The sequence below is a fragment of the Streptomyces sp. NPDC013187 genome (assembly GCF_042899705.1).
Lineage (GTDB): Bacteria > Actinomycetota > Actinomycetes > Streptomycetales > Streptomycetaceae > Streptomyces > Streptomyces hawaiiensis_A.
Genome location: NZ_JBIBAF010000014.1, coordinates 167,548 through 223,549, shown reverse-complemented (window position 1 = coordinate 223,549; position 56,002 = coordinate 167,548). Strand labels below are relative to the sequence as shown.

The following is a 56,002-nucleotide window of genomic DNA, read 5'->3' as shown; positions in this document are numbered from 1 at the left end:
CCGGCTCCGGCACCCGCACCGGCTTCCTCACCGGCACCGGCCTCTTCACCGGCGCCCGCTTCGTCGCCGGCACCGGCTTCCTGACCCGCACCGGCTTCCTCGCCCGCACCGGCACCGGCCTCGTCACCCGCACCGGCGCCGCCGCCCGCGGCACCGCCCGCGCCGAGGGTCGCGCCGACCGCCTCCAGGGCGGTGGTCACCGGCTGGAAGAACGTCTCGCCGCCGGCCGTGCAGTCACCGCTGCCGCCGGAGGTCAGGCCGATGGCGAGACCGTCCTGGGTGAACAGCGAGCCGCCGCTGTCGCCGGGCTCGGCGCAGACGTCGGTCTGGATGAGGCCCGTGACGGTGCCCTCGGGGTAGTTCACCGTGGCGTCGAGGCCGAGGACCTGGCCGTCGTTGAGTCCGGTGGTACTGCCCATCCGGAAGACCTGCTGCCCGACGGTCGCTTCCGCGGCCTCGGTGATCGGGACGGTCTGGTCGCCGGTGTTGACCTCGCTGGGGGCTTCGGTCGCCGGGTCGTCGTACTTCACGAGTGCGAAGTCGCCGTTGCCGGGGAAGGTCGACTGGTCGACCGTGGCGATCGGCTGGCCGCCCTGGGTGTCGGACCACTCGTTGCCGCCGAGGGTGCAGTGACCGGCCGTCAGGAAGGCCGGGGAGCCGTCGCCCGCGGTGACGTTGAAGCCGAGGGAGCAGCGCGAGCCGCCCGCGAAGATGGCGTCGCCTCCGGAGACGAACGGCTTGAAGGTGCCGGAGGACTTCTTGAGCGTGGCCATGCCGGAGCCGAGCTCCTGCACGGTGCTCTCCAGTCTGTCCCACTTGGCGCCGGTCACGGTGCTGTCGGCGGTCACCAGGAGCTTGTTGGTGCGCGGGTCGATCGACCACGAGGTGCCGGCGATGGTCGCCTCGGACTTCAGCGTCGACGCACCGTCCTGGAGCTCCGACCAGCTGTTGTCGACCTCGCGGACCTTCGCACCGGCGGCCTTCGCCTGCACGATCACGTTGTTGTTGTCGCCCGGCACGACGTTGACGACGAGCTGCTTGTTGTCGCCGTCGTAGTAGGAGCCGCCGAACGCCTCACCGAGGAGCCCGGAGAGCTGCGAGGCGAGATCCGAGGCGTCGCCCGCCTTCAGGGTCTTCGGCGCGGCAGCCGCGTCGCCGGACGAACCGTCCTGCGAGGCGTTGGCGTTGGGGAGCAGGATCGCGGCCGCGCCGAGCGCCACCACGCTGCCCGCCGCTATCGCGGCCTTGCGCTTCGGAATTCGCTTGTGACTCAAACTTCTCTCCTCCTGAGGAACGGAGTAGGTGCCGCCGTCCGGCAGCTTCTGGGGGGCGCCTGGATGGCTGTTGGTACGCACGTGCCGCACGGGGCGTTCAATTCCGATTGCAAGTGATCCCTTCGCATCGCGGAATCAGCCAACTCCCGCCGCAGGCAGGCCGACCACTGATCCAGCGACCGCCCTGTTCAGATGGGCCGGTCCAGCCGGGCGGGCCGGGCCGGCCGGCGGCGAGCCATGGCCGGATGACGGCCTTTCAGTATCGAGCGCCATCCCCGGCATGGCGGAGTGAAACGCTCCGTATCCGATCGGAAGCGATCTGTCGCGATCACGGAGTCAAACCCCGGCTTCAGCGAATCTGCACATCGACTGCTCAACCCGGTCACCGAAAGGAGGGTTATCCACAGGCCGGCCGTGTCGGACACGCCTTTGGGGCGGGAGTGCCGGATTCGCCGCCCCGCGACTCAAGGGCAGGGATGCGCCGATGCCGTGGCCCATGTGAAGAACTCGCCGCCAAGCGGTGCCCGGATCTCCACGGATCGGTGCCACTGGGGCGCAAGTTGCCTGGTGAGAGGGGTGGTTGATTGGAAGCGCGGAGCAGCGGCGTGCTTTGATCCATCGCACCGCGGGAGCCGCTCAGGGCACTCGGAAACGGATGCCCGGCGCTCGCGGTCGCGGCCGTCATCTGTCCCCAGAGGGGGCCGCTCCCCCCTTGTGAGATATCCATATGAAGGGAAGTTCCACCATGAACTCCACCCCCCAGGTTGAGACCGTCGAGATCGCTGACGCCCAGCTCGACGCCATCTCCGGCGGCCTGTCCGTGAACGCCGTGAACACCGTCACCGACACCGTCGACGGCATTGCCCCGGTCTCCGGCCTGGTCGACACCGCCGTCGGCACCGTCGAGGGCGTCACCGGCCTGAACACGGCCCCGGTCACCGGCCTGGTCTCCGGCCTCTGATCGAGCCCTTGTGCCGTTGATTCCCGGAACCGCAGCCGGCGGTTCCGGGTTCTTCGGGTTCCGTTACAGCTTCTTCCACGGGTGAGGGAAGTCCCTTGCAGTTCCGCCAACAGGCCCTCGCCAAGCTCCAGTCACCGGAGGAACTCGACCTCCCGGTGCGTTTCGCCCGCCCGCAGGGCTGGCTCGTGCTCTCGGTGACGGTCGTCGCCATGGCGGCCGCCTCGGTGTGGGCCGTGACCGGCTCGGTGACCTCCACGGTCAGCGCGCCCGCCATCATCACTCACGGACAGGGCAGTTACCTCTTGCAGAGCCCCGTCGCGGGCCAGGTCACCGCCGTGCTCGCCAAGCAGGGCCAGCGGGTGCCCGCGGACTCCCCCGTACTCAAGGTCCGTACGGCCAAGGGCGAAGCGGTCGTCCGTACCCTCGACGCGGGCCGGGTCTCGGCGCTGGCCGCGACCGTCGGGCAGATCATCCAGACCGGCGCGAACGTCGCCGCCGTGGAGAAGGTCGCCCACACCGGCGACCCGCTCTACGCCACCGTGTACGTCCCGGCGGAGAACGCCGCCTCGATCCCCGACGACGCGGCCGTGGACCTGACCGTGCAGTCGGTGCCGACGCAGGAGTACGGCGTGCTGCGCGGCCATGTGAAGTCGGTGGACCGCTCGGCCCAGTCCCCGCAGACGATCGCCGCGTTCCTCGGGGACAGCCAGTTGGGCGAGCAGTTCACCAAGAAGGGCAGGCCGGTGGCCGTGACGGTGCGGCTGGACAAGTCCTCCGCCACGAAGAGCGGTTACCGGTGGTCGTCGGCGGACGGGCCCCCCTACAAGCTGACCTCCATGACGCTGGCCTCCGGTTCGATCCGGCTGGCCGACCAGCGCCCCGTCGACTGGCTGCTGCCATGAGCGCGACCGCACAGGAGCCGCGGAGCAGGCGCCGCGCCGCCCCGCCCAAGCGCAAGATTCCCAAGGCCCGGGCGAAGACGGTCCGCACCCCCACCGTGCTCCAGATGGAAGCCGTGGAATGCGGCGCCGCCTCCCTGGCGATGGTGCTCGGCCACTACGGCAAGCACGTCCCGCTGGAGGAACTGCGCATCGCCTGCGGCGTCTCCCGGGACGGCTCGCGCGCCAGCAACCTCCTCAAGGCGGCCCGCTCGTACGGCCTGACCGCCAAGGGCATGCAGATGGACCTGGCCGCCCTCGCCGAGGTGAAGTCGCCGGCCATCCTGTTCTGGGAGTTCAACCACTACGTCGTCTACGACGGCATGGGCCGGCGCTTCGGACGCCGCGGCGTCTACATCAACGACCCGGGCAAGGGCCGCCGCTTCGTCCCCATGGAGGACTTCGACGGCAGCTTCACCGGCGTCGTGCTGGTGATGGAGCCCGGCGAGGACTTCACCCGGGGCGGCCGCAAGCCGGGCGTCCTGGGCGCGATGCCGGCACGGCTGCGCGGCACCGCGGGCACCATGCCCGCCGCGGTCCTGTCGAGCCTGCTGCTGGTGGCGGTCGGCGCCGCGGTCCCCGCGCTCAGCCGCACCTACATCGACGAGTTCCTGATCGGCAACCAGACCTCGCTGCTCGGCGTGCTGTTCGCGTCGATGGCGGCCTGCGTGCTGCTCACGGTCGTACTGACCTGGCTTCAGCAGGCCAACCTGCTGCGCGGCCGCATCATCTCCTCCACCCTGTCCAGCGCCCGCTTCCTGCGGCACCTGCTGCGGCTGCCGGTGACGTTCTTCTCCCAGCGCAGCCCGGCCGACCTGGTGCAGCGCCTGCAGTCCAACGACGCGGTGTCCGAGACCCTGTCCCGCGACCTCGCGGCGGCGGGCGTGGACGCGATCGTGGTCGTCCTGTACGCGGTACTGCTCTACACCTACGACCCGCAGCTGACGTTCGTCGGCATCGGCGTTGCCCTGCTGAACATCGTGGCGATGCGGGTCGTCATCCGGTTGCGGGCGACCCGCACGGCGAAGCTGCGCGCGGACACGGCACGCCTCACCAACACCGCGTACACGGGCCTTCAGCTCATCGAGACGATGAAGGCGACCGGCGGCGAGGACGGCTACTTCCGCAAGTGGGCCGGGCAGCACGCCACCACCCTGGAGGAGCAGCAGCGGCTCGGCGTGCCGAGTGCCTGGCTGGGCGTGGTCGCGCCGACGCTCGCGACCCTCAACAGCGCGCTGATCCTGTGGATCGGCGGCATGCGGGCGGTCGAGGGACACATCTCGGTCGGTCTGCTGGTCGCCTTCCAGGCCCTGGTCACCCGCTTCACGGCCCCGCTGACCCGCCTGAACGGCGTCGCGGGCCGCATCCAGGACTTCGCGGCGGACGTGGCCCGGCTCAAGGACGTGGAGAACTTCCAGGCCGACCCGCTGTACGGCCGCCCCGGCGCGGGCGAGTCGACGCGCCGTCTGCAGGGCCACGTCGAGCTGGAGAACATCACGTTCGGCTACAGCCCCCTCGACAAGCCCCTGCTCACCGGCTTCGACCTGACGGTCGGCCCCGGTCAGCAGGTGGCGCTGGTGGGCGGCTCGGGCAGCGGCAAGTCCACGGTGTCCCGGATGATCTCCGGGCTGTACGCACCGTGGGAGGGCGTGATCCGTATCGACGGGCAGCGCATCGAGGACATCCCGCGCGGGGCGCTGGCCGCCTCGGTCTCCTTCGTCGACCAGGACGTGTTCCTCTTCGAGGGCACGGTCCGCGACAACGTGGCGCTGTGGGACCCGTCGATCCCGGACGACGCGGTGGAGGACGCGCTGCGCGACGCCGCCCTGTACGACGTGATCACACGCCGCCCGGGCGGTATCCACAGCAGGGTCGAACAGGACGGGCGCAACTTCTCCGGCGGGCAGCGCCAGCGCCTTGAGATCGCGCGGGCGCTGGTGCGCCGGCCGAGCATCCTGGTGCTCGACGAGGTGACGAGCGCGCTGGACGCGGAGACCGAGCAGCTCGTGATGGACAACCTGCGCCGGCGCGGCTGCGCCTGCGTGGTGATCGCGCACCGGCTGAGCACGGTCCGCGACAGCGACGAGATCGTCGTCCTGCAGCACGGCACGGTCGTGGAGCGGGGACGGCACGAGGACCTGGTGGCCCGCGGCGGCGCGTACGCGGCACTGGTCAGGGAGCGGTGAGATGACGGCCGTTCACGAAGGACACGACGGCGACCTCGTGCTGGGCGCCTTCGGGCAGATGGGCTCGCGCATCGACTGCGCCGGGTTCAACCGGCTCGACCTCGAAGGCCCGCAGGTGCTGTGGCTGGTGGCGTCCGGCGCCGTGGACCTGTTCGCGGTCGACGCCGGGCAGCAGGGCCACTGGCACCACCTGGGCCGGCTGGAGGCGGGATCGCTGGTGCTCGGCCCGGTGCCGGGCCCGCAGCACACCCTGGTGGCCCGGCCGCTGCGGGACTGCGTGGTGCACCGCATCGGCCTGCGCGAGCTGTACCAGCCGGCCAACACGGCTACCTGGTCGTACGACGAGTACGGCAACCCGCAGTACGTGCCGCCGACGACGAGTCCGCTGGAGTACGCGCTCGCCCTCGGGGTCGGCCGCAGCCTGTCGATCCTCTTCCAGGCGCCGATGGCCACCGAGCGGGCCGCCGCGCCCACCGACGACGACGTGTTCTGGATGCAGGTGCCGCCGGGCAGCGTGCAGTACGGCTCGCTGTACGGCGCGGAGGCCGCGGCCGACCTGCTGATGGACCCTGCGCTGTGGCAGTCCATGGTCGACCAGCAGTACCGGCTGCTGACCACGCTGGACCGCTGGATCGAGCAGCTTGAGCAGACCCACGAGACGCGCACGGCCGAGGGCATCAAGGCCGGTGAGGCGGTGCGCGCCCAGGCCGACCAGACGCTCCTCGCCTCCATCGGGAAGCGGTCGGGCAAGCGGACCACCTCGGCCGACGCCGACGCCACGTACGCGGCCTGCAAGCTGGTCGGGCAGGCTGCCGGGATCCGGATCACCGAGCCGACCCAGAAGGGCACCGGCGGCGACCGCCTCGACCCGGTCGAGCAGGTCGCCGTGGCCTCGCGGGTGCGCACCCGGGCGGTACGGCTCGACGGCCGCTGGTGGCGGGACGACGTGGGGCCGCTGGTGGGTCAGCGGGCCCTGTCGGGCGCGCCGGTGGCGCTGCTGTGGCGGCGCGGCGGCTACGTCGCGGTGCATCCGTCGACCGGACGCGAGACGCCGGTCGAGAAGGCCAACGCCGACGAGTTCGAGCCGCGCGCGGTGATGTTCTACCGTCCGCTGCCGGAGCGGGGGCTCAGCCCGCTGGGGCTGCTGCGGTTCTGCATGCAGGGCATGCGCGGCGACCTGACGGGCCTGTTGCTCAGCGGTCTGGTGACGGTGGCGATCGGTGCGCTGGTGCCGGTCGCGACCGGCAAGGTGCTGGGCGAGTTCGTGCCGAAGGCGCAGACGGGCCTGATCGTGCAGGTGTGTCTCGCGGTGATGCTGAGCAGTGTGGTGGCCGCGGCCTTCATGCTGTTGCAGAACCTGACCATCCTGCGGATCGAGGGCCGGATCGAGGCCACGCTCCAGCCGGCGGTGTGGGACCGGCTGCTGCGACTGCCGACGAAGTTCTTCACCGAGCGCTCCACCGGCGAACTGGCCAGCGCGGCCATGGGCATCAGCTCGATCCGCAGGCTGCTGGCGGGAGTCGGGCCGACGGTCGCCCAGTCGGTGACGGTCGGCGCGATGAACCTGGCGTTGCTGTTCTGGTTCAGCGTGCCGATGGCGATGGCCGCGATCGGCATGCTGGTCGTCATCGCGTCCGTGTTCCTGGCGCTCGGGCTCTGGCAGGTGCGCTGGCAGCGGCGTCTCGTGGTGCTCGCCAACAAGCTGAACAACCAGGCGTTCCAGACGCTGCGGGGTCTGCCCAAGCTGCGGGTGGCCGCCGCCGAGAACTACGCGTACGCCGCGTGGGCGTCGGAGTTCGCGCGCAGCCGTGAGCTCCAGCAGAAGGTCGGCCGTATCAAGAACCTCACGACGGTGCTGGGCGCGGTGTACCTGCCGCTGTGCACCCTGCTGATGTTCATGCTGCTGGCCGGTCCCGCCCGGGGCTCGATGTCGGCGGCGGCGTTCCTCACCTTCAACACCTCGGTGACGATGGTGCTGACCTCCGTCACCCAGCTGACCGGCTCGTTCGTCTCGGCGGTGGCCGCGCTGCCGCTGTTCGAGGAGATCAAGCCGGTACTGGAGGCGACGCCCGAGGTGCGCACGGCCAGCACCCGGCCCGGTCCGCTGACCGGGGCGATCGAGGCGCGGCGGGTGTCCTTCCGTTACGCGGACGACGGTCCCCTGGTCCTGGACGACGTGTCGTTCGAGGTGCGGCCGGGCGAGTTCGTCGCGGTCGTCGGCCCGAGCGGCTGCGGGAAGTCGACGCTGCTGCGGCTCCTGATCGGCTTCGACCGGCCCGTGTCGGGCAGCGTGCTGTACGACGGGCAGGACCTGGCGGCCCTGGACCAGTCGGCGGTGCGCCGTCAGTGCGGTGTGGTGCTCCAGCACGCGCAGCCGTTCAACGGCTCGATCCTGGACGTCATCTGCGGCACCGAGCCGTACACGCCCGAGGAGGCGATGGCGGCTGCGGAGATGGCGGGTCTCGCCGAGGACATCAAGCGGATGCCGATGGGTCTGCACACCATCGTCGCGGGCAGCGGAGCCGTTTCCGGCGGCCAGCGCCAGCGGCTGATGATCGCCCAGGCGCTGATCCGCCGGCCGCGCATCCTCTTCTTCGACGAGGCGACCAGCGCGCTCGACAACGAGACGCAGCGCACGGTCATCGAGAGCACCAAGGCCCTCAACGCGACCCGGGTCGTCATCGCGCACCGGCTGTCGACCGTGATGGACGCCGACCGGGTCGTGGTGATGGAGGACGGCAAGGTCATCCAGCAGGGCCCGCCCGCCCAGCTGCTGGCCGACACGAACGGGCGGCTGCACGAGCTGGTGCGGCGCCAGATGGCGTGAGCCGTCAGTCCAGGCCGGGCACGGGCGCGCCGGAGGGCAGACCGGCCGCGACATAGGCGGCGTAGAGGTCCTTCCAGGTGCGTCGGGCCCTGCGTGCGGACCGGCGGTGCGCTCGCCGCGGGCCCGGGCGTCCAGCATGGTCAGGCACACCTCCCAGCCGGCGCCGTTGCGGGCGGCGGTGTCCTCGACGGCGAGGACGCGGCCGGTTCCGTCCTCCATGTGCGGGCTCCGCTGAACCTGATCGTGCCTCCGGGGCGCAGATCGATCTCTGCGCGGGAGGGGAACCAGCGCTCCAGCTCGTCCGCGTCGGTCACGAACTGCCGGACGCGGTCGACGGGATGGTCGCAGACGCGGCTGAAACGGACGGCGGGGCGGCCGCCCTCCAGGGTCAGACAGGTGCCGGTGACGTCGGCGGTCATGGTGGATCAGTCCTTCGCTGCGGGCGGTTCGGGGGTGTCCGGCGTCCTGAGGAGTGAAGAAGCGAAACGTTGCCGTTTCGTTCGGACTGGTCTAGCCTCGACGTGTACGAAACCGTTTCGTTTACGTATTCGCCATTCTCCTCGTACGCCGTCCCTGGAAACGGGTCTCCCATGCCACAGAAATCCCTCACCGACAGCGCGCCCGAGAGCGCCACCGCCCCGACGACGCCCCCTGCGGCCTCGCCCAAGCGGTGGTGGATCCTCGCGGTCGTGGCCCTCGCCCAGCTGATGGTGGTGCTGGACGCCACCATCGTGAACATCGCCCTGCCCTCCGCCCAGGCCGACCTGCACTTCTCCGACGGCGACCGGCAGTGGATCGTCACCGCGTACGCGCTGGCGTTCGCCTCCCTGCTGCTGCTCGGCGGCCGGATAGCCGACCTGTTCGGCCGCAAGCCCGCCTTCCTCGTCGGCATCGTCGGCTTCGCCGCCGCCTCGGCGCTCGGCGGCGCCGCGAACGGCTTCGAGATGCTGGTCGTCGCCCGCGCCCTCCAAGGCGTCTTCGGCGCACTGCTGGCACCGGCGGCACTGTCACTGCTGAACACCACGTTCACCGACGCCGGCGAGCGCGCCCGCGCGTTCAGCGTCTACGGCGCCATCGCCGGTGCCGGCGGTGCGGTCGGCCTGCTCCTCGGCGGCATCCTGACCGACGTCCTCGACTGGCGCTGGACGCTGTACGTCAACGTCGTCTTCGCCGTGGCCGCCTTCGCGGGCGGCTGGCTCCTGCTGAGCAACCGCCGCGACGCCACCACCGCCAAACTGGACGTGCCGGGCACGATCCTGGTCGCCGGCGGCCTGTTCTCCGTCGTCTACGGCTTCTCCAACGCGGAGACGCACGACTGGGGCTCGCCGCTCACCTGGGGCTTCCTGATCGCCGGCGCGGTGCTGCTGGCCGCCTTCGCCTGGTGGCAGACCCGCACCGCCCACCCGCTGCTGCCCCTGCGGATCCTGCTCGACCGCAACCGCGGGGCGTCCTTCCTGGCCGTACTGATCAGTGGCGCGGGCATGTTCGGGGTGTTCCTGTTCCTCACCTACTACCTCCAGCTCCACCTGGCCTTCAGCCCCACGAAGACCGGTGTGGCGTTCCTGCCGATGGTCGGCGCCTTGATGGTGATGGCCCAGCTGGGCGCCACCGTGCTGCTGCCGCGCCTCGGCCCGAAGACCGTCGTCCCGCTGGGCTTCGCCGTCGCCACCGCCGGCATGGCCTGGCTGACCGGTATCGGCGCCGGCTCCTCCTACGCGAGCGCGGTGCTGCCGCAGCTCGTCGTGATCGGCGTGGGCCTCGGCCTGGTGATGCCCTCGGCGATGCAGCTGGCCACGGGCGGCGTCGCGGCCGAGGACGCCGGCGTGGCCTCCGCGACCGTCAACGCCATGCAGCAGGTGGGCGGTTCGGTCGGCACGGCGTTGCTGAACACCCTCGCCGCGAGCGCGGCGACCGACTACCTGGCCGGCAAGGACCCGAGCAGCAAGCTCGTGCGGGCCCAGGCCACGATCGAGAGCTACACCACCGCCTTCTGGTGGTCGGCCGGGTTCTTCGCCGCGGGTGCGCTGATCACCCTCGTCCTGCACCGGCGCGGGGTGCCGCAGCAGGACGCGGAGGCCGCGCCGGTCGTGCACATGTGACCGACCGGGAGCGCGGGGGCCGTCGTGCGCAGGGACGCGGCGGTCCCCTTTTCCCCTTCTCCCACTCCTCCGGCCGCTTCTCCTCCGGCCGCTTCTCCTCTGGCCCCTTGTCCCCCGGCCCTTCTCCTCCGCCCTTTCTCCTGCGCTGCCGGTGGCGCGTCCTCGCCGGTCCGCCGCCTGCGACCTGTTGGGCGACCTCGGAATTGGGTACCCACCGGCCATGCGAATCAGCGTGGTGGACGTGGGATCGAACACGGTCAGACTTGTGGTCGCGGACGCGGCGGACGGGGTGCCGCTGCCCGTGCACACCGCCAAATGGCGACTCAGGCTGTCCGAGCAGGTCACACCGGGGGGACCCATCCCGGAGCAGGCCGTGGCGCAACTCGTCGACGCGGTGGCCGAGGCGGACAGGACAGCCGCCCGGTGGGGCGCGGCGAGCCCGCCGGCCTTCGCGACCGCCGTGGTGCGCAACGCGCCGAACCGACGCGAGGTGCTGCGCACCGTCCGCGCCCGTACGGGCGTCGAACTGTGCACCCTGCCGGGCGAGGTCGAGGCCGAACTGACGTTTCTCGGGGCCCGGCGCTGGATGGGCTGGCGGTCGGGGCCGCTCGCGCTGCTCGACATCGGCGGCGGCACGCTCGAAGTCGCCTTCGGACGCGGCCGGTTGCCGGACTTCGTGGCGTCGTTGCCGCTGGGGGCGCGGCGGTTGACGCACGAGTTCTTCGAGGACGAGGACCCGCCGTCGCCGGAGCGCGTGCGGGCGCTGCGCCGCAAGGTCCGCCACCAGTTGCGGGACGTCGCGGCGCGGATCCGCTGGGAGGGCCCGCGCACCGCGGTCGCCACCTCCCGTACCTTCCAGCAGCTGGGGCGGCTGTGCGGCGCGGCGCCCGGACGCCACGGCCCGTTCGTGGACCGGCAGATGCACCGCTCCGACCTGCGGGCGGCGATCGCGCAGCTGGCCGCCCTGCCCGCCGCCGAACGCGCGCACCTGCCCGGTATCTCCGCACCCCGCGCCGCCCAGAGCCTTGCGGGAGCGGTGGTCGGGCACACCGCGCTGAAGCTCACCGGCATCAAGGCCGTCACGGTCTGCCCTTGGGCGATCCGCGAGGGCGTACTGCTGCGCCACATCGAGGACGGCCCCTCCTGGTGGGCGGAGGTCGCCCTGCGCAGCGAGGAGGCCGCCCCCGCCGATCCGGTGCCGCTGCGCATCGCCCGCGCCGGAAGCTGAACACCCCCGCCGTGACCGGACGAACCGCACAGGGAAAGGAGACCCCCGTGTCCCAGCACAAGGACCACGACCACGCCGAGGACCAGCATGGCAAGCCTGCCGAGACGGCGCTCGAAGAGGTGCTGCGCGAGGTCGAGGACGCCGAGAACCGCACCGGGGACTCCGCCGAGGAGCGCCGCCACCGGGGCGAGGCCGGGGAGGCCATCACCCCCAACACGCGCGCGCAGGAGCAGTCCGAAGGGGACTGACGGGAACCGGGCGGGCGCCGGGCACGGGGGCGGCGGCCCGAGCGCCCGCACCGCCAGGCCCCCCTGCACCGCCAAGACCCCCACCGCAGCGCCCGCACCGCAGGGCCGACGCGGCGAGGACCCGTACCGCAGGGCCCGCACCACCAGGACCCGCACCGTTAGGACCCACACCGCCAGGGCAGGACCCGCCCACCGAGCAGATGCGCCGTCACGGCCCACCCGGTCGCCCCGGGCCGTCCGTGGTCTTGTCGCTCGCTCCCCCCGGGCGGGTGTCACCGGCGGGTGACCCCGGTCGCCGGGTGGGTACCCGGCGCGCATGGAGCACGAAGGACCACGACTGCCCACCCCGCGCGGACCGCTGAGCAGGGGTGTCGACGCGTATCTGCGGGGCGCGGGCCGCCTGCCCCGCCTGGAGGAGATCGCCCGCGCCGAGGTGTACGGCGACGACCTCCAGCTCGCCCTGTACCTGTGCTACGAGCTGCACTACCGCGGCTTCACGGACGTTCCCCCGGAGCGCGAGTGGGACCCGGACCTGCTGCGGATCCGCGCGGCCATGGAGCACCGCTTCCTGTCCGCGCTGCGCACCGACGCACACGTCCACGACAGCGTGGACGAGGCACTGGCCGGGCTGCTGGTCGAGCCCGTCGAGGGCACCGGCGTCAGCCATTTCCTTCGTGACGAGGGCGAGCTGTGGCAGGTGCGCGAGTACGCGGCCCACCGCTCCCTGTACCACCTCAAGGAGGCGGACCCGCACGCCTGGGTCCTGCCGCGGCTGTCGGGCCGGGCGAAGGCGGCGATGGCGGCCGTGGAGTTCGACGAGTGGGGCGGCGGTCGCGCGGAGCGCGTGCACGCCCGCCTGTTCGCCGACCTGATGGCGGACCTGGGCCTGGACACCGCGTACGGCCGCTATCTCGACGCGGCGTCCGCCGAGGCCCTGGTCACCGTGAACATGATGTCCCTCTTCGGGCTGCACCGGGCCCTCCGGGGCGCACTGGTCGGTCATTTCGCGACGGTCGAGATCACCTCGTCACCGGGGTCGCGGCGGCTCGCCGAGGCGATGCGCCGCACCGGCGCGGGGCCCGCCGCCGAACACTTCTACGACGAGCACGTCGAGGCCGACGCGGTCCACGAGCAGGTGGTGCGCCACGACGTCATCGGCGGACTTCTGGAACGCGAGCCGTATCTCGCCCCGGACATCGCCTTCGGCATCGACGCCACCGAGTTCGTCGAGGAACGCTTCGGCGCCCGGCTGCTCACCGACTGGCGTGCCTCCCGTTCGTCCCTGCGCGCGCCGCTTGCCCAGGAAGCAGCTCATATCTCCTGATGGCCGGGGTACCCGGCGTTCGTGATTGCACTGGTACCCCCGGGCGTGTACGCCCCGCAGGAGGACACCGAGCTGCTGGCCGGTGCCCTGTCCGACGAGCCGCTGCCGCCGGGCGCGGAGGTCCTCGACGTGGGCACCGGCAGCGGTGCCCTGGCGCTGGAGGCCGCGCGCCGGGGCAACCGTGTGACCGCCGTGGACGTGTCCTGGAGCGCCGTGTGGGCCGCGCGCCTGAACGCCCGGCTCGCGGGACTCCCGGTCCGCATCCGGCATGGGAACCTCTTCGATCCCGTGCACGGACAGACGTTCGACCTGATCCTGGCCAACCCGCCCTACGTGCCGGCGCCGGACGGCCATCACGGACCGCCGCGAGGCGCGGCCCGGGCCTGGGACGCGGGCGCCGACGGGCGCCTGGTCGTCGACCGTATCTGCCGGGAGGCGCCCGGTCTGCTGCGGCCGGGTGGCGTGCTGCTGCTCGTGCAGTCGGCGCTCAGCGGCCCGGACCTGACCGTCGGGCAGTTGCGCACGGCCGGCCTGAAAGCCGCCGTGACCCGTCGGCACCGGATCGCGCTCGGGCCCGTGTTGCGCGGCCGGGAACGCTGGCTGCGGGAGCGGGGGCTGCTGCCCGCCGCCGATGACAAGGAAGAGCTGGTGGTCGTCCGTGCCGAACTCCCCGTCTGAGCGGCCCGCCGCGCCGCGCCGCGTCACCGTCCAGCGCAAGGGCCCTCTGCTGATGGAGGGCCCGGTGGAAGTGGAGCTGGAGGACGGCTCCGTCGTCTCCTCCGACCGCTTCCGCGTGGCCCTGTGCACGTGCCGCCGCAGCCGCCGCTACCCGTGGTGCGACACGAGCCACCGCGACCGGGCGTAAGGGCCGAGCACAAAAAGGGTCGGGGGCCGGCGGGCAGCCCCACACTGCCCGCCGGCCCCCTTGCGCGAGATCGCGACTCCTCGTGACAACGGCCCGGCTCCCCAGCCACGGCCCGCTGCGCTTCACGGTTCCAGCGCGATCCCGGTCTGTGGGCTCAGCCCTTTCAGAAGGAGAAGACGCCCGTCCCGTAGGCGTTCTTCATGCAGTCGTTGGAGAAGGTGCGCTCGTAAGAGACGCGCTTGCCCTGCCAGACGCCGTCGACGGTGACGACGACGGGGTCGTACTGCTTGGTGCACATCACGCCGTCCCTCGCGGTCAGGGCGTCGAAGTCGCCGCCCACGCCGCGCAGTTCCGCGCAGGCCGCCCCGGCCGCCGGGTGCGTGCCGGCGGCCGTCGGGGCACAGGTCAGGGTGACCGCGCGTTCCGGAGTCGCTGCGATCGCACTCTCGCCGTGGCCCACCGTGAGGACGAGGGCCGACGGGGCGTAGAGCGCGGTGGGGGCCTGACCCGGAGTGGCGAGCGCGGCCCCGGAGAGGGGTCCGCAGACGGCGGTGGCCGTCATGCCGATGGTCATGGCCCAGCGCGCGGTGGTCCGCATTGTGTGCATCCTTCCGCATCGATTACAGGGTGTGCCGTCCCGTGCTCGGTCGGTGCCCGGAGCGGCGAGCGCGAGTCTGCCGAGTCCGCCGCGGAAACACACATCGACCCCACGGGTTTCAGTAACATTGCGTATTGAATCAGTGGCGCGAAGTTACGGAATCCACGCGGGAGAAGCCCGTAACTGCGCGGTTCCCGGGGGCGCGAAGCGGCCAGATGGCCGATTACCGTGCGTTCGTTAATAGGCCTGAAACATTCCGATTCCGCTCTCGGCCGACTGCTTCGTGACCCCTTGTGTTCATGGACTGGCTGAGTAATCGTCATTACATGATTACGAACGAGCAGAGAGAGAAGCTCCGCGGCTGGTTCGCCGGCCGCCTGCCCGATGACCTCTTCGAGGAGCTGACCGAGATCACGATCGACCGCGAGGAGATCACCGTCATCGGCCGCATCCCGGCACCGCGGCTGGCCGAGGACGCCCCGGCCACCGAACGGGACGCGGCCCTGGAGAGCCGGGCGCAGGAGTTTAGGGAACGCACCCGCGAAGACCGGATGGCCGTGGCCCGGGAGGCCGAGCACCGGTTCGGCCGCAAGGTGTCCTGGGGTGTGGAGTGCGGCGGACGGCGGACCCTCTTCACGCACGTGGCCGCGCCGGTCATGACGCGGCTGCGCCAGCCGGAACGCCAGGTACTCGACACCCTGATCGCCGGCGGCGTCGCCCGCAGCCGTAGCGAAGCACTGGCCTGGTGCGTGCGCCTGGTGCAGCGGCACACGGACGACTGGCTCGCCGAGTTGCGCGACTCGCTCGAGCATGTGCAGCGCGTCCGGGCCCAGGGCCCGGACGCCGAGCCGGACCACACCTCCGGCGCGGACGGCGAGGAGTGACACAGGGCCAACGGCCCCGCGCCCGGCAGGCATTGTCAGACCCCTCGGCTATGTTGCCCGCATGAGCGACTTCGTGTTGGTGGCCGGGACATGGCTCGGAAGGTGGGCATGGGACGAGGTGGCCGCGGAACTGCGCGTTGCCGGGCACGCCGTCCGTGCGCTGACCCTGTCGGGCCTCGCCGAGCGGCGGAACACACAGCCGGCCGGGCAGCAGACGCACGTGCGGGACATCGTCGAGGAGGTGGAGCGCCTCGGTCTGCGGGACGTCGTCCTGGTCGGGCACAGTTACGCCGGCATCCCGGTCGGGCAGGCCGCCGAGCGGCTCGGCGACCGGCTGCGGCGCGTCGTGTTCGTCGACGCGAACGTGCCGGTGGACGGGGAGTCGTTCCTGTCGGGCTGGCCCAGTGACCACGTACGGCAGGCGATCGACGACCACGCCGGGTACTGGCCGCCGCTCGGCCCGGAGGACTACGCGGGGCAGGGGCTGACGGACGAGCAGATCGCCCGGATCGTGGGCCGCTCGACCCCGCACCCCGGCGTCACGCTCACCGAGCCGGCCGTCCTGACCGGCCCCCTCGACGCGCTCCCGGCCACGTACGTGAAGTGTCTCCTCGACGGGGACGAGCCGATGCCGGCCGCGGCGGCGCTTCTCAAGAGCGACAGCTGGGAGCTGGTGACGCTGGACACCGGGCACTGGCCGATGGTCTCCCAACCGCGCGCACTGGCCCGCGTACTGCACACGGCGGTGGCCCGACCCTGATCCTCCGGACCGCATACCGCTCGGTATCGTCGCCCGTACGGCACGGTCTCGACGAGGAGACGACGAGAGGCGGGACGTACGGTGGGCAAGCACTGGGCGGACTTCCAGTACGAGATCTATCTGAACGGGATGACGGGCGCCGTACCGCGACTGCCCACCGATCTGACCCGGCTGGAGGAGCTCACCGAGCAGCGGCTCGGGCCGGGCCCCGTCGGTTACGTGGCGGGCAGCGCGGGCAACGGCAGTACGGCCCGCGCCAACCGGGCGGCCCTGGAGCGCCGCCGGATCGTGCCGCGCATGCTGCGGGACGTGCACGAGCGGGACCTGTCGGTCGAAGTACTGGGCCGTGCCCTCCCGGCCCCGCTCGCGCTGGCCCCGGTCGGCGTGCTGTCGATCATGCACCCGGACGCCGAGTCCGCCGCGGCCCGGGCCGCCGCCGCGCAGGGCGTGCCGTACGTCCTGTCGTCCGCGTCCAGCACGCCCATCGAGCAGGTCGCCGAGGCGATGGGTGACGCCGAGCGCTGGTTCCAGCTGTACTGGCCGAAGGACCCGGAGGTGGCCCGCAGCTTCCTGAACCGGGCGAAGGCGGCCGGGTTCACCGCCCTGGTCGTCACGCTGGACACGCCGTTGCTGTCGTGGCGGCCGCGCGATCTCGACCAGGCGTACCTGCCGTTCCTGCACGGGGTCGGGACGGCCAACTACTTCTCGGACCCGGCGTTCCGGGCGGGTCTGGCCAAGCCGGTGCACGAGGATCCGAACGCGGCCGTGATGCACTTCGTCGGGATGTTCTCCGACCCGGCCAAGAGCTGGCCCGACCTCGCGTTCCTGCGCGAGAACTGGGACGGCCCGATCGTCCTCAAGGGCGTCCTGCACCCGGACGACGCGCGGCTGGCCGCCGACGCCGGCATGGACGGTGTGGTCGTCTCCAACCACGGCGGCCGTCAGGTGGCCGGCGCTGTCGCGGCGGCCGACGCGCTCCCCCGCGTGGCTGAGGCGGTGGGCGACCGGCTCACCGTCCTCTTCGACAGCGGCGTCCGCACCGGCGACGACATCTTCAAAGCACTCGCCCTCGGCGCCCGCGCGGTCCTCGTCGGCCGCCCGTACGTCTACGGCCTCGGCCTCGACGGCCGGTCCGGCGTCGAGCACGTCATCCGCTGCCTGCTCGCCGAACTCGACCTGACACTCGCCCTGTCGGGGCATGCGACACCGGGCACGATCGGCCCGGCCGACCTCGTCGAGGATCCGGTGTGAGGGGTGGGCTGCGCGGCGCGTTCGCCGCGCAGCCCCGATCAGGCCCCGGGGCCCTTCGTCACGCGGTCCGGCCGTCGGCCAGTCTCACCTGGCGGGCCGCCGGGTCGTCCTGCTCCTCGATCGACAGGGAACCGGACGTCGTCGGCAGGGGCTCGGCCTGCCACCGGTGGGCGTCGGAGGAGCGGTCGCGGACCTTGACGACGATGTCGGCGTCCCGGTCGTCGTCGGCCGGGGCGAGGGCCAGCCGCTCGTCCCAGCGGGGCAGCAACTCCCCCTGCACGGTGAGGTCGTAGCGCACATCCTCGCCCCGCTCGGCAGTTTCGGCGGCGCAGGTGCCGAGGACGACGACACCGGCGTCCTTGTGGGAGTCCAGGCACAGCCCGGGGTCGGCGACGCTGCGCAGCAACCCGTCGTCCTCGTACGTCCACTGCTGGGTCCACACCATCGAGCACTCCGCCAGTTTCGTGCCCGAACCCTCCTTGGGCAGGTCACGGATGTCGAGGCACAGATCGGCACCGACGTTGCGCAGCCGTGTCACGCCCTGGGCCGCGGGAAGCCCGGCGGTTCCGGGTGGCGTCACCGACGCGGAGCCCTTGCCGCCGACGGCGCTGTCGGAGCCGGTCGGGTCGGCCTCCCCGCCGTCGTAGGACGACGCGCTGATGATGAGCACCATCGCCAGCACCCCGGCCGAGACCGCGCCGACGCCCGAGAGCAGTGCCCGCGAGGAGCGCAGCACCTCCGGAACCCGTCGGGCGGGCATGGGGAGCCGGGACAGCAGCCCGTGCCGCCCGCCGCCCCGCCGTCCGCCGCCGCGTCGGTTCGTGCGGGCGCCCCGCGTGCCGTGCGAGGCGCGTCCCGGGCGGGAGTCGAGGTAGCGGCGGGCGCCCCAGCCGAGCACCGCCTCGGCGATCAAGGGCCCCAGAGGTCCCTCGAATTGGCTCAGTTGTTCCGCGGCGTCCCGGCAGTAGCGGCACTCGTCCAGATGCTGCTGGACGTCGGGAAGCAGTGCGCCGCCCCGGCGGATCGGGACGTCGAGGAGGCGGTTGTAGAACCGGCAATCATGGGTCGGTGCGAGTTCGCGATGAGCTTGTACACAACCTTGACGGAATGCGTCCCGCGCCTGTTCGAGGGCCGCCGACGCGATGTCGGAGTCCAGGCCCAGCAGTCCGGCCGGGACGCTTAAAGGATCCGCCTCGACCTCGACGTGCCAGAGCAAACAGCGTGACTCCGCGGGAAGTGCCTGGAATGCCCGCTCCGCGAGGGTTCGATTTTCGGGCGTCATGGAGGTCGCCGCGCGCAGTCCGCGCCCTCCGGCCGGTTTCTGCAAGGCGGGCAGTACGGCCGATATTCGATCGTCGGCGGACCACTCGCGGATCGTGTCGCGCACGGTCACCAGCAGGGCCGGGCGCAGCGCGACGGCGGACTCGCCGAAAGCGAGGCGGTTGAGGGTCCGATGGAAGGCGGTTCCGGTCACCATCGCGGCTACCTGCGCCGACGAGGCGAGACAGATGACCGCGTAGTCGTGCACCGGCTGGTAGTGCCGCGCCATCAGCAGCGCCACGGAATGGGCGGCGACCTCGCCCTCCGGACTGCCTCTCAGCGGGGCGGCGAGTGATTCATCGGATTCCCCCGGATCCCCGCCGGGCGGGGGATACGGAGGACGAGGGGGGTGGGGGGTGGGCACTGAGATGGTTCCTTCCCACGCATGTGACACACAGAAGTTCTGTCGCCGAAAAAGGAGGCCCGGTGGGTGCGTACCTCTTTTGGCGTAGCGCGGGAGGTGAGAATTCACCGATGGCGAATCGGACGCGGTCCACGAATCACGTGCGACACCGGCCATTCCCCCCGCACGCGCGTTTCACTCTTGCACAACCCCCACACGGCCAACAAGGCGCCTGGACAACATCCCCGCCATTGACAGAAAGTCAGAAACGGCGAACGGATGCACGCGGCTCGCACCCGTTTTCGACATTTCCCTGAGGCCTGTGTGAATCGGGCACCTGACCCGCTTCCTCAGATCTGCCAGGAGCGCAGCCGGTCCGCCGCGCCGTAGACGTCGGTGGTGCCGGACAGCAGATCGCGCGCGAGGTCGACGAGGGCGCCGTAGGGCGGGTCGATGCCGACGCCGCTGACGAACATGTACGCCACGGCGGTCGCGCAGGCGAAGCGGGCGTTGGCCGAGGGCAGCGGCCGGAGCACGGTGATGGTGTGCAGCAGCGCGGCGGCCCGCCAGGCCGGGTCGGAGTTCACCCCGAGGCGCGGCGGGTCGACGCGGTGCCGGGCGACGGCGGCGACCAGCGCGGAGAAGTCGTTGACGGTGGGCTGGTCCGGCAGGACCTCTTCGTGGCGCTGAAGCAGCCAGGGCACGTCGATATGGATCACGGGCGCCATGGGTCAGGCGGCCCGCCCTTCGCCCTTGGCGGGCGGTTCGTCGTCGGGGAACGCGGCGGCGAACTCGTCGGCGTGGGTGGCGAAGAACCGGCGGAAGGCCTCCGCGCCCTCCTGCAGGGCCCGGTGACGGGCTATGTCGGCCGCGGCCGCTTCCCGCACGAGCGCCTTCATGGACGTACCGCGCTCCTTGGCGATCTGCCTGAGGTCCTCAAGTTCGCGGTCGCTGAACTCCACGTTGAGAGCTGGCATGCCATCACGGTACCGCCCGGGTACTGACTCGTAAATACCTCCAGGTCAGGGCTGCTCCCGGAAGGTACCAGAGAAAGGGGCCGGCCTGAGATGCGGGCCACAACGGGCCCTCGGATGTCACATTCCGGGGTCCTGTCCGGCTCGCAGTGGTGAGCACGTCCACGGGAGGCCCTCGCATGACCCAGATCTCCGTATCCGGCACCGACGCCCCGCTCGACGCGGCGACCGGGGTGTTCGTCGACCACCGCGAGCTGCTGTTCGGCGTCGTCTACAACATCCTCGGCAGCGTCGCCGACACCGAGGACGTCCTCCAGGAGACATGGCTGTCCTGGACGGCCCGCGGCCGGGGCGCCCCCCTGGCCGGCGTCGACAATCCCCGCGCCTATCTCGTCCGGGTGGCCGTCAACCACGCGCTGCGCCGCCGTGCCGTGATCAGCCGCCGGCAGGAGACGTACGTCGGCCCGTGGCTGCCCGAGCCGCTGGTCGCCCCGGAGGACAACGAGACCGCCGAGACCCCGGCCCTGCGTTCCGAGTCGGTCTCGCTGGCGATGCTGGTGGTCCTGGAGTCACTGACGCCGCTGGAACGGGCGGTGTTCGTGCTGGGCGAGGTGTTCGGCTACCCGCATGCCGAGATCGCGGAGATCATCGACCGCTCCCCCGCCTCCGTACGCCAGTTGGCGCGCCGGGCCCGGGAGCACGTGCAGGCGCGACGGCCGCGGTACGAGGCGCATCCGCGGGTGCGGCGGGAGGCGACCGAGCGGTTCGTGCGGGCGGCGCTCGGCGGGGACATCGCCGAGCTGATGGAGGTGCTCGCACCGGACGTCACGGCGTGGACCGACGCGGGCGGCAAGCGTCGACGGGCCGGCCTGCGCCCGGTGCACGGCCGGGACAAGGTGGCCCGTCTGCTCACCGCCGGGCGGGGCGGCCCGGACCACCCGGTCTGGCGCTACCGGCGCGTCAACGGCGACGACGCGGCGGTGCTGTTCGACGGTGACGCGCCGTTCGCCGTCCTGGTCCTCGACCTCACCGCGCAGGGCGACCGGGTGCGCGGCATCTACGTCGTGGCCAACCCGGACAAGCTCGCCCACCTGCCCGGGGCGGCTGCGTGAGCGCCCGGGCAGCGCGTCGGGCATGGGCGGCGGGACCGCCCGGCCGGTCAGGAGTGAGCGCGGCAGAACTCCCGGACGGTCCGGTTGAACGGCTCCGGCGCCTCGAGGTTGCTGAGGTGCCCGATGCCCGGGAGCACGACCAGCGTGGCCCGCGGGATCGCTTCGAGGAACTGGTGGGCGACGGGCTCGACGGGTGAGCGGGCGTCGAGCTCTCCCCACAGCAGGAGCGTCGGTACCGCGATCCGCGGCAGCAGGTCCCGCTGGTCGGCCTCGACCATGACGGTGAGCTCGGTCCGCATGCTCTGGGGCCGGGTGTCGGCCGACATCACGGACAGCAGGCGTACGGCTTCGGCGGGTGGCTGCCCGGCGAACAGGCCCGGCATGGTCGGTGCGAACGCCTCGGCCGGGACCGCGAGCATCCGCTCCGCCCCCTCGGCCCGGGACCGCACCTCCGCCGCCGGGAGCGACCCCTTCCAGCCCGCGTAGGTGTCGGCGAGAAGCAGCGTCCGGACGAGTTCGGCGTGGTGCCGGTAGAGCTCCAGCACGACGGTCCCGCCCCAGGAGACGCCGAGGACGTGAGCGGGGCCGAGGTCCACGTCCTCGATGACGGCCGCGAGGCAGCGGGCGTAGTCGGCCAGCGTGAAGGCGGGCGGGACGTCGGAGGAACGCCCGGCGCCCGGCTCGTCCCAGGCGACGACGGTGAACTCGTCGGCCAGGTCCTCGGCCTGGGGACGGAACAGCCGGGCGTCCGCGGTGGCGCCGTGCGCGAGCACGAGGGGCGGGCCCTGGCCCACCCGGTCGTACGCGACCTCGATGCCGTCGACCCGCACCGCTGGCATGACACCAGGCTACGCGCGCGTGCCGGAGGCGTCCTCCCGGCGGACTCCCCCCGGCACGCGCACCGCTGCCCGGTCCCTACCCCTGGTCCGCCACGAAGGAGGCCATGCGGGTCAGGGCGGCGTTCCAGTTGATCGTGTGCTCGTTGGTCGACCAGGACTGGATGTCGTCGATGTAGCAGAACTGGCCGACGCAGCCCTGGAGTTTGCTCTGTGCGTAGGGGTCCTGGATGCTCGAGTTCGGCCCGCCCGCGAGGGTGCCCTTCGGCGGGTTGGGCTGGGCGGGGTCGAGCTGGTGGGCGTACCAGCGGCTGTGCTGGTTCTGCGCGCTGACCTCGCCGTAGCCGGTGACGTAGGAGATGTTCAGCGCGTTGCGGCCCAGGATGTAGTCCATGCTCTGCAGCGCGCCGTCCCGGTACTTCGAGGCGCCGGTGATGTCGTACGCGGTGGCGAGGACGACGGCGTTGTTGAGGACCTGGTGGCTGGAGCCCCAGTCGTAGGTGTGGCCGTCGGGCGCGTACGGCATGCCGTAGGGGTGCGCCTTGAGGGTGGCCAGGTAGCGGTCGGCGCCCTTGACGACGGACCGGCGCACCGCGTCCCGGCCGGGCAGCCTGTTCGGCACGGTCGCCAGGTCGAGGCGGCCCGCCGGGCCGGTGCGGGCCCAGTCGAAGCCGATGGGCTTGAAGAGGTCGGCCGTGTGGACCGGGGACTTCAGGACGTACTCCTCGTACCGCTTCTCCCCGGTGGACAGGTAGAGCTCGGCCGCCGCCCAGTAGAAGTCGTCGGTGACGTCGCTGTCGGCGTAGGCGCCGCCGCCGATGCCGTCGCTCTCGGAGGCGTAGCGGCCGGGGTGCGCGAGCGCGGCCGACCAGGCCTTGCGGGCCGCGGCCAGGGCCTTGTCGGCGAACGCCCTGTCATAGGGGCGGTACAGGCGGGCGGCCTGCGCGGCCGTGGCGGCCAGGTTCAGGGTGGCGGCGGTGGACGGCGGGTGCAGTTCGCGCTTCTGCGGGTCGTCGCTCGGCATCAGCGGCAGGCCGGTCCACTGCTCGTCGTGCATCTTGTGGTGGGCCATGCCGGCCAGCGGCTTGCCGTCGGGCACCTGCATCTTCAGCAGGAACTCCAGCTCCCAGCGTGCCTCGTCGAGGAGGTCCGGAACCTTGTTGCCGCTCTCGGGGATGTCGAGCGTGCCGTCCCGGAGCTTGTCCGCCTGCCCGGTGCGGGCGTGCCGGGCGCGCTCGTAGGTGCTGAGCAGCTCCCAGGTGGAGATGCCGCCGTTGACGACGTACTTGCCGTGGTCGCCGGCGTCGTACCAGCCGCCGCTGACGTCGAGGGTGTAGTCGCACACTCCGGGCTGGCAGGGCACCGAGGTGTCGCCCTTGTTGGGTGCCACGCCCACGTGACCGGCCGGGCGGCCGTAGCCGGGCCGCAGGTCGTCGCGGATCGCGAGGCCGCTGCGCTGGGTGTAGTAGTACTTGGCCGAGTCGAGGCGGAGCCGCTCGTAGGCGCTCGCGTCGATGTCGAAGGGGCGGCTGGTCTCACCGTCGGCCACGAGCGTGAGGCCCGAGCCCTTCGTGCGGTAGGCGCCGAAGTCGATCGAGTGGACGTTCTGCCCGGAGGAGGCGTCGACGCCGCGCGGCAGGGTCGTGCCCTTGGCGACGACCGTCCCGCCGGAGTTCTTCAGCTGCCAGGGCAGCTTCGTGGTGGCGTCGGTGACCAGGGTGGCGTTCTTCGGCCCGGCCGGCAGATAGCCGACCTGGTTGACGCGGACCCGGGGTCCGGTGTCGGGCTCGTACGGCTCCGGCGTCACCCCGCCGAGCAGCGAGACGTCGTCCATGCAGAAACGCCAGGGATCCGCGCTGCCGCCGAGCTGGAAGCCGACCTGGCCCTGCGCGGTGTCGACGGGCGAGGTGAAGGTGTAGGAGTAGCGGTCGCCGGAGACGCTGAGCTGCGGTGTCACCTCGTGGTAGGTGTCGTAGGGCGACACCGACAGGCCCACGATCGCCCGCACCACGTGCCCGGCGGGGGTCCCGGTCGCGCTGAACGAGAAGCGGTACGACTCCCCCTTCACGAGGGTGATGTCGTTCTGCCCGACGGCGGCGTCCCAGCGGTTGGTGGTGCCGCCGGGGACGTCTGCGCAGAGCCGGCCGTCGGACAGGCCTGCGGTGACGTTGCTGGTCGTCCACCACGGGGCGGTGTCGGTGTCGAAGGTACCGTTCTTGACCTGCTCGACCTCGTCGGCCCCGGCAGGTGCCGACGGCAGCGCGGTGAGCGCGGTGGCCAGCAGGGCCGTCAGGGACAACAGGGCGGTTCTGCGTCTTTTCACGTCTGGGCTCCTCCGGGCGGTGCGGGTGGCGCTCGACATGGGAGCGCTCCCAGATGCGGACGCACGTCATGGTTGTGGCTGATGTGACGCCCCGTCAACGGTCCGGACACGACTGGCTGTTCGTCACCTGTCCGGACCGTGACGCCCGGGGCTCAGGCGGCCGGGGTGTCCAGCCGGCTGATGCGGATCGCCCCGCGGGGCTCGCCGGGGTGGCGGCTCGTCAGGGTGAGCCGGATCCGGGAGCCCCGGAGGGCCTTGAAGGTGATCACGGTGGGGGCGTCGGAGGCGGTCGCCCAGCCGATCTCGGTGTCCCGCGCCGCCTGCCACGCGCGGCCGTCCCAGACCGCCACCTCGATCGTCGCGGGCAGGCTGTGGGTGGCGTCCACGGTGAAGGAGACGTCCACCCGGTCGAAGCCGCGGGTGCGCCCGTGGTCGACCGAGACCCAGTCCTCGGCCCGCGCGCCGTCGAAAACGGGCAGCAGAGCCGTGGCCTGCTTGAAGAAGCCGTTGGACCAGCCGGTGGCCGGGTCGCCGTCGAGCATGGCGGCCGGGAGGGTGTCCGGGCGGCCGGAGTAGCTCGCGTCCGCGTGCGGGTGGCCGACGGGGGCCGGGTGCTCGGGCTCGAAGGCGGCAGGCGCGGTCTCGGCCCGGTCCTCGGCCCGGGTGGCCCGCACGGTCGCCGTGCCCGCGCGCAGCCCCCCGGCGCGGGCGGTCACCTTCACCGCGCCGGCCTTCGTACCGGACCGGACGATGGCGAGGGCCTTGCCGTGGAAGGCGGTCCGGGTGCTCGCCTGGTACCGCTCGGCACTCTCCTGCCGCCCGTTGTCGAGTCCGGCGAGGGAACCTCCCGTCACCGTGAAGGACAGCAGGTGCTCCGCGTCGGGCACCACCACTCCGTGCCGGTCGACGACCTCGGCGGTCACGAAGACCAGGGAGCGGCCGTCCGCGGCGACGGACTCACGGTCCGCGGTGAGGCGTACGGCGTACGGGGCTCCCGCGGTGCGCAGCACGTCGGTGGCGACCGCCTTGCCGCCCCGCCGTGCGACGGCCTTCAGCTCGCCCGGTTCGAAGGGCACCCGCCAGGTCAGGTGGAGTTTTCCGGCGCTGCCGTTGGGGCTGGTGTAGCTGCCGGGGTGGGGGCCGTCGGTGAAGGTCTTGTCGTCACCGGTCGCCTCGGTCGTCTCCAGGTACGGGCGGCCGTCGACGGTCTTCTTGGTGTCGAACCGCCGTACGCCGAGGGACTTCCCGTTGAGGTACAGCTCGACGGTGTCGACGTTCGCGTACGCCCAGACCTCGACCGTGTCGCCCTTGTCGTGGTTCCAGGTCGTCGGCAGCAGGTGGACCATCGGCTCGCTGGTCCACTGGCTGCGGAACAGGTGGTACATGTCCTTCGGGAAGCCGGCCGTGTCCACCGCGCCGAAGAAGGACGCCTTGACCGGGAAGACGTCGTACGGGGTGGGTTCGCCGATGTAGTCGATGCCCGACCAGAGGAACTGCCCGGCGAACCACTTGCGGTCCCGGTCCTTCTTGTGGCCGTACTCGCCGCTCATCGTCCAGGAGGCGAGGTTGTTGTCGTAGGAGGAGGTCGCGCGTCTGCCCGGGGTGTGGTTCTCGCCGGTGTTGAGGTGCTCCGGCTCCTGGTAGGCGCCGCGGGTGGAGGTCTCCGAGGAGGACTCGGACTCGAAGAGGAACAGGTGCGGGTAGGCCGCGTGCAGCTGGTCGACCGACTTGGCGGTGTTGTAGTTGAGGCCCAGGCCGTCCAGCTTGGCCAGCATGAGATCGGCCGCGGAGCCCTTGGCGGGCAGGCGGCGGTACTTGTCGGAGCCGATGACCAGCGGGCGGGTGTCGTCGGCGGCCCTGATGGCCCCGATGATCCGGTCGGCCATGGCGAGGCCGGCGGTGGAGGTGGAGTCGGGGACCTCGTTGCCGATGGACCAGCTCAGTACGGCGGGCGAGTTGCGGGCCGCCAGCACCATCTCGGTGGCGTCCTTCTCGCACCACTCGTCGAAGAACCGGCCGTAGTCGTACCGGTTCTTGCCGGTGCGCCAGCAGTCGAACGCCTCCACCAGCATGACGATGCCCAGCTCCTCGCAGACCTGGATCACCTCGGGCGCGGGCGGGTTGTGGGAGGTGCGCAGGGCGTTGACGCCCATGGACCGCATGATCTCCAGCTGCCGCCGGACGGCGTCGATGCTGACGGCGGCGCCGAGTGCGCCCAGGTCGTGGTGGAGGTCGACGCCCTTGATCTTGTGGTGGGTCCCGTTGAGGAAGAAGCCCTCGTCCGGGTCGAAGCGGAAGGTGCGCAGGCCGAAGACCGTGCGGTAGGTGTCGGTGGTTCGGCCGCCGACGCGCAGTTCGGTGTGCAGGGTGTAGCGGTGCGGTGTCGCGAAATCCCACAACTCCGGTCTCGTGACCGTCAGTTCGTGGCTCTCGGTGTGCTCGCCGGTGACGGCCGCGGTGGTGGAGGTACGGGCGACCGTCCGTCCCTTGCGGTCGACGATCCGGGAGACGACCTCGACGTCCGTGCCTTCGCCGGAGGCGTTGACGACGGAGGTGGCCACCCGAACGACGGCACGCTCGGCGGAGATCTCGGGTGTGGTGACGCGGGTGCCCCAGCGGGCCACGTGCACCGGCTCGGTGATCACCAGGCGGGCCTCGCGGTAGATGCCGCTGCCCGAGTACCAGCGGCTGCTGGGGAGCCGGTTCCGGACCTCGACGGCGATCACGTTCTCGGTGGTGCCGTCGGTGTGCACCAGGTCGGTGAGGTCGAGGGCGAAGCCGGTGTAACCGTAGGGGTGGCGGCCGGCCTCCTTGCCGTTGCAGTAGACGGTGGAGTCCATGTAGACGCCGTCGAACTCCACCGAGACGCGCTTGCCGGCGAGGGCGGGCGGCAGGGTGAAGGCCAGGCGGTACCAGCCCAGGCCCCCGGGCAGGAAGCCGGTGCCGCTGGTGGTGCCGTGCTCGGTGGTGGGGGTGTGCTCGATGCTCCAGTCGTGCGGGACGGCCGTCTCGCGCCAGCCGGAGTCGTCGTACCCGGGAAGGTGGGCGTCGGCGTAGGCGCCGGTCGGGTCGGTGATGCCACCCGGGTTCACCAGCGCGAAGCGCCAGCCGTCGCGCAGTGCGACGGTCCGGCGGCCGGGCGCACCGCGAGCCTTCTCGGCGGCCCACGCCTCCGGGGCACCGAGCAACGCTCCGGCCGCGGGCGTGGCCGCGGAGGCGAGCAGGACCGATCTGCGCGTGACCGACATGGAACTCTCCCTCACGAGGGCCCAGAAGTACTCACAACTGATCGCGAACAAACAGATTCTGTCGAGGCGTCATACCCGGACGTCAAGGGTGCGGCGCGGTCCTTCTGCCCCGGCGATCACTTCGGCCGGATGTGCGCCTCCGCCCCTGGCGGCAAGGCGGCACGGGGGTTACCGGTCCACGCCGGGCGCCTACGGACTACGCTGGAACTCAACTGACTTCCCTGTTCACTGTGAGTGTCCGTATGGAGTCGCGACGATGAGTCCGGACGAGGCGTTCGACGACGGCGTGGCCGCCCGTGCCGTCATCGCCGTCGACGGCACCCTCACCGAGTGGAGCGAGGGCGCCCGCCGCCTGCTGGGCCACACGGCCGCCGAGGTCGTGGGCCGCCCGGCCACCGCGCTGCTGGCCGACGGCGCGGACCCGCCGTCCGTGCCGGACGACTCCCGCTGGAGCGGCACACTCACCCTGCGTCACCGCGACGGTCACCCGGTGTCCCTGTGGGTGCTCGCCCACCGCAGACCGCCCGACGGAGCCGAGGCCACCGATTGGCTGGCGGTGTCCCCGCCGGAGGCCGCCGACCAGGGGCTTCCGGACGACCCGCTGGTGCGCATGGCCCTGACGCAGTCGCCCTGCGCCACGATGATCTTCGACGACCGGCTGCGGCTGCGCGGCGTCAACGAGGCGATGGCGGAGCTCCTGGGACTGCCCGCCGGGCGGATGCTGGGCCTGAAACCCACCGACATCGGCAGCCGGCCACCGAACGCCGAGCTCGAGGAGAATCTGCGCCGGGTGCTGAGCACCGGCCGGCGGCAGGACATGCACACGTACATGAAGGCGACCGGCGAGAGCCGGGAAGCACATGCCTGGCTGGCCAGGATGGCACCGCTCACCGACGGCACCGGCCAGGTGCGCGGCGTGTGCGTGACGGCCCACGACTTCTCGGACCAGTACCGCTCGCGGGAACGGCTGCAACTGGTCAACGAGGCGAGCGTGCGCATCGGCACCACCCTCGACGTCACCCGTACGGCCCAGGAGCTGGCGGACGTGTGCGTGCCGGCGCTCGCGGACTTCGTCAGCGTCGACCTGCTCGACCCGCGGGAGCACGGCGGCGAGTCGGCCGGGCCGCCGATTCCGCCGCTCAGTCTGCGCCGGTCCGCCCACCGGTCGGTCAACAAGGGCAGCCCGGAGGCCGTCGCCGAGCCGGGGCAGGTGGACGTCTACCCGGAGAACTCCCCGCAGGCCGCCTCCCTGGTCGCGGGGCACACGGTCGTGGCCTCGGGCGCGTCGGGCGACCTCGAGCGGTGGCTGGCCTGGGACCCGGTGCGTTTCCAGCGGATACAGGAGTACGGCATCCACTCCACGATGTCCGTCCCGCTCCAGGCCCGCGGCACGACCCTCGGCGTGGCCGTCTTCACCCGTTTCCGGCGCCCCGAGGCGTTCACCCCCGACGACGTGCTGCTTGCCGAGGAGGTCACGGCCCGGGCCGCCGTCTGCATCGACAACGCGCGCCGCTACTCCCGTGAGCGCGAGACGACCCTCACGCTCCAGCGCAGCCTGCTGCCCCGCAGCCTGCCGCGCACGGCGGCGGTGGAGGCGGCTTCCCGCTATCTTCCGGCCACCCGTTCCGGCGTGGGCGGCGACTGGTTCGACGTGATCCCGCTGTCGGGGATGCGGGTCGCCATGATCGTGGGCGACGTCGTCGGCCACGGCATCCAGGCCTCGGCCACCATGGGCCGGCTGCGCACCGCCGTCCGTACGCTCGCCGACATCGACCTGGCGCCGGACGAGCTGCTCACGCACCTCGACGACCTCGTCGTCCGTCTGTCGGAGGAGTCCGGCGGGGACGGCGGCACCGGAGAGGTGGGCGCGACCTGCCTGTACGCGGTGTACGACCCCGTGTCACGGCGCTGCACCCTGGCCCGGGCCGGGCATCCCCTGCCCCTGCTGGTGCCGCCGGGCGGCCCCGCGCACCAGCTCGATCTGCCCTCGGGGCCACCGCTGGGCGTCGGGGGGCTGCCGTTCGAGGCCGCCGAGGTGGAGCTGCGCGAGGGCAGCGTCCTGGCCTTCCACACGGACGGGCTGCTGGTGAGCCACGAGCGGGACGTCGACACGAGCGGCCGGATGCTCCGCGAAGCCCTGTCGGCTTCCTCCGGCTCCCTGGACGAGACCTGCGACCGCGTGCTGGACACCCTCCTCCCGCCGGGCGGCTCCAGCGACGACGTGGCCCTGCTGCTGGCCCGCACCCGCGGCCTGCCGTCCGCCCAGGTCGCCACCTGGGACATTCCCGCCGACCCGGCACTGGTGGCCCCCATCCGCAAGCAGGTCGTCGACCAACTGGAGCGCTGGGGGCTGCTCGAAGCCACGTTCACCGCCGAGCTGGTGGTGAGCGAGCTGGTCACCAACGCCATCCGCTACGGCGCACCGCCCATCCGGCTCCGGCTGATCCACGACGCGGCCACGCTGATCTGCGAGGTGTCCGACACCAACCACACGGCACCGCACCTGCGCCGCGCCAAGACCTGGGACGAGGGCGGCCGCGGTCTGCTCCTGGTCGCCCAGCTCACCCAGCGGTGGGGCAGCAGACACACCGGCGAGGGCAAGACCATCTGGGCGGAGCTGGCCCTGCTCGGCGACGAGTTCTGAGCGCACGCTCCCGAGCCCACGGACGAGCCGGACGGAGTCGGCCTGCTCGACGGCGAGATGCGCATGCGCGCTGCGCACGGGCAGGCGGGTGACCGGCGTCGGGCAGTGGCTGCGCACGGTCTTCGCGACGGGCGACGGGCGTCGAGCGACGGCGGGCGACGGGCGTCGAGCGACGGCGGGCGGCGGGCGTCGAGCGACGACGGCGGGCGACGGGCGACGGGCGTCGAGCGGCGGGCGACGGGCGACGGGCGTCGAGCGGCGGGCGACGACGGCGGGCAGGACGGCAGGCCCGCGAAGGTTGTCTTACCAACGCCTGGTTTCATGGGCGGGCACGACCAGATCACGCTCCGGAGGACCCCGCCCTGAACACCCCGCTCGCCGAAGTTCTGTCCGTGACGCTGCTGGCCGCCGTGCTCATCTGGGCCGTCGCCCGTCCGAAGGGCCTGCCCGAGGCCGTGCTGGCGGTGCCCGCCGCCGGGCTCGCCATCGCCCTCGGGGTGATCTCGCCGGAACACGCCTGGGAGGAGATCCAGCGGCTCGGGCCGGTGGTCGGCTTCCTCGCCGCCGTGCTGGTGCTCGCCCACTTCTGTGACGTCGAAGGGCTCTTCACGGCCTGCGGGGCGTGGATGGCCCGCTGGGCGGCGGGGCGCCCCTCACGGCTGCTGACCGCGGTGTTCGCGCTGGCGTCCGTCATCACGGCCGTACTCAGTCTGGACGCCACGGTCGTCCTGCTGACTCCGGTGGTGCTCGCCACCGCCACCCGCATGGGCGTGCAGGCACGGCCGCACCTGTACGCGTGCGCCCACCTGTCGAACACCGCCTCGCTGCTGCTGCCGGTCTCCAATCTGACGAATCTGCTGGCCTTCACCGCGAGCGGCCTGACCTTCACCCGCTTCGCCGCCTTGATGGCACTGCCCTGGCTGGTCGCCATCGCCGCCGAGTACCTGGTGTTCCGGCGCTTCTTCGACGACGAACTCGCGGCGCCCGTGCCCTCCCCCGACCCCGCCCCGCGCCCCGAACCGCTCCCGCTGTTCGCCGTCGTCACCGTCGGCTGCACGCTCGCCGGGTTCGTCGTGGCCTCCGCCGTGGGGATCGCGCCGGCATGGGCCGCGACGGCCGGTGCGCTGGTGCTGGCCGGGCGGGCGCTGGTGCGGCGCCGGGCCTCGCCGCTCACGGTGGTGCGGTCGGCGGCCCCGGCGTTCCTGGCGTTCGTGCTCGCGCTCGGCGTCGTCGTGCGCGCGGTCGTCGACCACGGGCTGGCCGACGCGCTGCGGCGCGTCCTGCCCGACGGCTCGGGGCTGCTCACACTGCTGGGCGTGGCCGCGCTGGCCGCCGTCCTGGCGAACCTCATCAACAACCTGCCCGCGGTGCTGGTGCTGCTGCCCCTGACCGCCGGATCCGGTCCCGGTGCCGTGCTGGCGGTACTGCTCGGTGTGAACATCGGCCCCAACCTGACCTACGCCGGATCGCTGGCGACCCTGCTGTGGCGGCGGATCGTCCAGCAGGACGGGCAGCGGGTCGGGCTCGGCGAGTTCACACGGCTCGGGCTGCTCGCCGTACCGGCCGCGCTGGTGTCGGCCGTGGCCGCCCTGTGGCTGTCGCTGACCGTCCTCGGCGCCTAAAGCCCACGCCCCGTCAGCGGCGGCCGTCTCCGCCGTGGCCGTAGCCGCCGTAGCCGTACCCGTATCCGTATCCGGGGTAGCCGTAGCCGGGGTTGCCGTACCGGCCGTCGGAGTCGCAGTAGTAGCCGTAGCGGTAGCAGGACGAGTCGGTGGCGTCCGGGCTGCTCGGCGCCGGCTGCGGGGCAGAGGAGTCCGGGGACGGGGTCGGGGCGGGCTCGGGTGTCCGCGACGGTGCGGGAGTCGGGGCCGGTGTGGGTGCCGAGCGGGCTGCCGGAACGGTTGCGCTCCAGTTGACGGCCTGCATCTGGAGGTCGGCCTTGGAGGTGTCGATCACCCAGCGCTGGACCTCGTCGTCCGTCCGGGCCTTGAGGACCAGGGCTCCCGAGCCGTCGGTCGCGGCCGGGGCCAGGGCGAGGTCCTGGTCCCAGCGGGGCACCAGGGCGCCCTGAAGGGTGAAGTCGTAGCGGATGCTCTTCGGGTCCGGCCGGGAGGCGCCCGCGCAGGGGGCCAGCCGGACCGAGTAGCCGAGCTGCGAGTCCAGGCACAGGTCCGGCGCGGCGCCGTTGCGCAGCAGCCCGTCGGTCTCGTACCTCCACTGCTGGGCGGCGTCCGCGGAGCAGGTCGTCAGCTCGGCCTCCCCGCCCTCGACGGCCTTCTCGCCGTCGATGCCGACGCACAGGTCGGAGGCGACGTTGTGCAGCCGGCCGTGCAGGACGCCCTGCCGTGCGTCGCCCGCGCCGGTCCGGGACGGGTCGCTGCTCGCCGCTCCCGCGTCCGGGTCGGGTGCCTCCCCGGCAGGGCGGTCCGCACCGGCCGGGGCGCTGTCGCCGGAGTCGCCGGTGGACCACAGGACCAGCGGCAGGACGACGAGGCCGCTGACGGTCAGGATGCCCGCGGTGAGATGGCGCCGCCGGGCGACACGGCGGGCCGCCTTGTGGGCGGATCGGGCCGACCTTCGGGCGGCGGTTCGCGAGCCTTCGGGCCGGTGGGCCGGGGCCACGGTGGCGGTCGGCAGGGAGCGGCCCGCGCCGGCCGGAGCCTGTGCCGCGTCCCCGGCCGGGTCGCCGCTCCCGGCCCTGGGAACGGGCGGTGGTACGGCCGCCGGGCCACCCGGCTCGGTGAACGACTCCCCGACCGCGCCGGCGAGGGCGACCGGGTCCGGGAAGACCTCACGCCTCTCCCCGGCCGGCCCGGGAACAGCCTCACGCGCAGCCCGCGACGGGGTGGGGAAGGCGTCACCCGCCGCGCCGACCGGGTGGGCAGAGCCCTCGCGCGCCGCACGGGCCGGATCCGCGAACGCCTCGCGCGCCGCACGCTGCGCGGCCGGGAATCCTCCGCGCGCCGCACCCGGGGGTGCCGGGAAGCCCTCGCGCGGCTGACCCGTCACCCGCGGGAAGCCCTCGCGTGTCTCATCCGCCGGCCCGGGCAAGGTCTCACGCGCCGCACGGACCGGGTCCGGAATGATCTCGTACGCCATACCGGCCGGCTCCGGGAAGACCTCGCGCGCCAGGGCCACCGGATCCGGGAACAGCTCGCGCGCCGCGCCGGCCGGGACACCGGCGACGGCCGCACCGGCCACTCCCCCGGGCCGCTCGCGCTCCGCGGCACGCCCACCCCCTGCGGTCTCCCCCGCCTGGCTGGTCCGGCTCTCCGCATAGCCGCGCCCGCCCCAGCCCAGCACCCCTTCCGACAGGGCGAGGCCAAGGCCGTGGTTGAACTGGTCGAGCTGGTCCGCGGCGACGCTGCAGTGCCCACAGCCCTCGATATGCGCGCGTAGATCGGGGTCGATGTCGAGGCCCCCACGCCGGTACGTCACGTCGAGCAGGCGCAGATAGCGCCGGCACTCCTCGTCGGGGGCGAGTTCGCGGTGGAGCTGGAGGCACTCCTCGCGCAGCCGGTCCCGGGCACGGTCCAGTTCGACGCGCGCGCCCTCCTCGTCCAGGCCGAGCAGCGCGGCCGGGGACGCGAGCGGTTCGGCCTCGACCTCGACGTGCCACAGCAGGCAGCGGGCGGACTGGGGCAGCCGCTGGAAGGCCCCGGACAGCAGGCGCCGGTGCCGCGACGGCAGCAGACGGGAGGCGGGCCGCTCACCCTCGCCGGTGCCGGAGAGCAGCTCCGGGTGGAGCATGTCGCATCGGTGGTCGCCCGCCCACTCGGCCGCGATACGCCGCACGGTGAGGAGCAGATGGGGCCGCCACGCCGAGGTCGGGCCGTTCTGCCGGATGGTCTCGCCGAAGAGCCGGGTGAAAGCCGCGGTGGTGAGCATGCCCGCGGAGCGCGGACCGTCGGTGCACAGCCGGGCGTAGGCGAAAGCCGCCTCCCAGTGCCGGTCCAGCAGTGTGCCGACGGGGTGGAGTGCGGGCGTCGCCCCGGTCCACTTCCTGAGCTCCGCGCTCAGTTGCTCGTCCGTCGCGCCGAGCCCGCGGGGCGAGACCGGGGAATTCGACGAGCCTGCGTCTTTCACGGCTGCATTCCTCTCAAGGACATGCGGAATAAAGTCCGTACCAAGGGGTATGCCGGCCGACGGCCTCGCGCATACGAAAGAAAGGCGTGTGGTGGCACGCCGTCAGGGCACACCTTTGCACAGGTCAGGGACAAGGAACAAGGGATCTCGCGGTTTCGTGCATTACGTGGAGGCGCAGCGCCTTTTGACAAGAAGTCAGCCAGTGGAGCAAAAGGCATTTCCATGCCGTCTGCCCCTTTTCTGCGACTCGCATTTATCCGCCCCGCCGGTCGCCCGGAAACCATTGCATCACCCCCTGAGGAGCAGCTCACAGGGGCGGCGGCGTTTCCGCACCGACCTTTCGAGGCCTGCGGCGAAACCAATAACGGTACTCAGCCGGGCGACCCGCCGTGCCCTGTGCGGTAGGCCCCGGGTGGTGCCCCGTAGCGCTCGCGAAAGGCGCGGTTGAAGTGGAACGGGCTGACGAAACCCGAGGCCGCGGCGACGCGTTCCACGGACAGGTCGGTGCTCTCCAGCAGCCGGGCGCCATGGCGCAGCCGCGCCTCGCGCAGGGCACGCATGGGTGAGCGGCCGAGCTGACTGCTGAACAGGTGGGCGAAGCGGGACGGCGACAGCGCGACGCCCTCCGCGAGCGAGCGGACGGTGTGCGGGGCGCCCGGGTCCGCGTCGATCAGCTCCTGTGCGCGGCGGATCCGCGCGTCGAGGCCGGGTTGGGGGGCCGCAGGCCGGGCGCCGGCGGTGGTGAGGAGGACGATCTCCTCCAGTGCGCACAAGGCCAGTTCGCGGGCAGCGCTGCCGTGGGCCACGGCGACCTGCCCGTCCGGCGGTGACCCGTCGGGCGGTGCTCCGGTGCCGGTCCAGCGGGCGTCGGCGTGCATCCGCCTGAACGCCGTCCCGACGCGGCCGTGCACCCCGGCCGGGGCGGAGGTGACGACGTACATCCCGTGACCGGCGTCGTACGGCCGCAGCCACGCCGCCCAGGACGGGCGGGCCTGGCAGTGCGCCCACCAGAACCGCCAGTGCCGGGCGCCGGGCTCGACGCCGTAGCCGTGCGGGACGCCCGGGGCGAGCACGACCAGTGCGCCCGCGCCGGCCGAGGTGTGCGCACCGCCCTGCCACAGCCGGCCCCGACCTGCGGTGGTCCAGGTGAAGAGCCAGCTCGCGGATCCGTGCGGCCGGTTGACGCCGTACCCGGGCGGCTGGTCGAAGTGACTCAGCACGACCAGCCCGGGCGGCGGTGCGGGATCCCCGGCATCCCCGGTGTTTCGCGCCGCAGCAGTCGGGGGCAATCCGTCAGCACGCACGGGCATCCTCCTCGATGGCCTCGCGGCCTAGCGTTCCAGACCGAGGACACCCGACTGAGGAGTACGTTCATGACAGTCATGGGCAACGGCGCCGTCGGCGCCTCCATCGTGGACCGCGACAGTCTCCGGCGGTACCAGGAGGGGTTCGAGGAGGACGGTTTCACGGTGGTGCGGGGGCTCTTCGGGGCCGACGAGACCGACCGGCTGTGCGCGGAGTTCGCGGCACTGCGGGCGGCCGGTCCGGTGCCCGGGCACTTCGAGCCGCGCGCGGTGGACGGGCCGGGTGTGGATCCCCTGCACGTGTGGCCGCGGGTGATGCACCCGCACGAGATCAACGACGTCGCGCGTGGGGTCCTGCTCGACGCCCGGCTGCGGACCGTTCTGGAGGCGCTGCTCGGGGAGGAGGTGCTGGCCGCGCAGAGCATGTTCTACTTCAAGCCGCCGGGGGCCCGCGGGCAGGCGCTGCACCAGGACAACTTCTACCTCAGGGTGGAGCCGGGCACGTGTGTGGCGGCGTGGGTGGCCTGCGACGTGATCGACCGGGAGAACGGCGGGCTGGAGGTCGTGCCGGGCACGCACCGCATGGATCTGTTCTGTCCGGAGACGGCCGACGCCGACGTGTCCTTCGCCCGGGAATACGTTCCGCCGCCGGCCGGGTCGGCGCCGGTGCCGGTGGACATGGCGCCGGGCGATGTCCTGTTCTTCAACGGAAGCCTGGTGCACGGATCGCAGCCGAACCGGGCGGCGGACCGGTTCCGGCGGTCGTTCATCGGACACTACGTGGGCCGGTCGGCGGAGCGGATCGGGCGGTTCTACCGGACGCTGGCGATGAGTGGGGCCAGGGTGGAGCTGGCGGAGAGCGAGGGGGCGGGCCCCTGCGGAACGGAGTTCGCGCCGCAAGGGCCCCACTGACCTTCGGGGACGTCGCGTTCAGTGCCCGGCGATGGGGTGGGGACCGTACGGGCTCTGGAGTTCCTCCAGCTCCTTGTCGCTCAGCCGGATCTCCACCGCGGCCACCGCGTCCTCCAGATGCCCGGGCTTGGACGCGCCGACGATCGGGGCGGTCACCGTGGGCTGATGGAGCAGCCAGGCGAGGGCGATCTGCGCGCGGGGGACGCCCCGCTCGCCGGCGATGCGGGTGACCGCCTCGACGACGGTGCGGTCGCCCTCCTGATACAGGCTGCCGCCGAAGGCGTCGGTGGCGCTGCGCTCGGTCGCGGTGTCCCAGTCCCGGGTGAGACGCCCGCGGGCGAGCGGGCTCCAGGGCAGGACGCCCACACCCTGGTCCGCGCACAGGGGGAGCATCTCGCGCTCCTCCTCGCGGTAGATCAGGTTGTAGTGGTTCTGCATGGAGGCGAAGCGGGTCCAGCCGTTCAGCCGGGCGGTGTACTGCATCTTGGAGAACTGCCAGGCGTACATCGAACTCGCCCCGATGTAGCGGACCTTGCCCGCCTTGACGACGTCGTGCAGGGCCTCCATCGTCTCCTCGACCGGGGTGTGCGGGTCGAAGCGGTGGATCTGGTAGAGGTCGACGTGGTCGGTGCCGAGGCGGGTGAGACTCCGGTCGAGCTCGGTCATGATCGCCTTGCGGGACAGACCGCCGCTGTTCGGCCCGGGCCGCATCGGGTAGTACACCTTCGTCGCGAGCACGATCTCGTCGCGGCGCGCGAAGTCGCGCAGGGCCCGGCCGACGATCTCCTCGCTGGTGCCGTCGGAGTAGAAGTTGGCCGTGTCGAAGAAGTTGATGCCCGCCTCGACGGCCTGGCGGATCAGCGGGCGCGAGGCCTCCTCGTCGAGGGTCCACTCGTGGGTGCCGCGGTCGGGCAGCCCGTAGGTCATGCACCCCAGACAGATCCGCGAGACGTCCAGGCCCGTCGAACCGAGCTTCACGTACTGCATCGTTGTCGCTCCTGCCTTCGGGAAGGTTCCACGGGGAGCGTACGTCTTCGTGCGCGCTCGAAGACGCGGCCCGGGCGGGCCGCCTGACGGGCCGTCCGAGCGTGGCCCGGGCCGGACCGTCAGCGGCGTTCGACCAGGTCCAGGGCTCGCTTCCACCCGAACTCCGGCCGCCCGCCGTCCGCCCCCGGCTCTCCCGCGTACGGCTCTGCGAACCGCACGCCCATCCCCCTCAGCCGTTCGAGGCTGTCCCGGTAGGCGGGGTGGGCGGCCAGGGCGTCCGCCATGCACGGCAGGACGGCGATCGGCACGCCGAGCCCCGCGACCTCGCACAGGGTGCCCAGGGCGAGGGTGTCGGCGATGCCGGCCGCCCACTTGTTGACGGTGTTGAAGGTGGCGGGGGCGACCACCACGGCATCGGGCGCCGGGAAGGGGCGCGGCTCGCCGGGCGTGCGCCAAGCGGAGCGTATGCGACGGCCCGTTCGGGCCTCGACGTCGGCGGTGTCGAAGAAGCCGTTCATGGCGACGGGTGTCGCGATGACGCCCACCTCCCAGTCCCGTTCCTGCGCGGCGGTGATCAGTTCGCCGACGTCCGCGGCGATACCGGCGGCGCAGACGACGACGTAGAGGAAGGGCTTGCGGGTGGCCTGTCCGGTCATCCCGGAAACCCTAGCGACTCCCCCGGCTCACCGGACGGGGAAGGTGTCTCCGCGTTCCGACTCCGGCCGGGGGGGGCCGAAGACGCGGCGCTCGTTCTCCTCGACCGGCACGTCGTTGATGCTCGCCTCGCGCCGGGTCATCAGGCCGTGCTCCTCGAACTCCCACAGCTCGTTTCCGTGGGAGCGTCACCAGAAGCGCCGAACCCGCGGCCGAGGCGCGCGAGGCGGCCCGGCGGCTCCTGGAGGCCGGGTGAGGTCCGGGGTCAGCTCACCGTCTCGGACACGGTGATGGCGCCGACCGGGCAGGCGCGGGCCGCCTCCCGCAGCAGCGGGCTGCCACTGTCCTCGCCGCCGGGCAGCAGGGCGCTGTAGCCCTCGTCGTCCTGGGTGAACACGTCCGGGGCGGTCAGGGCGCACTGGCCCGCGCCGATGCAGACGTCCTTGTCGATGTCGATGTGCATGTGCGCAGGCCCTTACCAGGTCACGGGGAGTTCCAGCATCCCCTGGATCGTGTCGCCCGGCTTGAAGGGGATGTCCTCGGCCGGGGCGGCCAGGCGCAGGCCGGGCAGCCGGTCGAAGAGGCTGTGCAGGGCGATCTCCAGCTCGGCGCGGGCGAGGTTCTGGCCGAGGCACTGGTGGATGCCGAAGCCGAAGGCGACGTGATGACGGGCCGGGCGGCTCCAGTCCAGCGTGTCCGGCTCGGGGTAGACGGTCTCGTCGCGGTTGATGACGGAGGTCGCGAAGACCACGCCCTCGCCCTTGCGGATGGTCGTCCCCGCCACCTCGATGTCCTCGACGGCCAGGCGCAGCATGCCGTCCGCGATCGACAGCAGCCGCATCAGCTCCTCGACCGCGGCCGGCAGCAGCCGCGGATCCGCGCGCAGCTCGGCGAGCCGCTCGGGGTGCTGGAGCAGGGTGAAGGTGCCGAGCGAGATCATGTTCGCGGTCGTCTCGTGGCCCGCGACCAGCAGGATGAGGGCCATGGCGATCAGGCCCTCGCGGTCGAGGTCGCCCTCGCGCAGCTGCCGCTGGACCAGGTCGTCCAGCAGGCCGGTGCCGGGGTCGCGCTGTTTGCGGTCGATCAGTTCGCCGAAGTACCTCTCCAGCCGGTCGCGGGCGTCGAGTACGTCGGCGGTCTCCGGGCCGCGCAGCAGCCGTCGCGACTGGGTCTCGAAGAAGTCGTGGTCGGTGTAGGGGACGCCGAGCAGGGCGCAGATCACCATCGACGGCACGGGCAGTGCGAAGGCGCTCACCAGGTCGGCGGGCGGGCCCTGGGCGATCATCGCGTCGAGCCGTTCGTCCACGATCTGCTGGATGCGTGGCCGGAGTTCGACGGCCCGCTTGAGGGTGAAGTCCCCGACGACCATCCGCCGCTGGGCGCGGTGCTCGGGGTCGTCGACGCCCAGCAGGGCCGTTCTGCGGTTGCGGATCCCGGCGAAGCGCTTGGTGGGGGCGGGGAAGCCGGGCCGGTCGCGGTTGGACGACAGACGCGAGTCGGCCAGCAGGGCGCGGGCGGTTGCGTGCCCGCTGACGAGCCAGGCCTCGCGGCCGTCGAAGAGGGTGATCCGGGTCAGGGGGCGTTCGGTGCGCAGTGCGTCGTAGGCGGCGGGCGGGTGGTAGGGGCAGGTCCGGCTCTGGGGGAAGGCTACGGGTGCGGTCGTGTCCTTCATGAAGACCTCGCAGACGAGTAGTGCGTCGTGCCGATCTTTATTAGATGCCCCAGGCATCTAATGAAGCGACGCGAAGTTCGGCCAGATCGCCGACGCCGGCAACATGGCCGGGGAATGCCGTCCTCCCGTTCGAACGACGGGGGCGGGAGGCCTGTGGTGCGGGGTCGGCGCCCGGGCCGGGGCCCGGGCACGGGGCGCCGATGCGAAAACCGGTTGTCGGCACGGCGGGGCAGGCCGCAGGATCCGGCCATGCCTACGTTCACTGTTCTCCTGCCGCTGTCCGCCGCCGCCTCTGCCGCGCGCCGACAGCAGCAGTCCGGCCGCCGCGGAGGACCGACGCCGCCCCGCTCATGACGGCCGCGCTCGTCGCGGGGCTGCTCGCCGGGTACGGCATCGCCGTACCGGTCGGCGCCGTCGGGACCTACCTCGTCTCCCTCACCGCACGCACCACCTTGCGCACCGGCGTCTGCGCCGCGCTGGGCGTCGCCACCGCCGACGGGCTCTACGCCCTCGCGGCCACCCTGGGAGGAACGGCCCTGGCCTCCGCGCTGCGGCCCGCGCTCGGGCCGCTGCGGTGGGTCTGCGTGCTGGTACTGCTCGCGCTGGCGGCACGGGGCGCGGTGACCGCCGTGCGCGAGTACCGCGGCCACCGGCTCGCCACCCGTTCGGCCCCCGCTCCCCCGAGCCCTGCCCGGGCCTATGCGGGGCTGCTGGGCATCACGTTGCTGAACCCCACCACCGTCATCTACTTCGCCGCCCTCGTGCTCGGTTCCCGGGCCACGGGACCGGCAGGCCTCGTGGAGCAGGGCGTGTTCGTCGTGGCCGCCTTCGCCGCCTCGGCGAGCTGGCAGGTGCTGCTCGCCGGGAGCGGGGCACTGCTGGGCCGGGCGCTGACCGGCCGTCGGGGGCGGCTGGCGACGGCCTGGGTGGCGAGCGGGGTGATGACGGCGCTGGCGGTGCGGATGGCGCTCGCGCCGGGATGAGGTCCGCGTCCGGCCGGATCCCGCGGGTGCGGATGATTCCCCGGGGCACGAATGTTGACGGCAGGGGGCGGTGAGCCTCGGACGCGACGATGGGACGGATGCCATGCCTCTCGAAGGTGAGTACGAACCGAGCCCGACGCAGTGGGTGCGCGAACAGGTGGAGCTGTACGAGAGCTCCGGCGGTACGGAGGGGACGACGCTTCAGGGCTCGAAGATGCCGGTCGTCGTCCTGACCTCACGGGGTGCCAGGAGCGGGAAACTGCGCAAGACACCGGTGATGCGGGTGGAGCACGAGGGGCGCTACGCCGCGGTGGCCTCCCTCGGCGGGTCGCCCAAGCACCCCGTCTGGTACTTCAACATCCTGGCCCACCCGCACGTGGAGCTCCAGGACGGGCCGGTGAAGCAGGACATGACCGCCCGTGAGGTCACGGGCGAGGAGAAGGCGGCCTGGTGGGAGCGGGCCGTCGCGGCGTACCCGGCGTACGCCGACTACCAGAAGAAGACGGACCGCGAGATACCGGTCTTCGTGCTGGAGCCGACCGAGGGCGGCTGACAGCGGGCCGGCTGCCCTCCGCGGGCAGCCGGCGGACGTGCGGACATTGCGGCGGACGGTACGGACAGCCGACGGACCGTGCGGACAGCCGACGGAAAAACATTCCGCCCCGTGTGTGTGAACCGGCCGCGACGGGGCACGCGAGGTTCAGGCCCCGCCGCGCTCCCCCGTCGCGGCGGGGCTTTCCGCTGCCTCGCGGGCGGGGCGGTCGGTCACGTCGAGGAAGATCTGGTCGGCCTCCGGCACCGTGGAGGCGATGGATCGCTTGATGCGCACGGCGACCTCCTCGACGCGCTCGCTGTCCAGGCCGGGCACGAGGTCGACGCGGGCGGCCACCAGGGCCGTGTCGAGGCCGGTCTTCATCGTGAACAGCGCCTCCACACTGTCGATCTCGGGCTGTGCCCGCAGCAGCGCGCATATCCGCCCGCTGGACTCGGGGTCGGCCGCCTCGCCGATCAGCTGGTCGCGGGCGTCGCGGCCCAGCCGGAAGGCCACGTAGACCAGCAGCGCACCGATCGCGATCGAGGCCGACGCCTCCCACACCGCCTGGCCGGTGACCATGTGCAGCGCCATGCCCACCATGGCCAGGGTGACGCCGAGCACGGCGGTGCCGTCCTCGGCGACGACCGTCCGCAGGGCCGGATCACGCAGCCCGGCACTCGCGCCGCCCTGCCGCCGCACCTGGTACAGGGCCCGCAACAGCGAGCCGCCCTCCGCGAGGAGGGCGACACCGAGCACGATCAGACCGGCCACATAGCCGCTGAGCTTCTCCTCCGTCCCGCTCGTCAGGGCCTCGAAGCCCTGGAAGAACGAGAAACAGCCGCCCATGACGAAGATCCCGACGGCCGCGAGGAGCGACCAGAAGAACCGCTCCTTGCCGTACCCGAAGGGATGACGCCGGTCGGCGGGGCGGCGGCTGCGGCGCAGGGCCGCGAGCAGGAACACTTCGTTCAGGCTGTCGGCCACCGAGTGGGCGGCTTCGGACAGCAAGGCCGGTGACCCCGCCGCCAGGCCGCCGATGGCCTTGGCCACGGCGATCACCAGATTGGCCGCGAGCGCCACCAGCACCGTGACGCGTGTCCTGTGATCACTTCCTTCATCAGTCACCCACGCCGATTGCCCCGGTCGGGGGTACTCACACCGTGCCGTCCACGGAAAACGGGGAACGCGTTCACCAGGGTCCCCGTACGGCAAGGAGGTCACCCCCATGAGCCGCGACGACGGCGAAGACGGCAACACCGGCTACGGAAGGAGGCCTTTCAAACGGTCCACATCGCACTTCGCGGACCGGATCACCGCGGACGGCCGGGACGGCTGGCCGGTCGAGGCCGGGCGCTACCGTCTGATCGTCAGCCGTGCCTGCCCGTGGGCGAGCCGGTCCCTGGTCTCCCGGCGGCTGCTCGGCCTGGAGGACGCCCTGTCCCTGGCCGTCGCCGACCCGATCCAGGACGACCGCAGTTGGCGCTTCACTCTCGACGAGGACGACCGTGACCCGGTTCTCGGCATCCGCTTCCTCAGCGAGGCCTACGACCGCCGGGAGAGCGACTACCCGGGCGGTGTCAGCGTGCCGGCGATCGTGGACGTGCCCAGCGGGCAGCTGGTGACCAACGACTACCAGCAGCTCACCCTCGACCTCGCGACCGAGTGGACGGCCCTGCACCGGCAGGGCGCGCCCGACCTGTACCCGGACAAGCTGCGCGACGAGATCGACGAGGTGATGGCGGACGTCTACGAGGACGTCAACAACGGCGTCTACCGGGCGGGGTTCGCCACCGGGCAGGAGGAGTACGAGGCCGCCTGTGCCGGAGTGTTCCGGCGGCTCGAGCTGCTCGCCGCCCGGCTGGAGCGGCAGCGGTACCTCGTCGGCGACACGATCACCGAGGCGGACATCCGGCTGTTCACCACACTGGTCCGCTTCGACGCGGTCTACCACGGCCACTTCAAGTGCAACCGCTGGAAGCTGACGGAGAACCAGGTGCTGTGGGGTTACGTCCGCGACCTCTACCAGACGCCCGGTTTCGGCGACACCGTCGACTTCGACCACATCAAGCGCCACTACTACCAGGTGCACACGGGCATCAATCCGACCCGCATCGTGCCGCTCGGCCCGGACCTGGCCGGCTGGCTGACCCCGCACCACCGCGAGGAGCTGGGCGGCCGGCCGTTCGGTGACGGGACACCGCCCGGCCCGGTCCGCGCCGAGGAGCGGATCCCCGCGGCGCACACCCCCTGACCACTTTCACCCCCTCAGTTACCAAGGAGTTCCCGTGGCAAAGAAGAAGAAGATGTCCCTCGCGTACCAGCCGCTCGGGTTCGTGCTCGGCTGGTCGGGCGGCTGGCTGGCCGGGCTCGCCTTCCGCAAGACGTGGATGGCGATCCGGCACGAGGAGGACGCGCCCGACGCGCTGGACAAGGACCGCGGCTGGGGCGAGGTCCTGCTCGCCGCCGCGATCCAGGGCGCCATCTTCGCGGTGGTGCGCAGCGCCGTGGACCGCGCGGGCGCCAAGGCCATCGAGCGTTCGACGGGCACGTGGCCCGCCGGCGAGAAGGGCGGCCGGGACTGACGACGAAGCGGCCCCGCCCGGCTCCTGCCGGGCGGGGCCGTCCTGTGCGCCCTGCCGTCCGCCGCTGTCCGTCGGGCGCCCGTGCTCAGCCCTGCTTGGGTGCCGTCGGCGCGGTGCGCCGCAGGATGAAGGAGTGGCCGGCAGGGTCGGCGTAGCCGCGCTCCTCCAGAGGGCCCGAGGGCTCCTTGGCCTCCAGGGGGCGGCCGCCGAGGCTGATGACACGGCGTTCCACCGCGTCGAGGTCGTCGACCACGAACTCCAGATGGGCCTGGAGGGAGTTCTCGGGACGCGGCCAGCTGGGCGGGGTCGCGTTGACGTCCCGGCGCAGTGCGATCCGGAAGCCGTCGGCGCTCTTGATCTCCACCCGGTTGGCGGTGGCGTCCGACTCCTCCCCCTCCAGCAGTTCCTTGTAGAACACGGCGAGTTTCTCGGGCTCGGCGCAGTCGAGCACGAGGACCCCCGCTTTCACCAGTGCCATGTCTCCTCCGCAGGATTCCGGTCGCGGGGCGGTCGTGCCCCGCGGACCCGTACCTTGCGGATATCCCGGACCGGCGGATTCAGTCGGTCTTCAACCACCGTCCGTCGCGCATGAGTTCGCGGCCGTCGAGTTCGCCGGCCTCCCGCCAGGCCTGTACCCGCCGCGGCACGACGCGGAAGCAGAGGTACGGCGTGGCGAGCCGGCGGGGGTCGAACCCCGGTCTTGGCGGCGAAGAGTTCGGCGTCCTGTGAGGGACGAGGGAGTGTACGCAGCTCAAGCGCTTTCCGCCGTAACCGAGATCACGGCCGTGTCACGGAATGGCTTGTTCACGCCTTGGGCAGCCTCGTACCGCTTCTCGGTTCAACGTTCGGACTGCGAAGCCGAGTTCGAGTGTGCGGCCGGTCATGGCACCGTCCGCTCGCAGGGGCGGGGGGCTCTGCGGTCCGTCTCCCGAAAGGAAGCAGATGCCTCAGGACGTCCGGTTCGACCTGCCCTTCGACACCCCTGTCGGCTACCCGCGCGCCTAGGGCGAAGTAGCGCACGGTCGTTCGCAGCAGGAGCCGGAGCCGGCCGAGTGAGTCCGGCTGTCCGGCTGTCCGGCGAGGCCGTCGCGGAAAGTACAGAGAATCCCCGAACACGGCCGGTCAACGACCACGGTCGATCGATTCCGTTGCCAGAACCACAGCTCATTGGGAGACCGGTGTGAAATCTCGAGTCGCAGGTGCTGTTCCGAAGGCGTCCGCCGACAGCTTGATCCCAGCGCAGCCAGGCGTCCGGCTCCAGCCCACGGAGGCGGGAACCGCCCTGGCCCGCCTGCTGGTGGAACGCGTCAACGGGAGCACGGAGGAGTACCGGAGGTGCCAGGACGCCGCCCAGCAGCGGCTGGACGCACTCGGATCCGCCGAATCCAGCACCGCGCTACGTGTGGAGGGTGCCCTGCATCTGGCGCGGCCCGCGTTCCTCCCGCCCGACGAGGAGGGCTACGCCAGGCTGAGGCGTCTCGACGCCGGCCTGCGCGTGATAGAAGAGGCCTTCCCGCAGGTCAGCACGGATGTCGAGGTGTGCAGACTGACCTGCCTGATGCTGGAGGGGGCCTGGAGGACCCGGGCACTCGCCCCGCCGCGCGAGCAGGAGCAGACAGCCGCCTGCACCTGCCCTCTGTGCCGCCGCCTGCCGGCTCCCCCCGCACGCACGCTGGACGACTACCGCTGGCGGCACAGCGCCGGTCGCCCCCTCACCGTCAAGAACTGGCCGCACCGGCGGGAACTCGACAGCGTCCTCACCGGTGGCTGGTCCTGGACCCGGCAGATGAACGACCTCGAGCGAGATCTCGGCCACCGCCACCGCTTCGAGGACGACATCCTCGTCTTCCACGAGTACAAACGCGTGATCGACACCATCGACACGACCCGCCTCACCCAGCACGTCGAAGAGCGCCTGGCCGAGGACTTCAGCACCAACAGCGCACGGGCCCTGGTCTCCGGCCTCTTCGCGGCCCACAAGCGGTCCGTCGACGAGTACTGGCTCCAGCAGCACGAGGCGGGCAACGTCGTACTCCCCCAGACCAACCCCCTCAACCAGAGCACCTACTCGATCCTGCAGATGCTGGACTGCCTGTTCTGGCACGTCGCGCCCGACACCGAGCTCTGGCAGGAGGAGAACCTCGCCTCCCTGCTGCTGTGCCGCGCCATCGACGACATGGCCGACGTCCGGGCCGACGCCCTCACCGGCGAGATCAGCAACTTCTGGCTCGCCGACATGCCCACCCACACCAAGGCGCTCTACGCCGCCTGTGCCATAGCCATCGTCAAGTACGGCTGCATGCCCGAGGCGCACGACCCGATGTGGAACACCTGGCTGATGACCACCACCGTCGTCTGGATGGGGCTCACGGGCCGCCACGCCCTGTGGTTCGACGGCATCACCCAGGGCCTCCCCCCGGCCGAGGACTGCCCGCTGTGCGACCTGCAGCCCAACTCGTGCAGCGGCATCCTCACCCACGGCACCACCCTCACCATCGCCCCGCGGCGCACCGTAGCGGGCCTGAGCCCCCGGGCCGCCGAGCTGTCCGCGCGCTGCCGGGTCCAACACCCGCAGGCATGGCCCCTGTTCGACACCGAGCTGCATGCCTTCGAGGCACTGCACGGCACCTGGCACGGCAACACCGACAGCGCGTGGGAGATCCTGCGCCGCACCTACATCGCCGCCGTGGAGGCGTCCGGCGCCGAACCGTCCCTGGAGCGCGCCCGTCAGATCCAGGAGGACGCCGGGGTGGTGGGCTCCGAGCAGTTCCACACCCTGCACGACCCTCGGACCGGCAGGGAGGACACCGCCCTGCTCGCCTACATGTTCGGCGGCGCCCACCCTCATTTCCTCTGGAACGCCACGGGATACCGCCCCACGGGCGTCGCAGGCGACTGGCTCGACGGCTGATCGCAGCCACCGCGGGCACCACGCACGGCGTTGCCCGGCCGGAAGCCGGCCGGGCAACGGTCCGCCGGCGTGGCCTAGACGGCGAACTCGACCGGCAGACTGTCCAGCCGGGACTCCCACGTGGAGGCGGTCGAGCCGAGTTCTTCCGGCGGTACGGCCAGGCGCAGGTCCGGCAGCCGGTGCAGCAGGACGTCCACGCCGATCTCGATGATGGACTGGCCGATGTTCTGCCCCGGGCACTCGTGCGGTCCGGCGCTGAAGGCCAGGTGCGACTGGTTGCCCTGCACGGTGACCCCCGAGTCGGGCCGTACCTCCGGGTCGAGGTTGCCGGCGGCCAGGCCCAGGATGAGCAGTTCACCCTCCTGGACGTGATGGCCTCCGAGCTCCAGGTCGGCGGTTGCGAACCGGCCCGGCAGCACGGACAGCGGCGGGGTGTCCCACATGACCTCTTCCACCACCGAGGAGATGTTCAGCTCCCCGCTGACCAGACCGGACAGCCGGGCGGCGTCGGTGAGGACCCGTTGCAGGACCCGGGCCAGGAGATTGCTGGTGGTGGTGTGCGCGGCGATCAGCACCAGGCGCAGATGGCTCACGACCTCGTCGTGGTCGAGGCCGGCCGGGTGCTCCAGCAGGGCCGTGGCGAAGTCGGAGCCCGGCTCGGCCCGCTTGCGCTCGGCGAGTTCCGCGAGGATCTCCATGATCCGGTCGTTGTGCTCGAGGGCGCCCTCACCGCCCTTGAAGACCTGGGCGCACGACTCGATCAGGCGTAGCCCGTCCGCCGCGGGAAGGCCCAGCATCCTGGTGAGCACGAGCATCGGCAGCTGCTCGGCGTAGTCGGCCACGAGGTCGGCGCGCCCGGCGTCGGCGAACGTGTCGATCCGCTTGTTCGCGAAGTACGCCACGTGCCGGCGGATGCCTCGGGCGGCCGCCGCCTGCAACCCGTCGGTGACGGCGCCGCGCAGCCTGCGGTGCGGTTCGCCGTCCTGGGACACGCAGTCGGGGCGCCAGCCGACCATCGGCATGATCGGCGAGGTCTCCTCGATCCGGCCCTCCCGCCAGTCCCGCCAGATCCGCGCGTCCCGGCTGAACTGGCGGGGGTTGTCGAGCACCCGCCGGTTGTCGCGGTAGCCCAGCACCAGCCAGGCGGGCACGTCGCCCTCCAGCAGGACCGGCGCGACCGAGCCGTGCTCCTTGCGCAGCCGCTCGTAGATGCCCGCCGGGTCGGTCGCCGCGTCCGGGCCGTACAGCCGGGTCAGTTCGGCGGCATGGTGCGCGACGGGGCAACCGCGCGGGGCGGTCTGATCGTTCATCGGGGCTGCTCCAGGGCCACGGCCGAGCGTTCCTTCAGATGGTGGATCAGGGCGACGAGGACGTCCCGGCTGGAGGCCCGGTCGCGGGCGTCGAAGGCCACGACCGGGGTGTGCTCGGGGATGTCCAGGGCGTCCCGGATCTCCTCGACCGGATAGTTGCGGGAGTCGGGGAAGACGTTCAGGGCGACGACGAAGGGGACGTCCAGCCGCTCCATCTCCTCGATCGCCCGGAAGCTGGACTCCAGGCGGCGCGTGTCCACCAGGACCACCGCGCCGAGGGCCCCCTTGAACAGCCCGTTCCACAGGAACCAGAAGCGCTCCTGCCCGGGCGTGCCGAACAGGTACAGCACCAGGCTCTCGTTGATGCCGATCTTGCCGAAGTCCAGGCTGACGGTGGTCTGCGTCTTGTCGGCGACGCCGATGAGGTGGTCGACGTCGGCGCTGGCCTGGGTGAGGGTTTCCTCGGTGGTGAGCGGCTTGATGTCGCTGACCGACCGGACCATGGTGGTCTTCCCGGTGCCGAACCCGCCGGCGATCATCACCTTCACCGAGCGGGTGTCCCCGGCCGTGCCTCCGGGTTGATCAAAGCCTTTCAAGTCCACTGAGTACCTCCTCAAGGAGCGCGAGGTCGGGCCCGCGGCCGGCTTCGTGAGCCGGGATGGGGTTACGGGCTTCGACGCGACCTGCGTCCAGCAGGTCGGACAGCAGCACCGCGAGAATGTTGAAGGGGAGCCCGAGGTGAGCGCCGAGTTCGGCGACCGACAGCGGGTCGCGGCAGCGGCGGAGGATTTCCTCGTGCTCGTGCTGCATGCCCGGTAACGGGGCGGCGCGGGAGATGACGAGGGTCGCCACGTCGAGACTCGACGCCGAACCGCCCGGTCCGCTCCGCCCGCCGGTGAGGACGTAGTAGCGCTCGAGACCGGACGGGTCCGACGGTCTGCGGGGAGCACTCATCCAGAGTGCTCCTCCAGGCGCGGAGTGGTGCCGAGGAGCTCACCCATCCTGCGGGCCAGGTCCCTCATCTGGTGCCCGAGCAGGCCCTGGTCGAGGCCCTCCCTGGCGAGGACACCCAGGTACGTCTCCACACCCGCGCGCACGACGAAGAGGTGTCCGCCGTCCACCTCGATCATCGCGAGGCGCAGCTGCCCGGCGTACTTGGGGAACTGCTCGGCGACCGGCTGGGCCAGGGCCTGCAGTCCGGCCACGACGGCGGCGAAGCGGTCGACGTCGTCGGGGTCCTCGGCGCCGTAGGAGGTGATGGCCTTGCCGTCGCTGGAGGCCACGAGGGCGAAGCGGATCTCCTGGATGCTCTCGACGAGATCGCGGAGCGCCCAGCTCACGTCTGTTCCTTGTTGCGTCATGAGGAGTGGTCGCTCTCTTCGGTGCGGTGCTCGGTGTACGCGCGGCCGGCGGGGGTGTCGCGGTCGTCGGCCGTCGGGAAGGCCTCCGCCGCGTCGCGTCCGGCGGTGGCGAAGGCGGCGAGTCCCGAGAAGGACGCGTCCGGCGGGACGGCGGCGACGGTGACCCGGTCGCCTCGCTCGGCCGGCCTGGGCGCCTCCGTCTCGTTCCGCTTGCTGCGGCGGCGGGGCAGTCCGCCGGGCGTGGTCTCCCCGGTGGCGGCCTGAGCGGCCCGTGGTTCGGGCGCGGTGGCCGTCTCGCGGGCCGGTGCGGCCGCGGCGGTGCGGACGTCCTGGGCGGGTGCGGCCGGTGCGGTGGCGGCCGTGGGCAGCGGGCTGAAGTACTTGTGCGGGACCACGACCACCACCGAGGTGCCGAGCCACGGGGAGTCCGCGAAGGTGACGCGGATGCCGTAGCGGCGGGCGAGGGCGCCGACGACGCGCAGCCCGATGTTGGCGTCCTCGGTGATGCCGCCGAGGCCCGCGCCGGGCGCGGTGCCCGCGAGGGCGTGCTCGGCCTCGCGCTTCTTCTCCTCGCTCAGGCCCTTGCCGGAGTCCTGGATCTCGATGCCGACGCCGTTGGGCACCTCCTTGCCGGAGATGAGCACCGGCTCGGTGGGCGGCGAGTAGCGGGCCGCGTTGTCCAGGAGGTGGGCCAGGATCAGCGTGAGGTGGTCGACGAGGCCGCCGTCGACGCCCAGTTCGGGCAGGTGGCGCACCTGGATCCGGTGGAAGTCCTTGATGCGGCCGATGCCGCCGCGCACCACGCTCAGCAGCCGCTGCGGCTCCTGCCACTGCCGTCCGGGACGGTCCGAGCCGCCGAGCACGCCGATGCTCGCGGCGAGGGAGTCGGCGGGGCCGAGTTCCTGGTCGAGTTCCATCAGGCCCCGGGCGACGGCCGGCAGCCGGCCGTGCTCGCCCTGCATCTCGTGCAGCCGGCCGCGGAGCTTGCTGGTCAGGACGTGGATTCGGTTGCCGATGCTGATCACGGCCTGCTCGGCGGAGGTGGAGCGGTCGAACTCCGCCTCCAGGCCGATCAGGGAGGTGCGCAGCAGCTTGCGCAGCTCGGCCTGGAGTTCCGAACTGACCTTGGCGCACTGGTTGACCGTGGGCAGCAGGTCGTCGATGGCGTCGCCGGCACGCAGCCTGGCCATCGCGTCGGGCAGCTGCTCGTCGGCGAGCCGGGCGACCGCGGCGAGCTGATGGGAGAGCTGCTCCTGCCAGACCTCGGCCTGGTCGGCGAGCTGGGCCTCGTACGAGGAGGCCTGCTCGGTCAGCCGTTCCTCATAGGCCCTGGACCTGTCGGCGAGCTGCGACTCGTACGTGGCGCTCTGGTCGGCGAGCTGCGACTCGTACGTGGCGCTCTGGTCTGCCAGGCGCCGCTCGTAAGCCGCGTTCTGCTCGTTGAGCCGGGATTCCAGGCCGGCACGATCGGCGGAGAACTTGCGTTCCAGTCCCGCCACGTGCTGCTGCCACTGCATGTTGTGCTCGGCCTGCGTGGCACGGAAGGAGACCTCGGCCCGGTGCAGTTGTGCCCGGGTGCGCAGCAGCAGCCGCACGCACACGGCACCGGCCGCCGTCGCCGCGATTCCGGCGACGGCCGTGCTTATTCGCTCCGAGCTCATGAACGTGGCGGCAACGGTCCCGCCTCCCAGGCCCAGCGGCATCAACCACCAGCTGTACCAGGCGACAGGGGCCCGCGCCGCCGGTGGCGGAGTGGCGAGTTCCATCTGCATCCTTCGAAGCAACACGAACGAACAGGGGGGTGTGTGGACCGCACTCATGAGTACGCACCGCGGGTCGACTGGACGCGATCGCGTCAACTCGCAGCGCCGATCGGAACCTTATCGGGTTTGGACCCGAAAGGATCAATCTCGTCCCCCGGGCGGAGGTGAGGGTTCCGTCACGCTCCGACAGAAGGAAACAGGTCGACAAATGGCTTTGCGGTCAGCGGACTTGGGTGTGTGTCAGGCCGCACGTCGCCGGTGAAGCATCACGCCGGGCGGAAGCCGTGGAGGTCAGCGGGCGGTCTGGAACGTGCGGCGGTAGGCCTGCGGGGAGACCCCGATCGCCGCGTTCAGATGCTGGCGCAGGGACGCGCCGGTCGCGAAGCCGACCCGGCCGGCGATCTGATCTACCGTCAGATCGCTGGACTCCAGCAGATGCCGGGCCCGGACCACGCGCTGCTGGATCAGCCAGCGGCCCGGGCTGAGACCCACCTCGTCGTGGAAGCGGCGGGCGAAGGTGCGCTGGCTCATCCGTGCGTGGCCGGACAGATCAGCCAGGGTGAGCGGTTCGTCGAGGCGCTCCAGAGCCCAGGCACGGGTGGCCGCGGTGCTCGCGGCGCCCTGCTCGGGGACGGGCTGCTCGATGTACTGGGCCTGGCCGCCGTCCCGGAAGGGCGGGACGACACAGCGGCGGGCGACGCTGTTGGCCAGCCGGCTGCCGTGGTCCTTGCGGACGAGGTGCAGGCAGATGTCCACGCCGGAGGCGGCCCCGGCGGAGGTCAGGAACGGGTGGTCGTCGACGAACAGCACGTCCGGGTCGAGGTCGACGCGCGGGAACATGCGCCGGAACCGGTCGGCGACCTGCCAGTGGGTGGTCGCCCGGCGTCCGTCGAGGAGACCGGCGGCGGCGAGCACGAAGGCGCCGGTGCAGATGGAGACGATGCGGGTGCCGGGGCGGATGAGCGCGAGCGCGGCCAGGACGTCGCCGGACACCTCGTCGGCCAGATGGTCGGGGGCGACGGGCGCGATCACGACCGTGCCCGCGGTGGCCAGGACCTCGGGGCCGTGCTCGACGGTGACGCCGAAGTCCGCGGTGGTGCGCACCGGACGGCCGTCGACCGAGCAGGTGAGGACCTCGTACCGGCCGTCGGCCGCGCCGAGGATCCGGCTGGGGATGCCCAGCTCGAAGGGGTACACCCCGTCCAGGGCCAGGACCACCACTCGTTCACGTCGCATGGCACGATCGTATCGAATGTTGGCAATCTTGCCATTGGCGTTGGGGCTGTGGACCGGCACGCTGGTTGACCATGAGCACACAGAACACGATGCGAGCCATCAGCCAGGACGTCCTCGGCGGCCCCGAGGTCCTGAAGGAAGTGGAGATCGAGCGCCCGGCACCGAAGCCCAACGAGGTACTGGTCCGGGTGCGGGCCGCCGGGGTCAACCCGACCGACTGGAAGCACCGCGCCACCGGTGGATTCCTGGGCGAACCGCCCTTCGTCCTCGGCTGGGACGTCTCCGGGGTGGTGGAGGCGGTCGGCATCGGCGTCGTGGCCTTCGCGCCCGGTGACGAGGTCTTCGGCATGCTGCCGTATCCGTACGGGCACGGCTCGCACGCGGAGTACGTCATCGCCCCGGTCCGCGCCCTCGCCCGCAAGCCGGCCGGTGTCGACCACACCCAGGCGGGCGCGCTGCCGCTGGTCTCGCTCACCGCCTGGCAGGCGCTCACCGAGCACGCGGACCTCCGGCCCGGGCAGCGGGTGCTGATCCACGCGGCGGCGGGCGGGGTCGGGCACGTTGCGGTGCAGATCGCCAAGGCGCGCGGCGCGTACGTGATCGGCACCGCGAGCGCGGGCAAGCACGAGTTCCTGCGCGGTATCGGCGTCGACGAGACGATCGACTACCGCGAGACGGACTTCACCGAGGCCGTGAAGGGCGCCGACGTCGTCCTGGACACGATCGGCGGCGACAACGCCCTGCGCTCGCTGCGCGTGCTGCGCCCCGGCGGTGTCCTGGTCTCGATCCTCCCGGGCGGCTCGGACGACCTCTACGAGGAGGCCGGGCGGCTCGGTGTGCGGGCGCTGCGGATGCTGGTGGACGCCGACCGAGCCGGCATGGAGGCGGTCGCGGAGCTCGTGAAGGCGGGGAAGTTGCGCGCCACGATCGCCGGGACCTTCCCGCTGGCCGAGGCCGCCGAGGCACACGCCCTCGGCGACACCGGCCGTACGACGGGGAAGCTGGTCCTGCTCAACGACTGAGCCGGTGTCGCGCGGGCGGTGTCAGAACGTCAGGACCGGCTTGATCGTCTTGCCGGACCTCATGTCCTGGACCGCCCGGTCGATGTCGTCGAAGGGGTAGGTGCCGATCAGGCGGTGCAACGGGAGCCGTCCGTCCTTCACCAGGGCGACCAGGGCCGGGATCATGGTCTGGGTCTCGCTGTCGCCGAGGGTGAGGCCGACGACGCGCTTGCCGCCGAGGAGGCCGTTGACGTCCAGGGCGACCTCGGTGCCGAAGGGCGGGGCGCCGACCACGACCAGGGTGCCGCGTGCGGCGAGCGCGTCGACGCCCTGGCGCAGGACGCCGACGTTGCCCGTGGTCTCCACGACCCCGTCCGCGCCCTGTCCCCCGGTGATCTCGGCGAGGGCCGGGGCGAGGTCGGTCCCGCTCGTGTCGACGGTGTGGGTGGCGCCCAGTTCCCTCGCCAGGCTCAGGCGTTCGGCGACCCGGTCGACGGCGACGATCCTGGTGGCCGGGGTGAGCGCCGCCGCCATCACGGCCGACAGGCCGACCGCACCGGCGCCCAGGACGACGACCGTGCCGCCGGTCTCCGGTTCCAGGACGTTCCACACGGCCCCGACACCGGTCTGCACACCGCAGCCCAGCGGGGCGATCGACTCCAACGGCACGTCCGGGTCCACCTTGACGAGGCTGCGCTCGTCGGCCAGCGCCAGCTCGGCGAAGGAGGACTGACCGAAGAAGTGGCCACCCAGCGCCTCGCCGCCCCGGCTGATGGTGCTGGTGCCGTCGGCCCGGCTGCCGCCGATCAGGTTCAGCGGCAGCCAGGTCGCGCAGTACGCCGGGTGCCCGCCGCGGCAGTTGCGGCAGTCGCCGCAGGAGGTGAAGGAGAGCAGGACGTGGTCGCCCGGCGCGATGCCGGTGACGGCGGGGCCGACGGCCTCGACGACGCCCGCGCCCTCGTGGCCCAGGACCCCGGGCAGCGGGAACGGCAGTCCGCCGCTCGCCACCCCGAGGTCGGTGTGGCACAGGCCGGTGGCGACCATGCGGACCAGCGCCTCGTGCGGGCCGGGTGCGTCGAGGACGACGTCGGAGAGGGTGAAGGGGGCGCCGCCGGACTCGACGACCGCGGCACGGGTGGTGATGGGCATCGTGATGACTCCTGGACGGTTTCTCAGTCGAGCGAGACGACGACGGACTTGACCTTGGTGTAACCGGCGAGGGCCTCGGGCCCGTACTCGCGGCCGTGGCCGGAGTCCTTCACCCCGCCGAAGGGCACCGCGGGGTCGAGCATCGCCCAGTCGTTGACCCAGACGATGCCGGCCTGGAGCCGGCCGGCGACCCGGTGCGCGCGGGCGAGGTTGCTGGTCTGGACACCCGAGGCCAGGCCGTACGGCGTGGAGTTGGCGAGGGCGACGGCCTCGTCCTCGTCGTCGAAGGGCTGCACGGTGAGGACCGGGCCGAAGATCTCCTCCTGGATCACGCGGGAGTCGTTCGCCAGGTCGGCGATGACGGTGGGCCGGTAGTAGTAGCCGCCGTCGAGGTCGAGCCGCTCGCCACCGCAGACGATACGGGCGCCTTCCTTGCGGGCCAGGGCGACGTACTCCTCGACCTTCCTCAGGTGCTTCTCGGCCGCCATCGGGCCGACGACCGTGTCCGGGTCGCGAGGGTCGCCGACCGGCACACCGGGCACTGCCTCGGCGAGGATGCCGAGCAGCGTCGGGTACACCGAGCGGGCCACCAGCAGGCGCGGGCCACCCATGCAGAACTGGCCGGTGTTGAAGACGAAGCCCTTGATGACCGCACCGACCGCCTTCTCCAGGTCGGCGTCCTCGAAGACGATGTGGGCGGCGTTCCCGCCGAGCTCCATGGTGACGGGCTTGAGCGCCTCGCCGGCGACGCTCGCCACGTGCCGGCCGATCGCGGTGGAGCCGGTGAAGGCGACCTTGTCGACACCGCGGTGCCGCAGCAGCGCCTCGCCCGCGACCGGGCCGCTGCCGGTCACGACGTTGACCACGCCGTCGGGGACACCCGCCTCCTGGAGGAGCCGGGCCATGTACAGGGCGCTGAGCGGAGTCTCGTCGGCGGGCTTGTGGACGACGGTGTTGCCGGCGGCCAGCGCCGGGGCGAGCTTCGAACCGGCCAGGATCAGGGGGAAGTTGAACGGGGTGATCGCGGCGACCACGCCGAGGGGCTCGCGCTTGGTGTAGGCGAGGGCGTTCATGGGGAGGTCGCGCAGGGCGCCGTCCTGGCTCTGGGCGAGGTGGGCGTAGTACTCGTAGTCGTTGGCCGCGTTGGTGACGTCGACCGCGCCGCACAGCGTGATCGGCTTGCCGACGTCCAGGCTCTCCAGGGCCGCGAGCTCGTCGGCGTTCTCCCGGATCAGCTGGGCGACGCGCTGCAGCACCCGGCCGCGCTCGCGGCCGCTCAGACCGGACCAGGCACCGCCGTCGAAGGCCGCACG

48 protein-coding genes and 2 pseudogenes (2 of these 50 running past the window's edge) are annotated in these 56,002 nt (G+C 72.0%); 23 read left to right on the top strand and 27 right to left on the bottom strand.

The features are described 5' to 3' along the window. Positions 1-1,274, bottom strand: the 5' portion of a protein-coding gene (locus ACFY5B_RS28850) for a S1 family peptidase (RefSeq protein ID WP_389974600.1). 136 nt of this gene lie to the left of the window's left edge; the window shows 1,274 of its 1,410 coding nt (coding positions 1-1,274); its start codon is at positions 1,272-1,274; its stop codon lies beyond the left edge, outside the window. Positions 1,275-2,019: 745 nt separating this feature from the next. On the opposite strand from ACFY5B_RS28850, the gene ACFY5B_RS28845 reads away from it, so the two are divergent. From ACFY5B_RS28845 to ACFY5B_RS28830, 4 genes are all read left to right on the top strand, one after another. Further along, positions 2,020-2,235 (top strand): hypothetical protein, encoded by a 216-nt coding sequence (locus ACFY5B_RS28845; protein WP_003994898.1) that lies wholly within the window; start codon positions 2,020-2,022, stop codon positions 2,233-2,235. Positions 2,236-2,330: 95 nt separating this feature from the next. Continuing rightward, a complete protein-coding gene (locus ACFY5B_RS28840) occupies positions 2,331-3,137 on the top strand; it encodes an HlyD family efflux transporter periplasmic adaptor subunit (RefSeq protein ID WP_389974597.1) in 807 nt (268 codons plus the stop codon). Further along, the gene (locus ACFY5B_RS28835; protein WP_389974594.1) at positions 3,134-5,359 is read left to right on the top strand and encodes an NHLP family bacteriocin export ABC transporter peptidase/permease/ATPase subunit; all 2,226 of its coding nucleotides are present in this window, start codon (positions 3,134-3,136) and stop codon (positions 5,357-5,359) included. Before ACFY5B_RS28840 ends, ACFY5B_RS28835 begins: the two co-directional genes overlap by 4 nt. 1 nt (position 5,360) lies before the next feature. After that, positions 5,361-8,186 carry an NHLP bacteriocin export ABC transporter permease/ATPase subunit gene (locus tag ACFY5B_RS28830; RefSeq protein ID WP_389974591.1) on the top strand — a complete coding sequence of 942 codons (2,826 nt, stop codon included), beginning with the start codon at positions 5,361-5,363 and terminating at the stop codon, positions 8,184-8,186. Between the two features lie 140 nt (positions 8,187-8,326). Here ACFY5B_RS28830 and ACFY5B_RS28825 read toward each other — a convergent pair whose 3' ends face one another. Then, positions 8,327-8,605 (bottom strand): SRPBCC domain-containing protein, encoded by a 279-nt coding sequence (locus ACFY5B_RS28825; RefSeq protein ID WP_389974588.1) that lies wholly within the window; start codon positions 8,603-8,605, stop codon positions 8,327-8,329. Positions 8,606-8,776: 171 nt separating this feature from the next. Between ACFY5B_RS28825 and ACFY5B_RS28820 the strand changes: the two genes are divergently transcribed. From ACFY5B_RS28820 to ACFY5B_RS28795, 6 genes are all read left to right on the top strand, one after another. Next, positions 8,777-10,285, top strand: coding sequence for an MFS transporter (locus ACFY5B_RS28820; protein WP_389974585.1), 1,509 nt, complete (start codon positions 8,777-8,779; stop codon positions 10,283-10,285). Positions 10,286-10,505: 220 nt separating this feature from the next. After that, positions 10,506-11,513, top strand: a complete 1,008-nt coding sequence (locus ACFY5B_RS28815) for a Ppx/GppA family phosphatase (protein ID WP_389974582.1) — start codon at positions 10,506-10,508, stop codon at positions 11,511-11,513. Positions 11,514-11,560: 47 nt separating this feature from the next. After that, entirely contained in the window at positions 11,561-11,761 is a 201-nt protein-coding gene (locus ACFY5B_RS28810; RefSeq protein WP_389974579.1) for a hypothetical protein, read from the top strand. A 316-nt stretch (positions 11,762-12,077) separates the two neighbouring features. Then, on the top strand, positions 12,078-13,085 hold the full coding sequence (locus ACFY5B_RS28805) for an iron-containing redox enzyme family protein (RefSeq protein WP_389974576.1): 1,008 nt from the start codon (positions 12,078-12,080) through the stop codon (positions 13,083-13,085). Between the two features lie 21 nt (positions 13,086-13,106). Further along, positions 13,107-13,763: a HemK2/MTQ2 family protein methyltransferase gene (locus ACFY5B_RS28800; RefSeq protein ID WP_389974573.1), complete on the top strand. Its 657-nt coding sequence runs from the start codon at positions 13,107-13,109 to the stop codon at positions 13,761-13,763. Next, a complete protein-coding gene (locus ACFY5B_RS28795; RefSeq protein WP_344455717.1) occupies positions 13,744-13,950 on the top strand; it encodes a CDGSH iron-sulfur domain-containing protein in 207 nt (68 codons plus the stop codon). Before ACFY5B_RS28800 ends, ACFY5B_RS28795 begins: the two co-directional genes overlap by 20 nt. 163 nt (positions 13,951-14,113) lie before the next feature. On the opposite strand, the gene ACFY5B_RS28790 is transcribed toward ACFY5B_RS28795, so the two are convergent. Next, complete coding sequence (locus tag ACFY5B_RS28790) at positions 14,114-14,548, bottom strand: protease inhibitor (RefSeq protein ID WP_351632197.1); 435 nt, start codon at positions 14,546-14,548, stop codon at positions 14,114-14,116. 326 nt (positions 14,549-14,874) lie between these two features. Here ACFY5B_RS28790 and ACFY5B_RS28785 point away from each other — a divergent pair, with 326 nt between their 5' ends. From ACFY5B_RS28785 to ACFY5B_RS28775, 3 genes are all read left to right on the top strand, one after another. Next, positions 14,875-15,432 (top strand): hypothetical protein, encoded by a 558-nt coding sequence (locus ACFY5B_RS28785; RefSeq protein WP_389974569.1) that lies wholly within the window; start codon positions 14,875-14,877, stop codon positions 15,430-15,432. A gap of 61 nt (positions 15,433-15,493) precedes the next feature. Beyond that, a complete protein-coding gene (locus ACFY5B_RS28780) occupies positions 15,494-16,192 on the top strand; it encodes an alpha/beta fold hydrolase (protein WP_389974566.1) in 699 nt (232 codons plus the stop codon). Between the two features lie 81 nt (positions 16,193-16,273). Then, positions 16,274-17,443, top strand: coding sequence for a lactate 2-monooxygenase (locus tag ACFY5B_RS28775; RefSeq protein WP_389974563.1), 1,170 nt, complete (start codon positions 16,274-16,276; stop codon positions 17,441-17,443). 58 nt (positions 17,444-17,501) lie between these two features. Here ACFY5B_RS28775 and ACFY5B_RS28770 read toward each other — a convergent pair whose 3' ends face one another. From ACFY5B_RS28770 to ACFY5B_RS28760, 3 genes are all read right to left on the bottom strand, one after another. Further along, the gene (locus tag ACFY5B_RS28770; RefSeq protein WP_389974560.1) at positions 17,502-19,127 is read right to left on the bottom strand and encodes an RICIN domain-containing protein; all 1,626 of its coding nucleotides are present in this window, start codon (positions 19,125-19,127) and stop codon (positions 17,502-17,504) included. A gap of 329 nt (positions 19,128-19,456) precedes the next feature. After that, positions 19,457-19,834 carry a hypothetical protein gene (locus ACFY5B_RS28765; RefSeq protein WP_031110699.1) on the bottom strand — a complete coding sequence of 126 codons (378 nt, stop codon included), beginning with the start codon at positions 19,832-19,834 and terminating at the stop codon, positions 19,457-19,459. A 3-nt stretch (positions 19,835-19,837) separates the two neighbouring features. Beyond that, complete coding sequence (locus ACFY5B_RS28760) at positions 19,838-20,083, bottom strand: hypothetical protein (protein ID WP_030845137.1); 246 nt, start codon at positions 20,081-20,083, stop codon at positions 19,838-19,840. Positions 20,084-20,259: 176 nt separating this feature from the next. Here ACFY5B_RS28760 and ACFY5B_RS28755 point away from each other — a divergent pair, with 176 nt between their 5' ends. After that, on the top strand, positions 20,260-21,192 hold the full coding sequence (locus ACFY5B_RS28755; RefSeq protein ID WP_389974556.1) for a sigma-70 family RNA polymerase sigma factor: 933 nt from the start codon (positions 20,260-20,262) through the stop codon (positions 21,190-21,192). Between the two features lie 47 nt (positions 21,193-21,239). On the opposite strand, the gene ACFY5B_RS28750 is transcribed toward ACFY5B_RS28755, so the two are convergent. The 3 genes from ACFY5B_RS28750 to ACFY5B_RS28740 form a co-directional block, all read right to left on the bottom strand. Beyond that, positions 21,240-22,031, bottom strand: a complete 792-nt coding sequence (locus ACFY5B_RS28750) for an alpha/beta fold hydrolase (protein WP_389974553.1) — start codon at positions 22,029-22,031, stop codon at positions 21,240-21,242. A 76-nt stretch (positions 22,032-22,107) separates the two neighbouring features. Continuing rightward, positions 22,108-24,351 carry a glycoside hydrolase family 9 protein gene (locus ACFY5B_RS28745; RefSeq protein WP_389974550.1) on the bottom strand — a complete coding sequence of 748 codons (2,244 nt, stop codon included), beginning with the start codon at positions 24,349-24,351 and terminating at the stop codon, positions 22,108-22,110. Positions 24,352-24,503: 152 nt separating this feature from the next. Continuing rightward, positions 24,504-27,599 (bottom strand): glycoside hydrolase family 2 TIM barrel-domain containing protein, encoded by a 3,096-nt coding sequence (locus ACFY5B_RS28740; protein WP_389974548.1) that lies wholly within the window; start codon positions 27,597-27,599, stop codon positions 24,504-24,506. A gap of 256 nt (positions 27,600-27,855) precedes the next feature. Between ACFY5B_RS28740 and ACFY5B_RS28735 the strand changes: the two genes are divergently transcribed. Both ACFY5B_RS28735 and ACFY5B_RS28730 read left to right on the top strand, forming a co-directional pair. After that, on the top strand, positions 27,856-30,243 hold the full coding sequence (locus ACFY5B_RS28735) for a SpoIIE family protein phosphatase (RefSeq protein WP_389974545.1): 2,388 nt from the start codon (positions 27,856-27,858) through the stop codon (positions 30,241-30,243). Positions 30,244-30,605: 362 nt separating this feature from the next. Beyond that, complete coding sequence (locus ACFY5B_RS28730; protein ID WP_389974711.1) at positions 30,606-31,865, top strand: SLC13 family permease; 1,260 nt, start codon at positions 30,606-30,608, stop codon at positions 31,863-31,865. Between the two features lie 13 nt (positions 31,866-31,878). Here ACFY5B_RS28730 and ACFY5B_RS28725 read toward each other — a convergent pair whose 3' ends face one another. Beyond that, complete coding sequence (locus tag ACFY5B_RS28725; protein WP_389974542.1) at positions 31,879-34,329, bottom strand: ricin-type beta-trefoil lectin domain protein; 2,451 nt, start codon at positions 34,327-34,329, stop codon at positions 31,879-31,881. 371 nt (positions 34,330-34,700) lie between these two features. Beyond that, positions 34,701-35,639, bottom strand: a complete 939-nt coding sequence (locus tag ACFY5B_RS28720) for a helix-turn-helix domain-containing protein (RefSeq protein ID WP_389974539.1) — start codon at positions 35,637-35,639, stop codon at positions 34,701-34,703. Positions 35,640-35,702: 63 nt separating this feature from the next. On the opposite strand from ACFY5B_RS28720, the gene ACFY5B_RS28715 reads away from it, so the two are divergent. After that, positions 35,703-36,545, top strand: coding sequence for a phytanoyl-CoA dioxygenase family protein (locus ACFY5B_RS28715; RefSeq protein WP_389974536.1), 843 nt, complete (start codon positions 35,703-35,705; stop codon positions 36,543-36,545). Between the two features lie 18 nt (positions 36,546-36,563). Here ACFY5B_RS28715 and ACFY5B_RS28710 read toward each other — a convergent pair whose 3' ends face one another. The 5 genes and pseudogenes from ACFY5B_RS28710 to ACFY5B_RS28690 all read right to left on the bottom strand — a co-directional run bounded on the left by ACFY5B_RS28710 (position 36,564) and on the right by ACFY5B_RS28690 (position 39,858). Beyond that, complete coding sequence (locus ACFY5B_RS28710; protein WP_389974533.1) at positions 36,564-37,532, bottom strand: aldo/keto reductase; 969 nt, start codon at positions 37,530-37,532, stop codon at positions 36,564-36,566. Between the two features lie 119 nt (positions 37,533-37,651). Then, positions 37,652-38,188 carry a flavoprotein gene (locus ACFY5B_RS28705; RefSeq protein ID WP_389974530.1) on the bottom strand — a complete coding sequence of 179 codons (537 nt, stop codon included), beginning with the start codon at positions 38,186-38,188 and terminating at the stop codon, positions 37,652-37,654. A 27-nt stretch (positions 38,189-38,215) separates the two neighbouring features. Further along, positions 38,216-38,374: pseudogene (locus tag ACFY5B_RS28700) on the bottom strand (DUF1348 family protein); the annotation flags it as partial. A gap of 77 nt (positions 38,375-38,451) precedes the next feature. Beyond that, positions 38,452-38,649 carry a ferredoxin gene (locus ACFY5B_RS28695; protein WP_389974527.1) on the bottom strand — a complete coding sequence of 66 codons (198 nt, stop codon included), beginning with the start codon at positions 38,647-38,649 and terminating at the stop codon, positions 38,452-38,454. Positions 38,650-38,661: 12 nt separating this feature from the next. Next, positions 38,662-39,858: a cytochrome P450 gene (locus ACFY5B_RS28690; RefSeq protein WP_389974524.1), complete on the bottom strand. Its 1,197-nt coding sequence runs from the start codon at positions 39,856-39,858 to the stop codon at positions 38,662-38,664. 350 nt (positions 39,859-40,208) lie between these two features. Here ACFY5B_RS28690 and ACFY5B_RS28685 point away from each other — a divergent pair, with 350 nt between their 5' ends. Together ACFY5B_RS28685 and ACFY5B_RS28680 are read left to right on the top strand one after the other, a co-directional pair. Next, positions 40,209-40,841, top strand: a complete 633-nt coding sequence (locus ACFY5B_RS28685) for a LysE family transporter (protein ID WP_389974521.1) — start codon at positions 40,209-40,211, stop codon at positions 40,839-40,841. A gap of 103 nt (positions 40,842-40,944) precedes the next feature. Further along, the gene (locus tag ACFY5B_RS28680) at positions 40,945-41,394 is read left to right on the top strand and encodes a nitroreductase family deazaflavin-dependent oxidoreductase (RefSeq protein WP_389974519.1); all 450 of its coding nucleotides are present in this window, start codon (positions 40,945-40,947) and stop codon (positions 41,392-41,394) included. A 147-nt stretch (positions 41,395-41,541) separates the two neighbouring features. Here ACFY5B_RS28680 and ACFY5B_RS28675 read toward each other — a convergent pair whose 3' ends face one another. After that, positions 41,542-42,462 carry a cation diffusion facilitator family transporter gene (locus ACFY5B_RS28675; protein ID WP_389974708.1) on the bottom strand — a complete coding sequence of 307 codons (921 nt, stop codon included), beginning with the start codon at positions 42,460-42,462 and terminating at the stop codon, positions 41,542-41,544. A 139-nt stretch (positions 42,463-42,601) separates the two neighbouring features. Between ACFY5B_RS28675 and ACFY5B_RS28670 the strand changes: the two genes are divergently transcribed. Both ACFY5B_RS28670 and ACFY5B_RS28665 read left to right on the top strand, forming a co-directional pair. Continuing rightward, positions 42,602-43,627 carry a glutathione S-transferase family protein gene (locus ACFY5B_RS28670; RefSeq protein ID WP_389974516.1) on the top strand — a complete coding sequence of 342 codons (1,026 nt, stop codon included), beginning with the start codon at positions 42,602-42,604 and terminating at the stop codon, positions 43,625-43,627. Between the two features lie 34 nt (positions 43,628-43,661). Further along, complete coding sequence (locus ACFY5B_RS28665; RefSeq protein ID WP_030845173.1) at positions 43,662-43,958, top strand: DUF4235 domain-containing protein; 297 nt, start codon at positions 43,662-43,664, stop codon at positions 43,956-43,958. Between the two features lie 85 nt (positions 43,959-44,043). On the opposite strand, the gene ACFY5B_RS28660 is transcribed toward ACFY5B_RS28665, so the two are convergent. Then, the gene (locus ACFY5B_RS28660) at positions 44,044-44,436 is read right to left on the bottom strand and encodes a VOC family protein (RefSeq protein WP_344455668.1); all 393 of its coding nucleotides are present in this window, start codon (positions 44,434-44,436) and stop codon (positions 44,044-44,046) included. Positions 44,437-44,515: 79 nt separating this feature from the next. Beyond that, a pseudogene (locus ACFY5B_RS28655) lies at positions 44,516-44,684 on the bottom strand (pyridoxamine 5'-phosphate oxidase family protein); the annotation flags it as partial. A gap of 502 nt (positions 44,685-45,186) precedes the next feature. On the opposite strand from ACFY5B_RS28655, the gene ACFY5B_RS28650 reads away from it, so the two are divergent. Then, a complete protein-coding gene (locus tag ACFY5B_RS28650) occupies positions 45,187-46,869 on the top strand; it encodes a hypothetical protein (protein ID WP_389974513.1) in 1,683 nt (560 codons plus the stop codon). A gap of 74 nt (positions 46,870-46,943) precedes the next feature. On the opposite strand, the gene ACFY5B_RS28645 is transcribed toward ACFY5B_RS28650, so the two are convergent. The 6 genes from ACFY5B_RS28645 to ACFY5B_RS28620 all read right to left on the bottom strand — a co-directional run bounded on the left by ACFY5B_RS28645 (position 46,944) and on the right by ACFY5B_RS28620 (position 52,539). After that, complete coding sequence (locus ACFY5B_RS28645) at positions 46,944-48,179, bottom strand: cytochrome P450 (RefSeq protein WP_389974510.1); 1,236 nt, start codon at positions 48,177-48,179, stop codon at positions 46,944-46,946. Further along, entirely contained in the window at positions 48,176-48,781 is a 606-nt protein-coding gene (locus tag ACFY5B_RS28640; RefSeq protein WP_389974507.1) for an ATP/GTP-binding protein, read from the bottom strand. The genes ACFY5B_RS28645 and ACFY5B_RS28640 overlap by 4 nt, the downstream gene beginning before the upstream one ends. After that, entirely contained in the window at positions 48,762-49,133 is a 372-nt protein-coding gene (locus tag ACFY5B_RS28635; RefSeq protein WP_389974504.1) for a DUF742 domain-containing protein, read from the bottom strand. Before ACFY5B_RS28635 ends, ACFY5B_RS28640 begins: the two co-directional genes overlap by 20 nt. Beyond that, positions 49,130-49,540 carry a roadblock/LC7 domain-containing protein gene (locus ACFY5B_RS28630; protein WP_003994857.1) on the bottom strand — a complete coding sequence of 137 codons (411 nt, stop codon included), beginning with the start codon at positions 49,538-49,540 and terminating at the stop codon, positions 49,130-49,132. Before ACFY5B_RS28630 ends, ACFY5B_RS28635 begins: the two co-directional genes overlap by 4 nt. Next, complete coding sequence (locus ACFY5B_RS28625) at positions 49,537-51,306, bottom strand: ATP-binding protein (RefSeq protein WP_389974501.1); 1,770 nt, start codon at positions 51,304-51,306, stop codon at positions 49,537-49,539. The genes ACFY5B_RS28630 and ACFY5B_RS28625 overlap by 4 nt, the downstream gene beginning before the upstream one ends. Before the next feature lie 288 nt (positions 51,307-51,594). Continuing rightward, on the bottom strand, positions 51,595-52,539 hold the full coding sequence (locus ACFY5B_RS28620; RefSeq protein WP_389974498.1) for a GlxA family transcriptional regulator: 945 nt from the start codon (positions 52,537-52,539) through the stop codon (positions 51,595-51,597). Between the two features lie 71 nt (positions 52,540-52,610). Here ACFY5B_RS28620 and ACFY5B_RS28615 point away from each other — a divergent pair, with 71 nt between their 5' ends. Continuing rightward, positions 52,611-53,561, top strand: coding sequence for an NADP-dependent oxidoreductase (locus ACFY5B_RS28615; RefSeq protein WP_389974495.1), 951 nt, complete (start codon positions 52,611-52,613; stop codon positions 53,559-53,561). Positions 53,562-53,582: 21 nt separating this feature from the next. Here ACFY5B_RS28615 and ACFY5B_RS28610 read toward each other — a convergent pair whose 3' ends face one another. Both ACFY5B_RS28610 and ACFY5B_RS28605 read right to left on the bottom strand, forming a co-directional pair. Continuing rightward, positions 53,583-54,689: an NAD(P)-dependent alcohol dehydrogenase gene (locus ACFY5B_RS28610; RefSeq protein ID WP_389974492.1), complete on the bottom strand. Its 1,107-nt coding sequence runs from the start codon at positions 54,687-54,689 to the stop codon at positions 53,583-53,585. A gap of 23 nt (positions 54,690-54,712) precedes the next feature. Further along, positions 54,713-56,002, bottom strand: the 3' portion of a protein-coding gene (locus ACFY5B_RS28605) for an aldehyde dehydrogenase family protein (RefSeq protein WP_389974489.1). It continues 165 nt past the right edge of the window; 1,290 of the gene's 1,455 nt are visible here — the last part of the coding sequence; the start codon falls outside the window, past its right edge; its stop codon occupies positions 54,713-54,715.

What these genes read in the sequence shown, in the direction of transcription:
- ACFY5B_RS28845 (WP_003994898.1), top strand. Translation starts at nt 2,020, where the DNA reads ATGAACTCCACCCCCCAGGTTGAGACCGTCGAGATCGCTGACGCCCAG.
- ACFY5B_RS28835 (WP_389974594.1), top strand. Translation starts at nt 3,134, where the DNA reads ATGAGCGCGACCGCACAGGAGCCGCGGAGCAGGCGCCGCGCCGCCCCG.
- ACFY5B_RS28830 (WP_389974591.1), top strand. Translation starts at nt 5,361, where the DNA reads ATGACGGCCGTTCACGAAGGACACGACGGCGACCTCGTGCTGGGCGCC.
- ACFY5B_RS28825 (WP_389974588.1), bottom strand. Translation starts at nt 8,605, where the DNA reads ATGACCGCCGACGTCACCGGCACCTGTCTGACCCTGGAGGGCGGCCGC.
- ACFY5B_RS28820 (WP_389974585.1), top strand. Translation starts at nt 8,777, where the DNA reads ATGCCACAGAAATCCCTCACCGACAGCGCGCCCGAGAGCGCCACCGCC.
- ACFY5B_RS28815 (WP_389974582.1), top strand. Translation starts at nt 10,506, where the DNA reads ATGCGAATCAGCGTGGTGGACGTGGGATCGAACACGGTCAGACTTGTG.
- ACFY5B_RS28805 (WP_389974576.1), top strand. Translation starts at nt 12,078, where the DNA reads ATGGAGCACGAAGGACCACGACTGCCCACCCCGCGCGGACCGCTGAGC.
- ACFY5B_RS28790 (WP_351632197.1), bottom strand. Translation starts at nt 14,548, where the DNA reads ATGCGGACCACCGCGCGCTGGGCCATGACCATCGGCATGACGGCCACC.
- ACFY5B_RS28785 (WP_389974569.1), top strand. Translation starts at nt 14,875, where the DNA reads ATGATTACGAACGAGCAGAGAGAGAAGCTCCGCGGCTGGTTCGCCGGC.
- ACFY5B_RS28780 (WP_389974566.1), top strand. Translation starts at nt 15,494, where the DNA reads ATGAGCGACTTCGTGTTGGTGGCCGGGACATGGCTCGGAAGGTGGGCA.
- ACFY5B_RS28765 (WP_031110699.1), bottom strand. Translation starts at nt 19,834, where the DNA reads ATGGCGCCCGTGATCCATATCGACGTGCCCTGGCTGCTTCAGCGCCAC.
- ACFY5B_RS28760 (WP_030845137.1), bottom strand. Translation starts at nt 20,083, where the DNA reads ATGCCAGCTCTCAACGTGGAGTTCAGCGACCGCGAACTTGAGGACCTC.
- ACFY5B_RS28755 (WP_389974556.1), top strand. Translation starts at nt 20,260, where the DNA reads ATGACCCAGATCTCCGTATCCGGCACCGACGCCCCGCTCGACGCGGCG.
- ACFY5B_RS28750 (WP_389974553.1), bottom strand. Translation starts at nt 22,031, where the DNA reads ATGCCAGCGGTGCGGGTCGACGGCATCGAGGTCGCGTACGACCGGGTG.
- ACFY5B_RS28740 (WP_389974548.1), bottom strand. Translation starts at nt 27,599, where the DNA reads ATGTCGGTCACGCGCAGATCGGTCCTGCTCGCCTCCGCGGCCACGCCC.
- ACFY5B_RS28735 (WP_389974545.1), top strand. Translation starts at nt 27,856, where the DNA reads ATGAGTCCGGACGAGGCGTTCGACGACGGCGTGGCCGCCCGTGCCGTC.
- ACFY5B_RS28720 (WP_389974539.1), bottom strand. Translation starts at nt 35,639, where the DNA reads ATGCCCGTGCGTGCTGACGGATTGCCCCCGACTGCTGCGGCGCGAAAC.
- ACFY5B_RS28715 (WP_389974536.1), top strand. Translation starts at nt 35,703, where the DNA reads ATGACAGTCATGGGCAACGGCGCCGTCGGCGCCTCCATCGTGGACCGC.
- ACFY5B_RS28710 (WP_389974533.1), bottom strand. Translation starts at nt 37,532, where the DNA reads ATGCAGTACGTGAAGCTCGGTTCGACGGGCCTGGACGTCTCGCGGATC.
- ACFY5B_RS28705 (WP_389974530.1), bottom strand. Translation starts at nt 38,188, where the DNA reads ATGACCGGACAGGCCACCCGCAAGCCCTTCCTCTACGTCGTCGTCTGC.
- ACFY5B_RS28695 (WP_389974527.1), bottom strand. Translation starts at nt 38,649, where the DNA reads ATGCACATCGACATCGACAAGGACGTCTGCATCGGCGCGGGCCAGTGC.
- ACFY5B_RS28690 (WP_389974524.1), bottom strand. Translation starts at nt 39,858, where the DNA reads ATGAAGGACACGACCGCACCCGTAGCCTTCCCCCAGAGCCGGACCTGC.
- ACFY5B_RS28685 (WP_389974521.1), top strand. Translation starts at nt 40,209, where the DNA reads ATGACGGCCGCGCTCGTCGCGGGGCTGCTCGCCGGGTACGGCATCGCC.
- ACFY5B_RS28680 (WP_389974519.1), top strand. Translation starts at nt 40,945, where the DNA reads ATGCCTCTCGAAGGTGAGTACGAACCGAGCCCGACGCAGTGGGTGCGC.
- ACFY5B_RS28670 (WP_389974516.1), top strand. Translation starts at nt 42,602, where the DNA reads ATGAGCCGCGACGACGGCGAAGACGGCAACACCGGCTACGGAAGGAGG.
- ACFY5B_RS28660 (WP_344455668.1), bottom strand. Translation starts at nt 44,436, where the DNA reads ATGGCACTGGTGAAAGCGGGGGTCCTCGTGCTCGACTGCGCCGAGCCC.
- ACFY5B_RS28645 (WP_389974510.1), bottom strand. Translation starts at nt 48,179, where the DNA reads ATGAACGATCAGACCGCCCCGCGCGGTTGCCCCGTCGCGCACCATGCC.
- ACFY5B_RS28635 (WP_389974504.1), bottom strand. Translation starts at nt 49,133, where the DNA reads ATGAGTGCTCCCCGCAGACCGTCGGACCCGTCCGGTCTCGAGCGCTAC.
- ACFY5B_RS28630 (WP_003994857.1), bottom strand. Translation starts at nt 49,540, where the DNA reads ATGACGCAACAAGGAACAGACGTGAGCTGGGCGCTCCGCGATCTCGTC.
- ACFY5B_RS28625 (WP_389974501.1), bottom strand. Translation starts at nt 51,306, where the DNA reads ATGGAACTCGCCACTCCGCCACCGGCGGCGCGGGCCCCTGTCGCCTGG.
- ACFY5B_RS28620 (WP_389974498.1), bottom strand. Translation starts at nt 52,539, where the DNA reads ATGCGACGTGAACGAGTGGTGGTCCTGGCCCTGGACGGGGTGTACCCC.
- ACFY5B_RS28615 (WP_389974495.1), top strand. Translation starts at nt 52,611, where the DNA reads ATGAGCACACAGAACACGATGCGAGCCATCAGCCAGGACGTCCTCGGC.
- ACFY5B_RS28610 (WP_389974492.1), bottom strand. Translation starts at nt 54,689, where the DNA reads ATGCCCATCACCACCCGTGCCGCGGTCGTCGAGTCCGGCGGCGCCCCC.